Source organism: Roseomonas sp. KE2513 (genome assembly GCF_016107305.1).
Lineage (GTDB): Bacteria > Pseudomonadota > Alphaproteobacteria > Acetobacterales > Acetobacteraceae > Roseomonas.
The window spans coordinates 227,288-282,900 of sequence record NZ_RCVR01000003.1 but is presented as its reverse complement, the minus strand read 5'-3'; the positions used below and the strand labels follow the sequence as shown (position 1 = coordinate 282,900).

Here is a 55,613-nt window from a genome sequence, read left to right as displayed (position 1 = left end):
GATCCATTGGTTCATCGGCATCACGGCCGGGATGGTGCTGATGGTGGTCGGCGTCACCGGCGCCCTCCTCTCCTACCAGGATGAGATCCTGCGCGCGCTGAACCCGGGCGTGCTCTCCGTGGCGGCCCGCCCTGAGCCCGCCCTGCCCCCGGCCGAGCTGATCCGCCGGATCGAGGCGGCGAGCGGCGGCCGCGTCGCCTCCCTCACCCTCGCCGCCGCGCCCGACCGGCCGGCGCGCGCCTTCCTTACCCCTCGTGAGGCGCCCCCGCCCGGCACCCGCCCGCGGCGCGAGTTGCGCCTCGCCGACCCGCGCGACGGCAGCCTCCTCGGCACGCCCGTCGGCGAGGGCTTCTTCCGCACCACGCGCGAGCTGCACCGCTGGCTCCTCGCCGGGGCAGAGGGCCGGATCGTCGTGGGCGTCTCCACCATCGCCCTCGTCGTCCTCTCCCTCACCGGCCTCTATCTCCGCTGGCCGCGACGGGTGCTGAGCTGGCGGGCCTGGTTCCGCATCGACCCGAAGCTCCGCGGCCGTGCCCTGCTCTGGCGACTCCACGCGGTGATCGGCACCTGGGTGCTGCCACTTTACGTGCTGGCGGGGCTGACGGGGCTCTTCTGGTCCTTCGACTGGTACCGCAACGCCCTCTTCGACCTCACCGGCGCTCCCCGCCCCAATGCGGAAGCCGGTCCGCCGCGCGGCGAGGGCGCGCAAGGCCAGGGCGAGGCGCGCGCGCGGGGCGAGGGCCGCGCCGTCCGCCCGGCGGTCGACCTCGACGCCGCCTGGACCGTCTTCCTGCGCGAGCGGCCGGACTACGCCACGGCCCAGCTCCGCCTTCCCAACCCCGGCCAGCCCCTCCGCATCACCTATGTCGAGGCGGAGGCGGCACATGAGGACGCGCGCAGCAGCGTCGCCATCAACGCCGCCGGCGAGGTGGTGGAGCACCGCCGCTACGCCGAGCAGCCCCTCGGCCACCGGCTGATGGGCAGCATCCTGGCGCTGCACAGCGGCTCCTATTTCGGGCCGCTGGGCACCGCGCTGATGATGGTCGCGAGCCTCGTCATGCCGCTCTTCGGCATCACCGGCTGGATCCTCTATCTCGGGCGCCGGCGGATGAAGGCGGCCCGCGCCGCGGCAGGGGGCCGCCGGCCGCGCCCCGCCGGCGAGGCGCCCGCGCCGCCCGAGGGCAGCCGGGCCTGACCCCCGGCCCTAGAGCCAGCCCTTGCGCTTGAAGTAGACCAGCGGCAGCAGCGCGCTCGCGACCATCAGCAGCAGGGCCCAGGGATAGCCCAGCGCCCATTTCAGCTCCGGCATGTTGTCGAAGTTCATGCCGTAGATGCTCGCCACCAGCGTCGGCGGCATGAGGGCGACGGACGCGACCGTGAAGGTCTTGATGATGCCGTTCTGGTCCATGCTGATGATGCCGAGCACGGCGTCCAGCAGGAACTGCGCCTTGGCCGCCATGGTGTTCGCGTATTCCACGAGGGAGCGCACGTCGCGCACCAGGGTCTTGATCATCACCTGGTTCTCCTTGCGGACCGCGTTCGACTTCTCCGCCCCCACGAAGGTGAGGATGCGCGTCAGGCCGAGCAGGGTGTCGCTCGCCCGGCTCGTCACCTCCCCCACCTGGCCGAGGGTGAGCAGCGCCTGGCGCAGGTCGAGGTCGCGCTTGTTCGCCTTCACCCCCAGGTTGCGGGCGTTGCGGAAGGTCGTCTGGCTCGCGCGGTCCATCTCGCTCGCGGTGCGCTCGAGGATGTCGGCCAGCCGGTCCACGATCTGCTCGAAGAGGTGGAGCATCACGCCGTCGGGCGTCCGCAGCAGCGGCATCCCCTGCCGCTGGGCACGCACCGCGAAGACCGAGAAGGCCTTCGGCGTCGCGTAGCGCACCGTGATCAGCGCGCTGGGGGCGAGGACGAAGGTGATGGGGGTGGAGCCGAACTCCCCCTCCTCCGCGCCGTAGAGGAAGGCTGCGGTGAGGAAGAGCACCTCGCCCTCCTTATAGAGGCGCGAGGAGCTCTCGATCTCCTGCATCTCCTCGCGCGTCGGCACCTCGATGTGAAGCGCGTCCTGCACCGCCCGCTCCTCCTCCGGAGTCGGGTTGAGGAGGTCGATCCAGGTGGAGGCGGCGATCGACTCGGCCGTGTCGAGGCCCCCGTGGACGGCGCAGGCGCCGCCGCGGAGGGAATAGGTGGTCATCATGCGCGGTGTCTCCCGGCGTCCGGGCGCAGGAATCGGGCAAAGAAGGAAGAGGCGGTCAGTGCCTTGGGCCAACCCCTCTGGACCCGCGCGCGGTGGCCCGCAAGCGCGGCAATATGACAGCGTCGACCTAGCCTGAGGGCGGCTCGTCCGGGGCGGGCAGCCCGAAACGGGCGGCGACCTCGGGGAAGGTGGCACAGGCGGGATGCCGGCCGCTGGCCAGCGTGCCGTCGGCAGGGCGCACGAGCTGGCAGACGGCCAACCCGGCCGAAGCCGCCGCGTCCAGCTCCTCCGCCACGTCGGAGAGAAAGAGCATTTCCGCAGGCGTGAACCCGGCCGAGGCCGCGATGGACGCGTAGGAGGCGGCCTCCCGCTTGGGGCCGGTGCGCGTGTCGTCGAAGCCAGAGAGAAGGGGGGTGAGGTCGCCCGCTTCGGTATGCGCGAAGAGCAGCCGCTGCGCCTCCACCGAGCCGGAGGAGTAGATCCGCAGCGCGATCCCCGCCCCCGCCCAGGCGCGCAGGCAGGGCGCGACATCCGGCCATAGATGGCCTCGGAGCTGGCCCGACTCGAAGCCCTCGCGCCAGATCATCCCCTGCAGGGCCTTCAGCGGCGTCACCTTCTCGTCCCGCGCCATCCAGCCGCGCAGCGCCGCCTCCGGCTCAACGCCGGGAGCGAGGTTGCGGACCTCGTTCAGCAGCGCGGCGACGGCTGCATCGCCCGCATGCGCGCGCAGATAGCCGTCCAGAGCCCGCTCCGCGAAGGGGAAGAGCGTGCTCTTTACGAAGGCGATGGCGCTGGTGGTGCCCTCGATATCGAGGACGACCGCGCGGGGCGCCATGCTCAAGGCAGCGCGCTCAAGCGGTCGTGGCCGGAAAGCGCTCCGACATGTCGGTGCCGGTGTAGTGCGGCGTCCACCCCGTGGTGTCCGTGAAGATCCGCAGCGCCGTGACGTTGGGCGTGGGGCCGGCGTCGAACCAGTGCTGCGTCTCGGCGGGCACGGAGATGAGGTCGCCGCGCGTGCAGTGGGCGTCGTAGACCTTGCCCCCGACATTCAGGATGAAGTTGCCCGCCCCCTCGTGGAAGAAGCGCACCTCGTCCTCGGTGTGGATGTGCTCGGCAAGGAACTTCGCGCGGATGGCGTCGGCCTGCGGGTGGTCCGCGGTCAGGCGGATCACGTCCGCCGTGCCCGCCTTCGTCTCGCCCATGAGGGCGTCGAGCCGCGGCTTGTAGGCGGCCAGCACCGCCTCGGCCTCGGCGCCGGGCGGAAGGTCGGCGACCTCCCAGCGCTCGAAGCGCACGCCGAGGGGGGAGAGGAGGGACGCGATCTCAGCCGGGTCCTGCGTATCGGCCAGGATGGCCTTGGTCTCGGCGTCGTGGATGACGAGGCGGCTCATGGGTCGGAACCTCCCAGGCTGATGGCGGCCATCTTGCAGGCCAGCATGAATTCGAGCCCCTCCAGGCGCGCCAGGGCGGCGTCCATGTCGGGGCCCCATACATAAACGCCGTGGCCGCGTATCAAATACCCGGGCACGACGGCGGCGGCCATGCGGGACCAACGGGCCTCCACCGCCGCCTGCAGGCGCGGGATGTCCTGGTCGTTGTCCAGCACGGGCACGCTGACGACGGCCGCATGGGTATCAAGGCCCGGGAAGGCCTTCAGCAACTCGTAGCCCTCCAGCCTGATCGTCTCGCCCGCGCGGCGGGAGAGGACGGTATTGGCGACGGAGTGGCCGTGCACCACGGCGCGCGCCTCCGGGAAGGCGCGGTAGATGCCGCAATGCAGCCCGGTCTCGGCGGAGGGCCGCAGCCCCGCCTGCTCCGGCATGCCCTGGAGGTCCACGGCCATGACAGCCTCGGCCGTCAGATGCGCCTTGTGGAAGCCGGAACGGGTGATCGCCACCCGCCCGCCGGCCAGGCGAACCGAGATGTTGCCGGCGGTGGCCGGCACCCAGTTCCGCTCGGCCATGCGCCGGCCTGCCTCGACCACGGCCTGGACCGCCGCATCAGGGATAGGATCGGGCATCGCCCCTCCTTGCGCAGGCGGCCAAAACGAGAGGCGCCGGCCCCCTGCGGGACCGGCGCGCCGTTCCGGGCCGAGCGGCCGGTGTCAGGCCCCCGGGGGGGTGCGCACCGTGCGGCCGGCATCCGTGCTGGCCGCGTGCACGCCCGCGCCATGAACGGTCGGCGGCGGCAGGTTACCGCTCGGCGGCACCACGGTGCTGTCGGCCATGGAGGCGTCGGGCTCGTCCTCCTTGATGTTCTTCTTGAAGGACTTGATGCCCGTGGCGAGATCACCCATCAGCCCGCTGATCTTGCCGCTGCCGAAGAGCAGCAGCACGACCAGCAGCACGACGAGCCAGTGCCAGATGCTGAACGAACCCATTTGAAGCCCCGATATCCTTGCCTGGTTTGGCGGGCCCACGGCCCGGTCCCCCACTCCCGGGTGAGACTAGGTCGGCGCCCCCCCGGGGTAAACCTGCCGGCCGCGCCGTCCAGGACCGCCCCTGAGAATGCGAAAGGGACATGGGCCATGCGTCGCGCGGACGCAATGGGGAGATGACGGCCGCGTCATCAAGGAAGGCGCGATAAACCCTTCGCAAAACGCCCCTAGCCGCCGCGCCGCCGCCCCTTGGCCGGCACCTCAGGCACCGGTTCGGGCCCCACCATTCGCCGCACGACCGTCAGCAGCGCCGCCTTGGTCGGGAAGTCGAGGGAGCGATAGGCCCGCAGCAGGGCCTCCTCGTCGCCCGCCAGAAGGCCGAGGCTGCCCTGCTCCTCCTCAAGCACCTCCGGCGGCGGCGCCACGTCCGGGTCCAGCCCGACAAGCCAGGAAACGGAGGTGCCGAGAACCTCGGCGAGCCGGACGAGGCGTGATCCGCGCGGCACGGCGGCCGTGCCGTCCCGCAGGCGCGGCAGCAGGTCGGGCGGCAGTCCCGCCTGACGGAAGGCCTCCTCGGGCGAGAGGTCCAGGCGTTCCAGCCGGGCCTCGATCAGCTCGACCATGGGTGGGGGCTCGTGCTCCATGCGGGATGAACGCGCGGGCGCCCCCTGGGCTGACGGCGCGGCGCGCGAGCCGCCCCCTCCTTGACCCAAGCCCCGCACATCCCGACCTTCAGGGGTGATCCCCCAGCGGGCCCTTTTCGGAAACGCAGCGCAATGAGCGAGAACACCAAGGCCGTCAGCGACGACAGCTTCAAAACCGACGTCCTCCAGGCCGATGGCCCCGTGCTCGTCGACTTCTGGGCGGAGTGGTGCGGCCCCTGCCGCATGGTCGGCCCGATCCTGGACGAGATCGGCCGCGACTACGCGGGCAAGCTGACCGTCGCCAAGGTCAACATCGACGAGAACCCGATGACGCCGAACGAGTACGCGGTGCGCGGCATCCCGACGATGATCCTCTTCAAGGACGGCAAGCCCGTGGACATGAAGGTCGGCGCCATGCCGCGCGGCCAGCTTCGCGACTGGGTGGACCAGGCGATCGGCGCCAAGGCCTGACCACGCGATCCCGGTCGTGAGGCGCGCCGCGCGGCTCCTCGCCCTGCTGGCAGGATTGGGTCTGGCGGCCTGCGCCGCCGACCCTGTCCGCGCCCAGGAGGTCGTGCGGAGCGAGCGCGGCGCCTTCCGCGTCACGGGTTTCGCGACCGGCCTCGACCACCCCTGGGGCGCCGCCTTCCTGCCGGACGGCCGGATGCTGGTGACGGAGCGTCCCGGACGCCTGCGTCTCGTCGGGACGGACGGGACGCTTTCCGCCCCTCTTCCCGGCGTGCCCGAGGTGGTGGCGGCCGGCCAGGGAGGGCTGCTCGACGTCGCCCTCGCCCCTGATTTCCCGGCCATCCGGCAGGTCTACTTCTGCCTCGCCGGCGCGGCCGGGGGCGGCGTGCTGACCCGCCTCGCCACGGCCACCCTCTCGCCCGATTTCTCTCGCCTGGAAGGCACGCGCACGCTGCTCGACGCGACGCCCGCCCAGGCCTCCGGACGCAACCACTATGGCTGCCGTATCGTCTTCGGACGCGACGGAAAGCTCTTCCTCTCCACCGGGGAGCGCTATGCCAACAAGTCACGCGCCCAGGACCTCTCCGACCTCGGCGGCAAGGTCCTGCGCCTCGAGCGCGACGGCAGCCCGGCCGCGGGCAACCCCTTCATCGGCCGCGCGGGCGCCCGCCCCGAAATCTTCAGCCTCGGCCACCGCAACCCACAGGGCCTGGCGGTGAACCCCGCCACCGGTTCGATCATCGAGATCGAGTTCGGCGCCAAGGGCGGCGACGAGGTGAACCTCCTCCGTCCTGGCGCCAATTACGGCTGGCCGATCGTCTCCTACGGCACGGACTACGACGGCAGCCCCATTGGCACCGGCCGCGCCAGCGCCCCCGGGATCGAGGAACCCCTCTGGCACTGGACCCCCGCCGTCAGCCCCTCCGGCGGGAACTTCCTCAGCGGCGACGCCTTCCCTGCCTGGCGCGGCAACCTTTTCCTCGCCGCCCTCAACCCGCCCGGCCTCGTGCGACTCACCATGCAGGGTGACCGCGTGGTGGCGGAGGAGCGCATGCTCTGGGGCCGCACCCGCTTCCGCCAAGTGCTGCCCGGCCCGGACGGCCTCCTCTACATCCTGACCGACGAGGATCGCGGCCGCATCCTCCGCCTGGAGCCCGCGAATTGAGCGAATCCCTTCTCGACCTCTCTGCCCGTCGCCCGGACGGCAGCGCCCTGCCCCTCGCCGAGTTCCGCGGAAAGGTGCTGCTGGTCGTGAACACCGCCAGCCGGTGCGGCTTCACGCCGCAATACGCGGGGCTGGAAGCCCTCCAGCGCCGCTACGCCGACCGGGGCTTCACCGTCCTTGCCTTCCCCTGCAACGGGTTCGCTGGCCAGGAGCCGGGTGACGACGCGGCCATCGCGAACTTCTGCAGCACGACCTATGACGTGACCTTCCCCATCCTGGCCAAGATCGAGGTGAACGGCACGGGCGCCGACCCGATCTTCCGCCACCTCAAGCACGCCGCACCCGGCGCGCTCGGGACCGAGGCGATCAAGTGGAACTTCACGAAGTTCCTCATCGGCCGCGACGGCCGCGTGGCCGGCCGTTACGCCCCGGCCACCGCGCCGGAAAAGCTCTCGGCCGACATCGAGCGGTTGCTGGCGGAGCCGGGATAGCGCCCCTGACGGGGGCCTCCCGATGCGGCCACCAGAGAGGGCTCCGCCCTCTCCGGCACCTCCCGGGTGAACGCGCAGCGTTCATCCTGCCCCACCAGAGCCTGAGGCCCTTGGATCCCCGTCTCGCTTCGCGAATGCGGTGATGGGGGCCGGTTCTTCTTCGTGCCTTTCCTGGGCGTGCAGCCGCCTCGGGTCATCGACCCGAGGCGCACCGGCCGCAGAGTGATCTCAGTTTAAAGAAAAAGATGATGGTGAGGGGTCTGGGAAGAGAAAGAATTCCTTCTTCCTCTTCCCAGGGGCCGCCAGCACCGGCAGCCTCAGAGCGTCCACCCTCCGTCGATCACCATCGCCTGCCCCGTGACGAAGGCGCTCTCGTCCGAGGCGAGGTAGACCGCCAGCGCCGCGATCTCCTCCGCGCTTCCCAGCCGCCCCACCGCCTGCCGCGCCACGAAGGCGGCGCGCGCCGCCTCCACGCCACCGGCCGCCGCCGCGTTGGCCGCGATGCGCTCGCCGAGGGAGGGAGTGTCGATCGTGCCCGGGCAGATGCAGTTCAGCCGCACGCCCTGGGCCACCACGTCCACCGCCGCCATCTTGGTCATGCCCACGATGGCCGCCTTGGTGGCGCCGTAGACAAAGCGGTTCGGCGCCGCCTTGGCCCAGCCCGCCGCGCTGGCGATGTTGACCACCGCGCCCCGGCGCCGCTCCACCATACCCGGCAGCGCCGCCGCCATTCCCTTCCAGGTGGCGCGGCAATTGAGGGCGAAGGCCGCCTCCCACTCCGCATCGGTGCAGGTCAGGGCGGTGTTCTGGTGCACGACGCCGGCACAGTTCACCATCGCGTCCAGCGGGCCGGCGCCCTGCACCGCCCCGGTGAAGGCATCGTCGTCCAGCACGTCCAGCACCGCCGTCTCGCAGCCCTCGAGCCCGGCGAGCTTGTCCGCGTGACGATCCGTCGCAAGAACCCGCGCCCCTTCCCGCGCGAAGGCGAGCGCGATGGCGCGGCCGATCCCCTGCCCCGCCGCGGTGATGAAGGCACGCTTGCCCGCGAGGCGACCTGCCATGAACCCGTTCCTTCCCGTTTGCGGGAAGCTTGCCACGAGGTTTCCAGGCGCAACAGGCGCGCGCAAGGAGTTCAGGCGATGGAGTAGGAGAGGGGAGTGGTGGAGCTGAGGGGAATCGAACCCCTGGCCTCGTCATTGCGAACGACGCGCTCTCCCAACTGAGCTACAGCCCCACACGTCCCACCGCACCAGGGTTGGGATCCGGTGCGTGAGGCGGGCTTATTCCCCGCCATCCCCGCGGCGTCAAGCGTCCTCGTGCCATTCCTGTCACCGCCCGGCTGGACGGGCCCCACGCCGGGCCATACACAGCGCCGGATTAGATTCGAGGGCGGCGGGATGACAGCGATCTTCTGGCTGATCGATCAGGTGATCGGCCTCTATGTCTGGGTGCTGATCATTGCGGCAGTGTTCAGCATGCTGACCGCCTTCAACGTGCTCGACACCCGCAACCGCTTCGTCTGGTCGGTGGGCGACTTCCTCTGGCGGGTGACGGAGCCGGCGCTCCGGCCGATCCGCCGCTTCCTGCCCGACCTCGGCGGCGTGGACCTCTCGCCGCTCGTGCTCATCCTGCTTCTCCAGGCACTGCGGATCTTCCTCAACGTCACGGTCTTCCCCGCCCTCTGGCGGCTGGGGGCCTGAGGTGACGGCCCGGCTGCTCGACGGCAAGGCGATCGGGGCAGGGCTCCGCGCGGCGCTCGGCAAGCGCGTGGCCGGGCTCGGCTTCCGCCCCGGGCTCCGCGTGGTCCGCGTCGGCGACGACCCCGCCAGCGTCGTCTATGTCCGCAACAAGGACCGCGCCGCCAAGGAAGCCGGCTTTGACAGCGAGACCATCCTCCTGCCCGAAACGGTGGCAGAGGCCGAGCTGTTGGCCACCATTCGCCGCCTGAACGCGGACCCGGCGGTGGACGGCATCCTCGTCCAGCTCCCTCTTCCCAAGCACATCGACCCCCAGCGCGTGCTGGAGGCGGTGGACCCCGCCAAGGACGTGGACGGCTTCCACCCCGTCAATGCCGGCCGCCTGGCCGCGGGCCTGCCGGGCCTGGTGCCCTGCACCCCCAAAGGCGTCATGCACCTCCTCGCCGAAACGGGCATCGACCTCTCCGGCGCCCGCGCGGTGGTGCTCGGCCGCAGCGCCATCGTCGGCCGCCCCATGGCCGCCCTGCTCCTCGCCGCCGACGCGACCGTCACCGTCCTCCATTCCCGCTCCCGCGACATCGCGGAGGAGTGCCGCCGGGCCGAGATCCTCGTTGCCGCCGTCGGCCGCGAGGCCGTGGTGCGCGGCGACTGGATCGCCCCCGGCGCCGTGGTCATCGACGTCGGCATCAACCGCCGCGCCGACGGCAAGCTGGCCGGCGACGTGGAGTTCGAGGCCGCTCGGGAACGCGCAGGCTGGATCACCCCCGTCCCCGGCGGCGTGGGGCCCATGACCATCGCCTGCCTGCTGGAAAACACCCTCGAAGCCGCCCTCGCCCGCCGCGGCGCGGCCGAGCTGCAACCCAACGGCGGCGTCGCTGAGGAACATGCGACGCCCGAGGAATCCTACGGGCACGGACCGGGGTTGGCCTGAGCTTGCGACTCCGGGGAGAGGAAGAAGGAATTCTTCCTCTCCCCGGGCCCCTCACCATCATCTTCTTTCTCAAGTCTGGAATCTCTGAGCGGCCGGTGCGCCTCGGGTCATTGACCCGAGGCAACGGCACGCGCAGGAGGGGCACCGGCAAAGAGCCGGCTTTTAATCTCCGCATTTACGAAAGCCAGATGCAGGTCCAGCAGCCTCAGGCTCCTGGCGGATCCGAGGCATTGCCTTGGATGTCCGGAGAGGGCAGCGCCCTCTCCGGCGCCGCAAGCGCTCACCCCCGTGCCACCAGCCCTTCGAGGTAGGTCCCGTATCCGCTCTTGCTCTGTTTCACAGCGAGGGCACGGAGGGCGTCGTCGTCGATGAAGCCGCGGCGCCAGGCGACTTCCTCGGGTGCCGCCACCTTCGTGCCGGTGCGCTTCTCGATGGCGCGCACGTATTCGCCGGCCTCCAGCAGGCTGTCATGGGTACCCGTGTCGAGCCAGGCGTAGCCGCGGCCGAGGCGGATCACGCGGAGCGATCCCTCCTCCAGGTAGAGGCGGTTGAGGTCGGTGATCTCGAGTTCGCCGCGCGGGGAGGGCTTGAGCGTGCGCGAGAGGGCCGGCGCGCGGCCGTCGTAGAAGTAGAGGCCCGTGACCGCCCAGTTGGAGCGTGGCTTGACCGGCTTCTCCTCCAGCGAGAGGGCGCGGAAGGCCTGGTCGAACTCCACCACGCCGTAGCGCTCGGGGTCTGCCACACGATAGGCGAAGACGGAGGCACCGTGGTCGTCCACCCGCGCCTCCGCGAGGCGGTCGTCCAACTCGTAGCCGTGATAGATGTTGTCGCCGAGCACGAGAGCGGATGGAGCGCCGGCGAGGAACTCCTCGCCGAGAATGAAGGCCTGGGCGAGGCCGTCCGGCTGGGGCTGCTCGGCATAGGTGATGCGGATTCCCCACTGCTCCCCGGTGCCGAGCAGGCGGCGGAAGAGCGGCAGGTCGTGCGGGGTGGAGATCACCAGGATGTCCCGGATATCCGCCAGCATGAGCACCGAGAGCGGGTAGTAGATCATCGGCTTGTCGTAGACGGGCAGCAGCTGCTTCGAAACGGCCAGCGTCGCCGGGTAGAGCCGCGTGCCGCTGCCACCCGCGAGGAGGATGCCTTTCGTCGCCTTGAACGGGCCGGTCGGGGTGGCCTTCATGCCTGATCCTTCGTGATCGGCCCGATCAACCCGTCGAGGCAGCGCGCGAGGGATTGGCGCCAATCGGCGGGCCGGATGCCGTACACCTGAAGGATGCGTCCACAATTCAGGCGGCCATCGGGCGGCCGTCGGGCAGGCGTGGGGTATTCGGCCGTCGTGATGGCGAGGAGCCGCGGCACCTTCCGCCCGCGCGCGGCGGCGCCCTCGAAGATCGCCTCGGCAAAGCCGTGCCAGGTGGTGTGCGGCGCGCCGGTCAGGTGGAAGATGCCGAAAGCGGCATCATCAGCGGGCGCCGCCACCAGCCGGGGCAGCATGAGCGCGACGGCGTCCGCGAGGTCGGCAACGAAGGTCGGCGCGCCCCGCTGGTCCGCCACCACCGAGACCGCCTCCCGCTCCTCGCCGAGGCGAAGCATGGTCTTCACGAAGTTCGACCCCTGCGGCCCGCAAAGCCAGGCGGTGCGGATGACGGCGGTGCGGGGATTGGCCGCCATCGCCGCGCGCTCCCCCGCGAGCTTGGAGGCGCCATAGGTGCCGAGCGGCGCGGGCTCGGCCTCCTCGTCATAGGGCGCCCCGCCCTCGCCCGAGAAGACGTAGTCGGTGGAGAGATGGAGGAAGGGCAGGTCCCGCCCGGCGCAGGCGGCGGCGAGCATCGCGGGGCCGATCGTGTTCACCGCGAAGGCAAGGTCGCGATCCTCCTCGGCGCGGTCCACCGCCGTATAGGCGGCAGCGTTGACCACGGCATCCGGCCTGTGGGCCTTGATCGCCCGCAGGATCGAGTCGCGCTCCGTCAGGTCGAGATCGGGCCGTCCGAGCGCGACCACCTCGTGGCCGTCTTGCGGCAGGCGCTCGATCAGCGCGGCCGCGAGCTGCCCACGGCGCCCGGCGACGAGGACGCGCATCAGGCCCCGGCACCCGGTGAGGCCGGCAACAGGCCGAGCCGCTCGCCGCGATAGACAGCCTCCCGCAGCGGCCGCCACCAGGCCTCGTTCTCGAGATACCAGGCGACGGTGCGCGCGATCCCCTCCTCGAAGGTGACGGAGGCCCGCCAGCCGAGCTCTCGCTCCGCCTTGGCGGGATCGATGGCGTAGCGCCGGTCGTGTCCGGGCCGGTCGGGCACGAAGGTGATGAGGTCGCGTCGCGGAGCGGACCCGGGCCGCAGCCGGTCCAGCGTGTCGCAGATGGCGCGCACCACCTGCAGGTTCGTGCGCTCGGCCCGCCCGCCGATGTTGTAGGTCTCGCCCGGCACGCCACGGGTCACGGCGGCGACGAGTGCGCGCACATGGTCCTCGACGAAAAGCCAGTCCCGGATGTTGCCGCCGTCGCCATAGACCGGGAGCGGCAGCCCCTCCAGCGCGTTGAGGGTAACGAGCGGGATAAGCTTCTCCGGGAAGTGGTAGGGCCCGTAGTTGTTCGAGCAGTTCGTGACGATGGTCGGCAGGCCGTAGGTCTCGTGCCAAGCCCGCGCCAGGTGGTCCGACCCCGCCTTGCTCGCGGAATAGGGCGAGCGCGGGTCATAGGGCGTCGTCTCCGTGAAGGCACCGGTCGAGCCGAGGGAGCCGAAGACCTCGTCGGTCGAGACATGGAGGAAGCGGAAGGCCGCGCGCCGCTCGGCGCCGTAGCCCGCCAGCAGCTCCCGCGCCGCCTCCAGCAGCACGAAAGTGCCCATCACGTTCGTCTGCACGAAGGGCGCGGCGGAGGCGATGGAGCGGTCCACGTGGCTCTCGGCCGCCAAATGCATGACGGCATCGGGCGCGTAGTCCGCGAAGGCCGCGCGCATGGCCGCGGCGTCGAGGATGTCAGCGCGGAGCAGCGCGAATCCGGGCCGCCCCTCGCAGGCAGCGACCGTGCGCGGGTCGCCGGCATAGGTGAGCTTGTCCACCACCAGCACCTCGTGCCCGAGGTCGAGCACGAGGTGGCGGACAAGGGCCGAGCCGATGAAGCCGGCGCCGCCGGTGACGATCACGCGCATGATGGGAATCTCGGACCTTGTCGGAAGGCAGTTGGAGGCCTTCTGTCAGGGAACCTTGTGTCAGAAGAGCGGCGGCAGGTCACGCAGCCGGGGGTGGGTCCTGTCCTTCTCGGAGAGGATGGGGCCGCCCGGCAGCTCGGGCCAGGGCAGGCCGAGGTCCGGATCGTCCCAGGCGATGCCACGGTCGCATTCCGGCGCGTAATGGTCGCTCACCTTGTAGGCGACCTCCGTATCGGACGCGAGGGTGACGAAGCCGTGGGCGAAGCCGGCGGGAATGTAGAGCTGCTCCGCCCCGTCAGCCGTCAGGTGGCAGGCGACATGCCGCCCGAAGCCCGGCGAGTCGCGGCGGATATCCACGGCAATGTCGAGTACCGCGCCGCGCACCACCCGCACGAGCTTCGCCTGGGCGTGCGGCGGCGTCTGGAAATGCAGGCCGCGCAGCGTGCCGACCCGGGCCGAGAGGGATTGGTTGTCCTGCACGAAGCGCGCGTCCACCCCCACCGCGCGGAAGTCCCGCTCGCTATAGGTCTCCATGAAGTAGCCGCGCAGGTCCCCGATGCGCCGGAGGCCGAGCAGCAGCGGCCCCTCGATCCCAAGCGGCAGGGCGGTCACGTTGCCGCTCGTGCGCGGCGCCCCCACGGCGAGGCGCTGCAGGTCGACGGGCGGAAAGATGACGGACATCGGAGGGCCCCGGGGGAACAGCGAACTGGTTAACACATGTTGGCAGCGCGCAGAGAGAGCAGCGAGGGCACAGCGCGCCGCCTTTCGTGCCCCGCGCCTGCGCGGGGGGCGCGGCCCAGGCCATGACGCCGCCGGATGTTGCGTAAGGAACACGCCGGGCTGAAGCAGATCGTTAACCTTTGGCCTCCTAATGTTCCGGTGGAGCAGCGAAGGCGCGCGAGCGCCCGCCAGCCCAGGCCCGACCAGGCAAAGGACAAAACGACCATGACTGGAACAACCGCGCTCATCCCCTGCCCGACGACCGAGCCGATCCCAGGCGGCCCGCTCGCCTCCTGGTGTCAGGAGGGCGTCAGCCTCGGCATGAGCTTCGCGGATGCCTTCCCATCCGCCACGGCCGACGCCCGCCTGGCCGGCGAGGGACTCGATGAGGCCGGATCCGCCCTCAGCATCAGCTTCGACCTCTTCCCCGCCGAGGAGCCGCTGGCCAGCCCTGCGGCCCGGCACGCCCATGTGGAGCGTGCGAAGGACATCCGGCGGCGCCCCCTTCCCCCGGCGGCCGGCGCGCCGGCGACGCGGTGCTGGACCGCCCCGCGCTTCTCGCGGCGGCGGACCGCGGCGGCCCTCCGCCGGGCCTGACGGCGGAGGGACAGGAAGCAAGGCGGCGCGGGGCGGCAAGACCACCTCCGCCACGCCCAAACCTATGGATCAGCGGGAAACCCGCGGTCGCGCCCCCAGCGCGGCCGCGGCAAATGTGCTTGGGGATCGCGGCCCTCCCAGGCAGCGCCCGCCGATGATCGAGGCCGCCGGGTACGCACGGCGGGAGACGATTTGTTCACCTTTCGGCCCTAGACCATCCCCTGGCGGACCGGTGACGCGAAAGGCGCCCGTTCCAGCCGGGCAGGCGACGAGAGGACAAAACGACCCATGGCGGGAACCTTCCGATACACCCTAGGCGCCGATTACGACGCGCTGAACGGCGGCGATCTGGTCAATAACAACGTCCCCATCGCCAACACGATCAATCTCTCGGACAACCTGTCGATCGGCGACTTGGCCGATGTGGTCAGCAACGAATCCTTCCGGAGCGTGGACAGGTTCGTCTACATCTATCCCTCGGACTCCAGCACGCGGCCCCTGTCGCTCGATGCCGGCAGCTTCGCGCAGCCCTCCCAAATCAGCGTCAGCTTCGATCTTTCCGCGGGAACGGGCAACCTGCTGATGACCGGCGGCGCCTTCGGCGACGAGCTGCGGGCCGGATCCGGCAACGACGTCCTGCGCGGCTACGCGGGCAACGACACGCTCTCCGGCGGCGACGGCAACGACACGCTGGCGGGTGGCACGGGCGCCGATGCGCTGGACGGCGGCAACGGCACCGACACCGCCGACTACAGCGCCTCCACGGCCGGCGTCACCGTGAGCCTCGCGACAGGGACGGGCAGCGGCGGCGACGCGCAGGGCGACGCGCTGACAGCGTTCGAGAACCTCATCGGCTCCGCCTTCGCGGACCAGCTGGTGGGCGATGCCGGGAACAATGCGCTGCTCGGCGGCGACGGCGACGATACCCTCCTCGGCGGGAACGGCGACGACGTCCTGACGGGCGGCACGGGCGCCGATGTACTGGACGGCGGCATCGGCATCGACGCCGCTGCCTACGCCGGTTCCTCGGCCGGCGTGACGGTGGACCTCTCGCTCGGGACCGCCGCCGGCGGCGACGCGCAGGGCGACACGCTGACGAGCATCGAGAATCTCACCGGCTCCGCCTTCGCGGACCGGCTGGTGGGCGATGCCGGAGCGAATAGCCTGTCGGGCGGGGACGGCAACGACACCCTGGCCGGCGGCGCGGGCGCCGACGTGCTGGACGGCGGCACCGGCACCGACACGGCCGACTACAGCGCCTCCTCGGCCAGCGTGACGGTGGACCTCTCGCTCGGGACCGCCACCGGCGGTGACGCGCAGGGCGACACGCTGACGAACATCGAGAACCTCACCGGCTCCGCATTCGCCGACGTGCTGACGGGCGACGCGGGCGCCAACCTGCTCTCCGGCGGCGCGGGCGGCGATGCGCTGGACGGCGGCCTCGGCAGCGACATCGCAGACTACAGCACCTCCTCGGCCGGGGTGACGGTGGACCTCTCGCTCGGGACCACCGCCGGTGGCGACGCGCAGGGCGACACGCTGACGAGCATTGAGAATCTCACCGGCTCCGCCTTCGCGGACGTGCTGATTGGCGACACAGGCGCGAACCTGCTCTCCAGCGGCGATGGCAACGACGCACTGTTTGCCGGCGCCGGGAACGACGTCCTCAGCGGCGGCAACGGCGACGACGTTCTCGTCGGCGAGGGCGGCGACGACGGCATCATCGGCGGCGACGGCAACGACCTCGCCTTCGGTGGCGACGACAGCGACGTCCTCTGGGGAATGGCGGGCAACGACCACCTTCGCGGCGATGCTGGCAACGACATCCTCGTGGGTGACAGCGGCGCCGACATCCTGGTGGGCGGCGACGGCGACGACCTCGCCTTCGCCGGCAACGACGATGACATCCTCTGGGGCGAGGCGGGCAACGACCACCTCCGCGGCGATGCCGGGAACGACACCCTTATCGGCGCCGCCGGCACCGATACCCTGGTGGGCGGCGACGGCCACGACCTCGCCTTGGGTGGCGAAGACAGCGACATCCTCTGGGGCGAAGCGGGCAACGACACCCTGGCGGGCGGCGACGGCGACGACCTCGCTTTCGGCGGCGACGACGACGACCTCCTCGTGGGCGAGGCGGGGAACGACCAACTCCGCGGCGACGGCGGCAACGACATTCTCCTGGGCGATACCGGCAACGACACCCTGGCGGGCGGCGACGGCGACGACCTCGCCTTCGGCGGTGACGACGACGACCTCCTCGTGGGCGAGGCGGGGAACGACCACCTTCGCGGCGACGGCGGCAACGACATTCTCCTGGGCGATACCGGCAACGACACCCTGGTGGGCGGCGACGGCGACGACCTCGCCTTCGGCGGTGACGACAACGACTTCATGTGGGGCGAGGCGGGCAACGACCACCTCCGCGGGGATGCCGGCAACGACACCCTCATGGGCGGTGACGGCGGCGACATCCTCGTTGGTGGAAGCGGGGATGACGTGCTCGCCGGCGGCGCCGGCAACGACGACCTCTACGGGGAGGCCGGGAGCGACCACTTTGTCTTCGCTCCGGGCTCCGGCGCGGACGTGGTCCATGATTTCGGCCAGGCGGCCGGGAACAGGGACGTCATTGCTTTCCAGGCTGGCAGCTTCTCCAGCTTCGCGCAGGTCATGGCGGCGAGCACCCAGGTCGGCGAAAACGTGCTGATCAGCCTCTCCGGGACCGATACGGTGACCATCATGAACCTGTCGCTCCAGTCGCTCGGCGCCGAGGACTTCCTCTTCGGCTGAGCCCCAGGGGCTTCCGGCCCGCGGCCCCGTGAAGGGGGCCGCGGGCCATCCCGGCTCCCCACCCGGGCATGGCCGCACCGAGAAAATGCCGGTTCCCGCCGCCGGCGTTTCGACGCAAATCCCGTCCTGGCTTCTCCTGCCGCGGCACGGGGGGCTGCCGGTCCTGGCGTGCCGCCCCTTGCGCCGCCTGCTCCGGGCCACCGATGCGGGAGCGATGACCAGGATGTCGAGATGACTGGCCGTGGTGAGGCGTGGCGTTCCGCCGCGCTGGCCGTCGCCTTCGTGCTGATCTGGGGGTCGGCCTTCAACGCGGCACGGGTGGTGGTGCTGGAATGGCCGCCCTTCTGGGGCCTGGCCTTCCGCTTCGTCGCCACTGCTCCCCTCCTCCTCGGGCTTGCCTGGGCCACGCGCTCGCGCTGGCCGGGCCGGGCGGACCTCGGGCGCGTGGTGGTCATGGGGCTGCTGGGAACGGGCGGCTATCTCGCCTTCTCCTGGTGGGCGATGTCACTCATCCCCTCCGGCCTCGTCGCGCTGATCACGGCTGCCACCCCGCTCGTGGTTGCCCTGGGGGAGGTGTTGTTCTTCGGCCGTCGCCCCTCCCCGATGGCCTGGATCGGGCTGGCGCTCGGTTGGGGCGGGGTCGCGCTGCTCGGCGGGGCGCGGGTCGGCGGGCACCTCGGTAACCCTGGCGAGGGGCTGGGCGTCGGCCTCGCGCTGCTCGGCGCCGCCAGCCAGGCCGCGGGGCTGCTGGCCTTCGCGCCCGCGCGGGGCCGGGTGGACCTCTGGTCCGCCACCGCTGGGCAGAGCCTCGTCAGCGCGGCGCTGCTGCTCGTGCTCGCCGTGGTGATGGAGGGCGCGCCGCCGACCACGGCCAGCCTGCCGGTCTGGCTGTCCCTCGCCTACAGCGTCACGGTGGTGGGGGTGGGCGGCTATGCCCTGCTCTTCGTGCTCCTTCGGCGCTTCCCACCCTCCACCGCGGCGGCGCTGCAGCTGCTGGCACCCCCGGTCGCCACGCTGATCGGCTGGGCGGCCCTGGGCGAGGTGCTCGGCTGGGCCGACCTCGCGGGCGGGGCGCTGACCCTGACCGGCCTCACGCTTCTCTTCCGGGCCCGCGCGCGGGAGGGCTGAGGGCACCGCCGCCCATGGCAGGGCGGCGCGAAAGGGGGCTGCACAGCGGGCGCGAAATGCGCCAATCGCCTCCGCGATGCCTGCCAATCCCACCCGTTCCGCCGCCTTCTCCCTTCTCTCCGCCGTGTTGGAACGCCGGCGAGGGCTGGAGGAGGCGCTGGATGCCCTGCCCGGCCACATCCAGCCGCGCGACCGGGCGGCGGCCCACCGGATCGCGGCCGCGGTGCTGCGGCGCCTCGGCAGCATCGACGCGGTGCTGGAACCCTATCTCCGGCGCGCGCCCTCGCCGCCCGCGCTCCAGGCGCTCCGGATCGGCGCGGCGGAGCTGCTGCTGCTCGGCACGCCCCCGCACGCGGCTGTCGCCACCGCCGTCTCGCTTGCGCCGAAGCCCTTTGCCGGGCTGGTAAACGCCGTACTCCGCAAGGTCGCGGCCGAGGGCCCGGCCGCGCTGGAGGCGCTGGACGCGCCGCGCCTCGACACCCCCGCCTGGCTCTGGTCCGCTTGGCACGCCGCCTATGGCCCGAAGGTGCGCGCGATCGCGGAGGCCCATACCCGCCCGGCCCCGCTCGACCTCTCCCTCGTCCCCGGCAGCGCGCCGCCGGAGGGGGCGGAACTTCTGCCCAACGGCACCGCGCGCCTTGCGCCCGGCACGCGCATCACCGAGATCCCCGGCTTCGCCGAAGGCGGCTTCTGGGCGCAGGACGCCGCCGCCAGTCTGCCCGCGCGCCTGCTGGCCGCAACGCCGGGGGAGCGGGTGGCCGATCTCTGCGCCGCGCCCGGCGGGAAGACCGCGCAGTTGGTTGCTGCCGGCGCCGCGGTCACGGCGGTGGAGAAGGACGAGCGCCGCGCCACCCGCCTGCGCGAGAACCTCGCGCGCCTGAAGATGACGGCCGAGGTGGCGGTCGCCGACGTCATCCCCTGGGCCGCCGAGCGGCGCGGAGGCTTCGGGGCCGTGCTACTGGATGCCCCCTGCACCGCGACCGGCACCATCCGCCGCCACCCGGAGGTGCCGCATCTCCGCCGCCCGCGCGACGTGCCGAAGCTCGCCGCCACCCAGGCCGCGCTGATCGAGGCGGCGGCGGGGCTGGTGGCGCCGGGCGGGCGGCTGGTTGTCGCCACCTGCTCCCTCCAGCCGGAGGAGGGGGAGGAGCATCTCGCCCGCCTCGCCGCCCTCGGCCTCACCCCCGACCCCGTGCGGGCAGAGGAGGTGCCGGGTCTGGAGGACGCCATCACCCCCGCCGGCGCCCTCCGCACCCGCCCGGATCTCTGGGGCGAGCGCGGCGGCATGGACGGCTTCTTCGTCGCCCGCTTCAGGCGGGGCTAGGCGGCGCCGTGCGCGTCCTCTTCATCGCCAACGTCGATTTCTCGCTTCGCCACTTCATCCTGCCGCTGATGCGCGGCGCCCGCGCCCGCGGGCACGAGGTGCTGGCCGCCTGCGCCGAGGGGCCGCTGCTGGAGATCGTGCGGGCGGAGGGCTTCACCGTCATCCCCGTGCCCTTCTCGCGCAGCCTCTCGCCGCGCGCGAACCTCGCGGCGCTGCGCTGTCTCCGGCAGGTCATCCGCGAGCGCCGACCGAACCTCGTGCACGCCCATTTCCCCATCGCGGGCCTCCTCGCCCGCGTGGCCGCGCGGCTGGAGGGCGTGCCCCGCACCGCCTACACGGTGCACGGCTTCCTCTTCAACCAGCCCGGCCCGCTCTGGCGCCGCGGCCTCTCGCTCGCGATGGAGTGGATCGGCGGGCGGCTGACCGACACCTTCCTGACCGTCAGCGAGGAGGAGGCGGGCGACGCCCGGCGCCTCCGCATCCACCGCCACGCCACCGCCGCGCTGAACGGCCGCGACCCCGCCCGCTTCCGCCCCGACCCCGTTGCCCGCGCCGAAGTGCGGGCCGAACTCGGCGCGTCACCGGAAGAGGTGGTCGTGACCGCCGTCTCCCGCCTCGTGCGCCACAAGGGACATCCCGAGTTGCTGCGCGCCATGGAGGCCGTGCCCGGCGCCACGCTCTGGGTCGTCGGCGAGCGCCTCTCGACCGACCACGGCGGCAATGTCGAGCCGGACTTCGCCCGCGCCGCCGGAACCCTCGGGCCGCGCGTCCGCCGCCTCGGCTACCGGCACGACACAGAGCGCGTGCTGGCTGCCTCCGACATCTTCTGCCTGCCGAGCCACTTCGAGGGCCTGCCGATGTCGGTCATCGAGGCGATGCTGACGGGATTGCCGGTCGTCGCCACCGACATCAGTGGCCCGCGCGAACAGGTGGTCCCCGGGGAAACCGGCCTGCTGGTGCCGCCGGCCGCCGTCGCCCCGCTGGCGGCGGCGCTGAACCAGCTCACCGACGACGCGGCCCTGCGCCGTCGCATGGGGGAGGCGGCGCGGGCCCGCGCGCTCGCCCGCTATGACGAGGCGCGGGTGGTGGGGCGCACGCTGGACCTGCTGGGGCTCTAGCCCTCAGGCCGCCGACATCTTGGTGCCGGTGTCGAGGAAGGCGTTGGTGTAGGCCTTGTCCAGGTCGAAGGGCTGCGCGCCCTCGAACTGGCTCTGGATAAGGTCGTAGTCGGCGCGCATCCGCGCGGCCTCGAAGGCGCCGAGCGCGACGGAGGTCGTCGTCGGGTCGCGCATCAGCTCCTTCACGCGCTCCCACTGCCGCTGCTGCGTCCAGTCGTCGAGGCCCGAGACGGCGGCGAAGAGCGCGCGCAGCGCCGGCTGCGGATCGGCCACCGTGGCAGCGAAGGCGCGCTGGGAGACCTGCACGAAGGTCCGCACCAGGTCGGGCTGCTTCGCCAGCACGTCGCCGTTCGCGATGATGGAGTTGCCGTAGGGATTGAGCCCGAGGTCGCTCCAGCGCTGGAAGCCGAGATCGGCGCCGAACTCGCGCACCTTCAGATCGTGCTCGTTCCAGAAGTCGGTGGTGATGTCGATCACCTTGCTCTTGAGCGAAGGGATCTTCGCGGGCGGCGCGATGTTGACGAAGCGCACGGAGCCCGGATCGATGCCCACGCGCCGCGCGAAGACCGGCCACATGATGCGCGCGGCATCCCCCGGCGGATTGCCGACGGAGCGGCCGGGAAAATCACGCGGGCCCGAGATGCCGCTGCTGCGGAGCCAGTAGAAGGTCTGCGGCGAGTTCGCGTAGACGGTCATGACCGCCGCGAGGTTGCCGCCGCGGCTGCGCGCGAGCAGCGCCGTCGGCATGTCGGCGATGCCGAGCTGCGCCGTGCCCGCCGCCACGCGCTGAGCGGAGGCACCGGAGCCGCGCCCCGCCTCGATCGTCACGTCCAGACCCGCCTTCTCGTACCAGCCCTGCGCCTTCGCGAGGTAGTAGGGGCAGTGGTCGGCGGCCGCGGTCCAGTTGAGCACGAAGGTCACCCGCTCGGCCGCCCGCGCGACGCGCGGAACGAAGGGCGCGGCCAGCCCCGCGAGGAGCATCCCGCGGCGAGGGAGGACGGAAGGGTCCCTGGTCATGCGAGGCGTCTCCGCTTATCGAAGGGTGGCCCGGACTATGGCCGGGCGGCCCGGACTATGGCCGGGCGGCGTCGCGAAAAGCCTATCGGCGCCCATCACGTGCCGCAACAACAATCAACCAGATGGTTGGTATGGAGACCCCTCGCCATGCCCCGCCCGCCCGCCCCGACCGAACGCCCGCGCGGGCGGCGCGACCCGGAGAGCACCCGGCGCGCGCTGCTCGGCGCCGCCATCGGCGAGTTCGCGGAGAAGGGCCTCGCCGGCGCGCGGGTGGACGAGATCGCGGCGCGCGCGGGCGTGAACAAGCAGCTTGTCTACCACCACTTCGGCACGAAGGAGGACCTCTACGCCGCGGCGCTGGAGGCGGTCTACGCTGAGATCCGCGCGCAGGAGAGAGCACTGCAACTGGCCGACCTCGCGCCGCTCGATGCGATGGAGCGGCTGGTGGGCTTCTCCTTCGACTACCTCGCGGCCCATCCGGAATTCGTGGCCCTGCTGAACGACGAAAACCAGCACGCGGCGCGCCACCTGCGGGCCTCGCCAGGGCTGCGCCGGATGCACTCGCCGCTCATCGACCTGCTCGGGGAGACGCTGGCGCGCGGCGCGGCCGAGGGCGTGTTCCGCGACGACCTCGATCCCATCGATGTCTATATCTCCATCGCCGGGCTCTCCTACTTCTACTTCTCGAACAACCGCACCCTCTCCGCGATCTTCGGCGCGCGCCTCGGCACGAAGGCGGCAATCGGCCGACGGCGGCGGCACGTGATCGACTTCACCCTCTCCGCCCTGCGGCCCTGATTCCTTTATCAACCGGTTGGTTGACACGCGCGAGGCCGTTCCGTTAGCGTCCGCACCGCAGGGCAAGGTCGCCCCACGGAAGGGTCCGGAATGGTCGCGGAGGCGAGCACCGACATCTCCGCCATACCAGGGGCACAACCGGGCGCCGATCCACGCGCCGCCGAGGCCGCCCGCCGCACGCGCCGCCGCTGGGCGATCATCGCCCTCGTCCATGTCGCGGCCGTCCTGCTCTGGGAAGTCCTCGTCCGCGCCACGGGGCTTCCCGCCTTCATCCTGCCGGCCCCCAGCGCGGTCCTCGCCACGCTGGCGGTGCCGACCAACGCCTGGGTCTCCAACACGCTCGTCACGGCGGCGGAGATCGGCGGCGGCTACGCGCTGGCCGTGGTGCTGGGCGTCGCGCTCGCCCTCGTCTTCAGCTGGTCGCGTGCGCTCGCGCTGCTCGTCTTCCCGCTGCTCGTCACGCTCAACATGATCCCGAAGGTGGCGCTCGGCCCCATCATGATCGTCTGGATGAGCTACGGCATCGTCACCAACATGCTCATCACCTTCAGCCTCTGCTTCTTCCCGATCCTGCTGACCACCGTGCGCGGCCTGCAGGAGGTGGAGCCGGACCTGCTGGACCTCGTCCACTCGCTGAAGGGATCGCGCTGGCAGGTGTTCCGCTACATCCAGCTGCCGGGCTCGCTGCCCTACATCTTCTCCGGCATGAAGGTCGCCGCCATCCTCGCCGTCGCCGGCGCGGTGGTGGGCGAGTTCGTCGCCTCCGAGCGCGGCCTCGCCTACCTCATGATCCAGGTGCAGACCTCGCTCGACACGGCGGCCATGTTCATGGCCGTCATCCTCCTCACCCTGCTCGGCCTCGCGCTCTACCTCGTCGTGCTGGGGCTGGAGCACCGCTTCGTCCCGCGGGACGCGAGAAAGGGATAGACGCCATGTCCGCAGCCCCCATGGACGCGGCGGCCGCCACCGACTGGCTGGACCCCGCCGACCTCCCCGACCGCTTCGAGGACGCCGAGGTGCTGGACGCCTTCCTCTCCCGCCCGAGCCGGGCGCTGGCCGCGGACCTCGCGGCGCTCGACGGCGACATCATGGTGCTCGGCGTCGGCGGCAAGATGGGCCCGACCCTCGCGCGGCTCGCGCGCAACGCGGCGCCGGGCAAGCGCGTCATCGGCGTCGCGCGCTTCAGCGAGGCGGGGCTGCGCGAGGGGCTGGAGCGACACGGCGTCGAGACGGTCGCCTGCGACCTGCTGGACCGCGCCGCGCTGGAAGGCCTGCCGCGCGCGCGCAACGTCATCCTGATGGCCGGGCGGAAGTTCGGCGCCTCGGGCGACCAGTCGCTGACCTGGGCGATGAACACCCTCGTGCCGGCCCTCGTGGGCGAGACCTTCCGCGGCTCGCGGATCGTCGCCTTCTCCACGGGCTGCGTCTATCCCTTCGTGCCCGTCACGCAGGGCGGCTCCACCGAGAGCAGCCCGCTCAACCCGCCCGGCGAGTACGCCTTCTCCTGCATCGGACGGGAGCGGCTGCTGCAGCACCTCTCCGCCGTCCACAGCACGCCGGGGCGGCTGTTCCGCCTCAACTACGCGATCGACCTTCGCTACGGCGTGCTTTTTGATGTCGCCTGCAAGGTGCGCGACGGCGAGGCGGTGGACGTCACCATGGGCCACGTGAACGTCATCTGGCAGGGCGATGCCAACTCCCAGGCGCTGCGCTGCCTGCGCCAGGCGACCGTCCCCTCCGCGCCGCTCAACGTCACGGGGCCGGAGACGATCCCGGTGCGCTGGCTGGCCAAGGCCTTCGGCGAGCGGCTGGGCAAGGCCCCCGTGATCACCGGGGAGGAGGCGCCGACCGCTTGGCTGAACAACGCCGCCGAGGCGGCACGGCTCTTCGGCTATCCCGTCGTCCCGCTGTCGCGGATGATCGACTGGGTGGCAGACTGGGTCGCGCGCGGCGGCAAGAGCCTGGGCAAGCCCACCCATTTCGAGGTGCGGGACGGTGCCTACTGAGGCGCTCACCACCGCGGGGCTGACGCCGGCCGACATGGCCGGCTGCCTCGCGCTCTCCGAAGGGGCCGGCTGGAACCAGTCCGCCGAGGACTGGAGCATCTTCTTCCGCCACGGCACCGTCGTCGGCATCGAGGAGGGCGGGCGGCTGGTCGCGAGCGGCGCGGTGCTGCCCTACCCCTCCGGCGGCTTCGGCTGGGTCAGCATGGTGCTCGTCGCCGCGGCGATGCGGGGGCGCGGCCTCGGCACACGCATCCTGCACCGCTGCATCGAGGCGCTGCGGCAGGACGGGCTCTGCCCGGTGCTGGACGCGACCCCCGCGGGCGAGCGCATCTACCGCCCGCTCGGCTTCCGCACGCAGTTCGGCCTCACGCGCTGGCGCGGGTTGGGCGGCGGCGACGTTCCGCCCGGTATACACGCGCTCCGCGCGGACGTGCCCGCGGCCCTCGACGTCGCGGCCTTCGGCGCGGATCGCCACTTCCTCATGGCCGAGTTGCTGGGCCGCGCCCCGGCCAACGCCTTCGCGCTCGATAACGGCTTCGTCCTCGCCCGCCCCGGCCGCGCGGCCCTGCAAATCGGCCCGCTGGTAGCGGAGAGCGAGGCGGGCGCCGCGCGGTTGCTCGACGCCGCGCTCGCCGCCGCGCAAGGCCCCGTCCTGCTCGACCTCGCCGACCGCTGGACCGGCCTCGCCGCCCATCTGCGCGCGCGCGGCCTCGCGCCCGAGCGTCCCTACAACCGCATGGCCCTGGACCGGGCCGAGCCCTTCGGCGATCCCGCCCGCCTCTTCATCGTGGCCGGGCCGGAACTGGGCTGAGACGAGGAACCCGATGCCCCTGCACCGCGCCGACCTGCCCCCCGAGACGCTGCGGCTGCTTCGCCAGGGCGCCGCCATCCCCGCCCATCCCCTCGCGCTGGACGCAGGGCGCCGCTTCGACGCGCGCCGCCAGCGGGCCCTCACGCGCTACTACCTCGACGCCGGCGCGGGCGGCCTCGCGGTCGGCGTGCACACCACGCAGTTCGAGATCCGCGAGGCTGGCCTCTACCGCCCCGTGCTAGAGGCCGCGATGGGAAGCGCCCGCGCCTGGACGGACCGCCCCCTGGTCATGGTGGCGGGCCTCGCCGGCCCCACGGCCCAGGCGGTGGAGGAGGCGCGCACCGCGGTCGCCACCGGCTACCACGCGGGCCTGCTGAGCCTCGCCGCCATGAAGGGGGCCGCGCCCGAGGCGGTGCTCGATCACTGCCGCCGCATCGCGGAGGAAATCCCGCTCGTCGGCTTCTACCTCCAGCCCGCCGTCGGCGGCGTGTCGCTGGACGCCGATTTCTGGCGCGCCTTCTGCACAATCGACAACGTCGTCGCGGTGAAGGTCGCGCCCTTCAACCGCTACCGCACGCTCGACGTGGTGCGCGGCCTGGTGGAGGCCGGCGCGGAGGACCGCGTGACCCTCTACACCGGCAACGACGACCACATCGTGCTCGACCTCGTCACGCCCTTCACCGTGAAGCGCGACGGCGTGCCGGTGACGGTGCGCTTCAGGGGCGGGCTGCTCGGCCACTGGTCGGTCTGGACGCGCGGCGCCGTGCAACTGCTGGAGCGGCTGAAGGCGGCCGTCGCGGCCGGTCCCCTCCCGCCCGAGATCCTGACGCTCGATTCCGCCGTCACGGACTGCAACGCGGCCTTCTTCGACGTCACCAACAACTTCCACGGCTGCATCGCCGGCTGCCACGAGATCCTCCGCCGCCAGGGACTGCTGGAGGGCACCTGGTGCCTCAACCCCGCAGAGGGGCTGAGCCCCGGCCAGGCGGAGGCGATCGACCGCGTCTGCCGCCTCTATCCCGAGTTCTCCGACGACGCCTTCGTCGCGGAGAACCTGGAGCGCTGGCTGTCGTGACCGAGCCGCTGATCCGCCTCGAGAACGTCCGCAAGACCTACCGCACGGGCGGCCAGGATTTCGTCGCCGTCTCCGACGTGACCATGGCGGTGGAGGAGGGCGACCTCGTCTCGCTCGTCGGCCCTTCGGGCTGCGGCAAGACGACGGTGCTGAAGATCCTCGCCGGCCTGCACGAGGCCGATGGCGGCCTCGTGCGGATCGGCAACGCCGCCTCGGGCTTCGTGCCGGGGCGGGACGTGGGCATGGTCTTCCAGCAGGCGCTGCTGCTGAAGTGGCGCACCATCCTCGAGAACGTCACCCTGCCCGCCGAGATCCTCGGCCTTCCCAGGCGCGAGGCGCGGGACCGCGCGCACCACCTCCTCGCCATGGTCGGACTGCGCGGCTTCGAGGGAAAGTATCCCTACCAACTCTCGGGCGGCATGCAGCAGCGGGCGGCCATCGCGCGCGCCCTGGTCCACGACCCCAAGCTCATCCTGATGGACGAGCCCTTCGGCGCGCTCGACGCCCTGACGCGCGAGCGCATGAACCTCGAGATGCTGCGCATCTGGCGGGAGAGCGGGAAGACGATCCTCTTCGTCACCCATTCCATCCAGGAGGCCGTCTTCCTCGGCGCGCGCTGCGCCGTGCTGACCGCGGGCCCGGCGCGCATGGCCGACTACTTCAGCATCGACCTCCCGGCCGAGCGCGGCCTGGAGATCAAGACCACCGAGGGCTTCGGCGCCTATGTGAAGCGCATCTACGGCCTTCTCGGGATGGGCTGAGCGCGGCGGCCCCGCGCCCTCGTCATTTGGCGGGATCGCCCCGCCCGACTAGAACCGCGCCTCCCACACAAGGAACAGCGCGCATGATCGAGGAACGAGAGCAGGGCACGGGCGCCGAGGCCGTGGCCGGCAAGAAGGTCACGGTCCACTACACCGGCTGGCTCTTCGATGCGTCGGCCGCCGACAAGAAGGGCCGCAAGTTCGACAGCTCGCGCGACCGCGGCGACCCCTTCTCCTTCCTCCTCGGCGCGGGCCAAGTGATCCGCGGCTGGGACGAGGGCGTGGCCGGCATGAAGGTCGGCGGCAAGCGCACCCTGACCATCCCGCCGGAGATGGGCTACGGCGCCCGCGGCGCCGGCGGCGTGATCCCGCCCAACGCCACCCTCGTCTTCGACGTGGAGCTGCTCGGCGTCGGCTGAGCCAGCCATCGCTGGGCGCGGCCCGCTTAGGCCGTGCCCAGCATCCAGCCGCCGAGGGTCGCGAAGGTGGCCCTGGCGCCGCGCAGCACGGCGGGCGCGTCCGCCTCGGCCTCCAGCCGTTGCAGGAAGGACATCCACATGGCCCCCGTGCCGTCGCCATAGCCCGCGAAGTAGCGGCAGCTCCCGGGCGGCAGGCCAAGCCCGTCCAGCCGCTTGAGGATCACGCGCCCGCCGAGCGTCGATCCCTCCATCACGTAGAGCGAGCCCATCGCCTCCGCCCGGCCATGGATCGGCGGCGGCGGGCAGGCGGGCAGCCCCTCCGGCTCGGTCCCCAGCGCCCGCAGGTCGTCCCGCAGCAGGTGCAGCCGGCGGCGGGGCGCCAGCAGCGCCTCGTCCCCCAGCTCCGCCGCCACGCGCGGCTCCCAGCCGGCCCAGAAGCCGTGGAAGCGCTCCAGCACGCGGCGGTAGCCCTCCACGGTCATGCCCGGCGCGGTCAGGTCCAGCCCGGTGTCCAGCCGCTCGTGCTCCGCCCGCGTTCCGTCGCGCAGCAGCTCGCGCAGCGACCCTCCCGTAGCCCCAGCCCTCACAGCATCGTCCTGATCTTGGCGGCGAGGACGTCCATGGCGAAGGGCTTCGTCATCACCTGCATCCCCGGCGCCAGCAGCCCGTTCCCGACCGCCGCGTTCTCGGCATAGCCGGTGATGAACAGCACCTTCATGCCCGGCCGCCGCTCGCGCATCGCGTCGGCCAGCTGCCGCCCGTTCATGCCGCCGGGCAGGCCCACATCGGTCACCATCAGGTCGATCTGCGGCATGGTGTCCAGCGCGCGCATCGCCTGCGCGCCGTCCTTCGCCTCCACCACGCCGTAGCCGAGGTCCCGCAGCACCTCGCAGACGAGCATCCGCACCACCGCCTCGTCGTCCACCACGAGCACCGTGCCGCCCTGCACCGGCGTCGCGGCGGGAGGGGCCTCCCGCGCCTCGGGGTCGGCCGCCGCCTCCTGCGTGCAGCGCGGCAGGTAGAGGCGCACCGTCGTGCCCTCCCCAGCCTCGCTATAGATGCGGACATAGCCGTTCGACTGCTGGGCGAAGCCATAGACCATGGAAAGCCCGAGCCCCGTCCCCTGGCCGAGCGGCTTGGTCGTGAAGAACGGCTCGAAGGCGCGCGCCACCACCGCCGGCGGCATGCCCGCGCCTGTATCGGTCACGGAGATGGCGACGTACTGGCCCGGCGCCACGTCGTGGTGACGCCGCGCATAGGCGTCGTCGAGCCGCGCGTTCACCGCCTCGATCGTCAGCCGGCCGCCATGGGGCATGGCGTCGCGCGCGTTGATCGCGAGGTTGAGCAGCGCGTTCTCGAGCTGGTTCGCGTCGCAGAGCGTGGTCCAGAGCCCGCCCGCCATCACCGTCTCGACATGGATCTCGGGGCCCACGGTGCGGCGGATCAGCTCCTCCATCGAGGCGACCAGCCGGTTCACGTCGGTGGGCCGCGGGTCGAGCGTCTGCCGGCGGGAGAAGGCGAGCAGCCGGTGCGTCAGCGCCGCCGCGCGGTTGGCCGAGCCCAGCGCCGCGCCGAGATAGCGGTCCAGCTCCCCCACCCGCCCCTGCGCCACGCGCGCGCGCAGCATCTCGAGGCTGCCGACGATCCCGGCGAGAAGGTTGTTGAAGTCGTGCGCGATCCCGCCCGTAAGCTGGCCCACCGCCTCCATCTTCTGGCTCTGCCGCAGCCGATCGTTCAGCTCGGCGATGCGCGTCAGGCTGCGGATGACCACCTCGGTGATCGCGTGGCGCAGCGTCGCCGCGATCTCCAGTTCCCAGCGCGCCCAGGGCCGGGCATAGCCGTGCCGCTCCTCCACCCAGCGCTCGAAGGACTGGCGTGGCATGACGGAATCGCCGTCGCTGACCATCGCCTTGTGCGGGTTGCCGCCCCAGCTGACGAGGGAGGGTTCCTCGGCCCGGAACCAGAGGATCAGGTCCTCCCGGTCCGCGCCGAGGAAAACGGCGAGAACCCCGCTCGCCACCGCCTCATGCGGCGCCCATTCAGGATAGGCGGCGGCCAGGTGGTCAGTGTGGAAGATCTCCTCGGCGTCCTGCCTCCGCAGCCAGGCGGCCAGGCGCCGCACGTCGTCGGCCGGCGGCGCGGCGCCGAGCAGCTCCACCCCCGCCCCGCGCACCACGGCCGCGCCCGTGCAGCCGAAAAGGGAAGCGATCGTGACCGAGCCGGCGGTGAGGGCGGAGCTGACGTCCTCGGCCTCCGCCATATGCGCGATCAGCTCGGACAGGCGGGCGGCGTCGGCGCGCCGCGCGTCCTCCGCGCCCACCCCTTCGGCGCTGCCGACCCGCAGGGCGAAGGCGTCCGTCAGCGCCGCGGCCGCCGCCCGCCGGCCCGGCGAGGGCCGGTGCGGGCGCCGGTGGTGGCAGACCATGAGCCCCCAGAGCTGCCCCTCATGCAGGATCGAGAGGGACATGGAGCCGTCCACGCCCATGTTGCGATGGTACTGCAGGTGCACCGGCGAGAGGCTGCGCAGCCGGGAGAAGGAGAGGTCGATCGGCCGCGCCGGCATCTCCTCCGCCTCCCAGGAGGCGTCGCGGTGCAGCGGCACCGGGGAGGCATCGCGCGAGGGAACCCAGCGGATGAGGCTGCGGCGATAGAGCTCCCGCGCCTGGGCCGGGATGTCGGAGGCGGGGAAATGCAGCCCGTCCAGCGACTGCTCCCAATCCGCCACCTTGTCCTCGACGAGGGCCTGGCCGTGCCAGTCATGGTCGAAGCGGTAGATGAGAACGCGCTCGTAGCCGGTGAGCTGGCGGATGCCCTCCGCCGCCACGCGGGCGAGGTCCCGCATGCTGTCCCCGGCGGCGCGGAGGCGGGCGATGGCCCGCTGCAGGGCGCGGGCGGCGGCCAGCGCCTCCTCCTCGTCCTGCGGCGCCACCGGCTCCAGCTCGATCAGCACCATGCCGTCCTGGGTGTGGCAGGCCGCCTCGAAGGCGCCGCCCGGCAGGTCCAGGCCGGTTTCCCAGGGCGTCTCCCCCGGCAGTTCACCGTCGCCGGCGAGCCCGGCGAGCGTCTCCGCGAAACCCGCCCCGAGAACCCGCTCCACCGAGAGGCCGAGAAGCGTGTTCGAGGCCGTATCCCCCGAGAGGCTCCCCGCGTTCTCGCTCGCCGCCACGATCCGCAGGCCCTGCGACGGGTCGGCTACCAGCAGAACGCCGTGGGGCTGGATCGCGCCGGGGATGTGGATGGGTTCCTGGGCGCAGTAGGAGTCGGCGCGGTCAGTGGACGAGACGGGCCGCGCAGCGACTTCGCGCGACCGGGAATGGCGGGAGAGAACACTCATTCTGGTGGAACGCGCCAACCTCACCCCTGGACGGCAGGCCGCGGCGCACGATGCCCGGCGCGGCCTGCAGAAAGGAACGGCTGTCCCGCCCGATCAGCCCCCAGCATCGCCCGTTCCCGACAGCAAGCCCTCATTCCCCTATGTTGGTGATGCGTCCGGACCTGCCCAACCCGGCGCGGCCGCCTGCCCTGACACAACCCCGTGCCCCGGGCACCGATCGGACCCAACAACCTCGATAGCCGGTGCGTGGTCGGGATGCAGGGCGCCGGACGCATGCCTCGGCCCCATGCTACCGGCACCGCCACGCTTCCGCCATGCCATGGGTGCAGATTGAGAATGTGAACTCGTTTCATCCGTCGGACGAGCGGCCCGCCCTTCGGCGCGCCCTCTTCCTCCTCCTCTGCCTCGTCGTCGCCCTGCCCCTGGCCGGGCTGCTCTGGCGCGTGCTGTCGCCGGGCGGCTGGACAGGGTGGGAGGTGGCAGTCGCCGCTCTCTATCTTGGCACCCTGCCCTGGACGGCGATCTGCGTAGCCAATGCGCTGATTGGCCTGCTCATCCTGCTGGCGAAACCCGACCCGCCCGCCTTCGTGGTGCCGCAGGTCGCCCTGCCCCCCGGGCCGCCGCTCCGCACGGCCATCGCCGTCTGCATTCGCAACGAGGCGATGGAGGCCGTGCTCCCCCCACTCGCCCGCCTGCTGGGCGGGCTGGAAGCGGCGGGGGAGGCGGGCCGCTTCACCCTCTGGTTCCTCTCCGACACGCGCGACCCCCTCCACGCCGCGGCGGAGGACGCTGCCATTGCCGGTTTCGCCGCCGCCCGCCCGCCGGGCGGCATCCCCGTCCGCCACCGCCGCCGGGCGGACAACACCGGCTTCAAGGCCGGCAACGTCATGGACTTCCTCGACCACCACGCGGAGGACCACGAGCTCGCGCTCATGCTGGATGCGGATTCGGAGATGTCGGCCCCCGCGGTGCTGCGCCTCGTCCACGCCATGCGGGCGGACCCGCGCCTCGCCCTCCTCCAGCAGCTCATCGTCGGCCGCCCGGCGCCCCGTGCCTTCCCGCGGCTCTTCCAGTTTGGGATGCGCGCGGGGATGCGCGCCTGGGCCACCGGGCAGGGCTGGTGGCAGCTCGACGACGGGCCCTACTGGGGCCACAACGCGATCCTTCGCATCGCTCCCTTCCGCGAGCACGCGAGGCTCGGCCTGCTGCCCGACGGCAGCGCCATCCTCTCGCATGACCAGGTGGAAGCGGTGCGGCTGCACGCCACCGGCTGGCGCGTGCGCTGCCTTCCCTCGGAGGACGGCAGCCTGGAGGGCAATCCGCCCGCCCTCCCCGAATTCCTCGCCCGCGACGTGCGCTGGGGCGCGGGGAACATGCAGTACCGCCACCTCATCCTCCGCCCGGGGCTGCGGGCCATGGGGCGCTGGCAGCTTGCCCAAGCGATGCTCCTTTTCCTCTGCGCACCGCTCTGGTGGGGGATGCTGCTGGCCGGGATCGGCAACGCGCTGATCGGGGGTGGCGCAACGACGCCGATGGGGCCTCTCGCCGCCCTGGTCCTCGCGACCTGGCTGGGCAACGCCGCCCCGAAGCTCCTCGGCTTCGCGGAACTGCTTGCCCGGCCGGACCGCGCCGCCCCCTATGGCGGCCGCGCCGCCGTGCTGCGCGGCGCGGCGGCGGAGATCCTCTTCTCCCTCCTCACCGAGCCGGTGAGCCTCATCAACAAAAGCCTCGCCCTCGGCCGCCTCGCCCTCGGCGCGCGCGACGGATGGGCGCCGCAGAACCGGGCGGAGCGCGGCGTCGCCTGGGCCGACGCGGCCCGGCTGCTGCTGCCCCATACCCTGCTCGGCCTCGCCGCCGCGGCGGCACTGGCGACGGTCTCCGCCACCGCGCTGCTGCTCGCCGCGCCCTTCCTGGCGGGGCCGATCCTCGCTATCCCGCTCTGCGTCGCCACCGCCTCGCCCGGTCTCTCCGCCTGGCTGGTGCGCCACCGGATCGCGGCCACGCCCGAGGAACTGGCGGCCGCGCCCGCCGCGGGACGGACGGAAGCCATGGCGCCGGCGGCGCGGCCCGTCCAGGATGCGGCCAGCCATGGCTGACCTCTCCGCCCGCCCGATGGATCCCCGCCGCGTCCCCGAGGGGCCCGCCCCGTGAAGGACCTCTCCGCCTTCGACCTGAACCTTCTCCGCGTCTTCGACGCCGTCGCGCGGGAACGCCACGTCACCCGCGCGGCGGCGCGGCTGAACCTCTCCCAGCCCGCCGTCTCCAACGCGCTGAACCGGCTGCGCGCGGCGCTGGGCGACGAGCTCTTCCTGCGCGCGCCGCAGGGCGTGGTGCCTACCAGCCTCGCCCTCTCCCTCATGCACCCGGTGGAGGAGATGCTCGACCGGCTGCAGGAAACCCTCGCGGCCACCGCGCCCTTCGACCCCGCGACGAGCGACCGGGTCTTCACCATCGCCCTCTCGGAATATGCCGAGGCCGTGCTCGCCCCGCCCCTCTTCGCGCGCCTCGCGGTTGAAGCGCCGGGCATCCTCGTCGCCATCCGCCACGCCGACCGCACCAACGCCCACGACCTGCTGGAAGGGGGCGAGGCGCAGCTCGCCATCGCCATGCTGGGGGAGCCGACCGCGCTCTACACGCGCCTCCGCCTGCTGCCCGAGGCCTTCATGGTCCTCACCCGCCCCGGCCACCCGCTGCTGGACGGTCCGCTGACGGTCGAGCGCTACGTCGCCTTCCCCCACCTTCTCCACTCGCCCAACGGCTCCCGCGACGGGGCCATGGACCGCGTTCTGCAGGAAGCCGGCCACGCCCGCCGGCTCGGCGCCGTGGTGGCGCATCTCTCGGCCGTGCCCGAGATCCTGCTCGGCACGGACATGATCATGACCCTCTCCTCCCGGCTGGCCCGCCAACTGGCGGCGGTGCACGGGCTGGCGCTGCGCCCCGTGCCCGTCGAGACGAAGCACATGCGGCTCTCTATGATTTTCCACCGCCGCTTCGAGGCGGACCAGGGCCACGCCTGGCTCCGCCGCCTGCTGCTGGCCCTGGCGCGCGAGGTGGTGGCCTACTGCCCGGCCGAGGGGCGCAAGGAGGAACCGGCGACGGCCTGATTGGGTTGGCGGCCGCGACTCCGGGGAGAGAAGAAGGAATTCTTCTCCCCGGTCTCCCTCTCCATCATCTTCCTTTTAGGTTTGACGATGTTCTGCCGCTGGTGCGCCTCAAGGCACGGACCCGAGGCGACGGCACGTTCAGGAAGGCTCCGCGATAGCCGGACACAGGTCCAGGGTTGGATCTATAGGTCCAACCAAGCTCCTGGCGGCCACAAGCGTTACTCCCAAATGGGCCGCGGCCGCTCGATGGCCAGGTCCAGGTCACGGCTTCCCGGACCCAGTGCCGGTTCAAGCCGGTCCAGCACGGCCTCGAACTCGGCGCGGAGAGCGGATTTGCGCTCGGGCGACAGCCAACTGGCCTCGACGCCCGCGAGGCTGAGGCGGCGGGCCTCGGCAGGCCCCCAATCGCTCGCGGCGAAGATGGTGCGCCAGGAATGGCCAATGGTGGTGGCGAACATCGTGGGGTCGTCGGTGCCGAGGACGATGTTCAGCCCGGCCTCGAACATGCGGCGGATGCGGTGCTGGCGAGGGACGCGGTTCGGCAGGATCGAGGACCAGCAGGCCATGGTGAAGGGCACCCCCTCGCGGGCCATGCGGGCGGTGATCTCGGGGTCGGCCAGCATGTTGTAGCCGTGGTCGAGGCGGTCGCAGCCGAGGGCGTCGCGGCAGTGGGTGATGTGGGCGGGTGGCCCCTCGAAAAGGGTCTGGTTGTCCTCGCAGACATGGGCGGTGCGGCGCAGCCCCATGCGGGCGGCGCGGCGCCAGGCCTCCACCCAGACCAGCGGCGGGCCGGCGCGCTCGGCGCCGTCGAGGCCGATGCCGACGACGCGGGGGTGGGGGTGGGCCGCGACCCAGTCGAGCATCTGCAGGGATTCGCTGGGCAGGCAGGTGCTGCGGTCGATGCAGGCGATCATGAGGGAGGAGACGCCGAAGTCGCGCTCCGCCCGCTCGAGCCCGGCGGCGAGGCCGTTCGCGATGAGCGGGTAGGTGGCGCCGTTGGGCGTGTAGTAGTGCGGGTTGAAGAAGATCTCGACGTGGCGGGCGTTGCCGTGGCGGTGCATGTCCTCGATGCACTCGTAGGCGACGCGCTCGAAGTCCTCGCGGTGGCGCACGGCCAGGGCGCCGAGGCGGAGGACTTCGAGGAAGCCGTAGAAGTCCTCCCACTGGTAGAGGGTCTCGGCGGGGCGCGGCAGGCGGACGCCGTTGGCGGCCGCGATCTCGGCCAGCGTCGTCGCGCGCATGGCGCCGGCGATGTGGCAATGCAGCTCGACCTTGGGGACGAGGTCGAGCCAGTCCGAGAAGTTCAGCATCAGCGGCCGCGCCGGATGTTCCAGAGGAACATGGCGGGGCCGGTGGGCACCTCCGTCAGCTCCGCGCGCCAGGCGGAGGCGGCGGTGAACTGGCCGAGCGGCATGTAGAAGCCCCTCTCGGCGGCGCGGCGATGGATGCTCTCGGCCAGGCTCTTGCGCTCAGCCTCGGTCGAGGCGGCGGCGAAGGCGGCGCGGCCAGCCTGCACTTCCTCGTCTTTCGGCCAGCCGGCGAAGCCGTTCGGCGCGCCCGCGGCCTCCATGTAGGAGTTCTGCAGGGGCGTCTGCATGTCCGGCACGGTGGCGGTGGTGTGGAAGACGTTCCAGCCCTCCGGCCGGGCGCGGCGGCCGAAGAAGGTGTTCAGGTCCATGCTCTGAAGGTCCACCGTGAAGCCGAGCTTCGTGAGGAGGTCCTGGGTGACGAGCCCGAGGGCTGCGATACCCGGCGCGTCCGCGGGGTGGATGATGACCACGGGGCGGGAGAGGTCGGTGCCGGCCTCGCGCAGCATCCGGCGGGCGCCCTCGAGGTCCGCCTTCAGGGGCATGCCCGCGGTGGTCTCGTAGGGAGTGCCGCAGCCGAGCATGGAGCGGCATTCGCTCATGTATTCGGGGCGTCCGGCGACGCCCGGCAGATAGTCCATCTGGTCCACCGCCGTCATCACGGCCCGGCGCACCCGCACGTCGTCGAAGGGCGCGAGGAGGTGGTTGAAGCGCATCACCCCCTGGTAGCCGAAGGAGGAGACGACCTGGACGCGGACGGCGCGGTTGCGCTCCAAGATCGGCAGGACATCGGCGGGCAGGCGCTCGAGATAGTCCACCTCTCCGGTGGAGAGGGCGCTGACCTGGGAGGAGACGTCGGGCATGGCGATCAGCTCCACCCGCTCGAAGGTGGCGCGCTTGCCGCCGGAGGCCCAGACGGAGGGCTCGGGGCGGGGGCGATAGGCCTCGTTCCGCACCAGCACGATGCGGTCGCCGGGGCGGTACTCGGCGGCAACGAACTTGTAGGGGCCGGAGCCGATGGGTTCCGTCACCGGGCGGTTGGCGGGGGTCTCGGCCAGGCGCTTCGGCATGATCATCGGCACCATGGCACCGGGCTTGGCCAGGGCCTGGAGGACGAGGCCGAAGGGCTGCTTCAGGCGCAGGCGGAGCGTGCGCTCATCCGGGGCATCCAGCGTTTCCGTCGCGCGCAGCATGACGCTGCCGAGGGCATCGCGCTGGCCCCAGCGGCGGAGGCTGGCGGCGCAGTCCTCGGCCGTCACGGGGGTGCCGTCGTGGAAGGCGAGGCCGTCCCGCAGGAAGAAGCGCCACTCCATCCCGTCCGCGCTCGTCTCCCAGCGCTCGGCCATTTGGGGGGTGGGTTCCCAGCGGTCGTTCACCGAGAGGAGCGTGTCGTAGACGAGGTAGCCGAAGTCTCGCGTCGTGAAGCTGGTGGTGAAATGCGGGTCGAAGATCGTGGTCAGCGTCTCCGGCACGACGCGCAGGGTGGCGGCGCGCGAGGCCCCGGCCTGGGATTGTGCGCGGGCAAGGCCGGGAAGAAGGGCGGGGGCGGCCAGGAGGGGGGCGGCGAGCAGGGAGCGGCGGTGCATGAGGGTCTCGAAAGGTCCGTTTCGATGGGGTGCAGGCAAGTCCCGCACCAGGGCGGGCCATTACGCGGCGGCGCGGGGCGCACTAGATTGGGGGGATGGTTGCCCTCACCTCTCCCGACTTCAAGCGCCGCGCAGCCCGTGCCCTGGGGGATGCGCGCCTCCAGACCGCCCTCAAGCGCGGAGGTTCCGGCTTCCACTCGAAACGGTCCCAGGCGATCGCGGCCCTGCCGGAATTCGAGCGGCTGCGCGACATCGGGCGCGACATCAAGAACCACACCCTGGCCAACCTCGACCACTATCTCGAGGTCTTCGAGCGCAACGTGATCGCCAATGGCGGCCAGGTGCACTGGTGCGCCGACGCGGCCGAGGCGCGGGAGACGGTGCTGCGGATCTGCCAGGCCGAGGGTGCGCGCACGGTCACCAAGGGCAAGTCCATGATCTCCGAGGAGATCGGGGTGAACGAGCACCTCTCGGCGCACGGGATCACGCCGGTGGAGACGGATCTCGGGGAATACATCCTGCAGCTCGTGGACGAGCCGCCGTCCCACATCATCGCGCCCGCCTTCCACCTCAACCGCGACGACTGGGAGACGCGCTTCCGCGCGGCGCACACGGACCTGCCGAAGGACCGCGTGTTCCACGACCGGCGCGACATCATGGCGGAGGCGCGGGGCAAGCTGCGCGAGCGCTTCCTGGCCGCCGATGTCGGCATCACCGGCGCGAACTTCCTCATCGCCGAGACGGGTTCCTCCGTCATCGTCACGAACGAGGGCAACGGCGACCTGACGCAGACGCTGCCGCGCGTGCACATCGCGCTGGCCAGCATCGAGAAGGTGGTGCCGACGCTGGAGGACTGCACCTCGCTGCTGCGGCTGCTCGCCCGCTCGGCCACGGGGCAGGATTTCTCCGTCTACACGACCTTCTCCACGGGGGTGCGGCGCCCGAGAGACCTGGACGGGCCCGAGGCCTACCATGTCGTGCTGATCGACAACGGCCGCTCCAACATGGTCGGCACCGACTTCCACGAGATGCTCCGCTGCATCCGCTGCGCGGCCTGCATGAATCACTGCCCGGTCTATGGCGTCACCGGCGGGCACGCCTATGGCTGGGTCTATCCGGGGCCGATGGGGAGCGTGCTGACGCCGTCCCTCGTGGGGGTTGAGAAGTCGGGCCACCTGCCGAACGCCTCCACCTTCTGTGGGCGCTGCGAGAGCGTCTGCCCCGTGAAGATCCCCCTGCCGAAGATGATGCGCCACTGGCGGGAGCGCGAGTTCGAGCGGCACCTGACGCCCTCCACCATCCGCACCGGTCTCGGCCTCTGGGGCTGGTTCGCGCGCCGGCCTGCCTGGTACCGGGCGGCCTCGCGAATCGGCATGGGCGCATTGGCGCTATTGGGCCGCGGCCGCGGGCGCTTCCGCAGCCTGCCGCTGGCGGGCGGCTGGACGGAAGGCCGCGACCTGCCGGCGCCGGAGCCGGGCGGGACCTTCATGGCGCGCTACGCCGCCTCGCAGCGGGGCAGGGGACGGGGCTGATGGCCTATGTCGTGGGAACCTGGCGCGGGACGGCCTCCCGCTGGGCCGCCAACCCGGACAAGGTGGCCGCCACCCTCGACACCGGGGAGGGGCTGCACCGGAGCGCGGCGGTCCTGATGGCCGATGGCACGCGCTACGAGGCGAACGAGCCGAAGGAGGCGATCCTGGAGCAGATCCATATCAGCGACTACCGGCCGATCCGCTTCCTCAGCCCCGGCGGGGAGGCGATGACGATCTTCCGGGGCCATATCGTGGGCGTCGGGGCCGGGGGGGACGAGGACGTCTGCCTCATCCGGCTGACGGGCGGCGAGGTCCAGGTGCGCTGCCCTTTCGACGACCTGACCAGCACTATCCTGCGCTAGGGGAAGATCTTGTCGAAGGACGCCATCCTGAACGCCATCCGTCGCGGTCTGCGGCGCGGACCGCTGCCGGCGGACCAGCGGGCCATGCTCGACGGGCGGCTGGCGACGCATCCGCGGCACCTCATCCCCCAACGTTCCCGCGTGTCGCGGCCCGAGCAGATCGCGCTCTTCGTGCGGAACGTGGAGAAGGAGTTCGGCACGGTGGAGCGGGTGCCGGACGCAGAATCGGTGCCGGCGGCCGTGGCCGACTACCTCGCCGCGCAGAACCTGGCGCCGCGCTTCGCCATGGCGCCGCACCCCGAGCTGACCGCCCTGCCCTGGAGCAGCCGGCCGATGCTGGAATTCGAGGCGCGGCCGGCGCGGGCGGACGACGCCGCTTCCGTGCAGCACGCCTGGGCCGGCGTGGCGGAGACGGGAACGCTGCTCTTCCCCTCCGATCCCTCCCGCCCCACCACGCTGAACCTGCTGCCGGAGACCGAGATAGCGGTGATCCGCGCCTCCGCCATCGTCGGCGCCTATGAGGAGGCCTGGGACCGGCTGCGGGCGGAGCGTGGGGGAGCGGAACCCTCGGGTGGGTTCATGCCGCGCAATATCATGTTCGTCACCGGCCCTTCGCGCTCGGCCGATATCGAGCAGACGCTGGAACTCGGCGCCCATGGTCCGCGCCGGCTGCACGTGGTGCTGGTGGAGGATGAGCCCGCCGCCCACAACCCCCTTTCCGAGGGCGACCCGCGGCCGGAGGCGGCGCGCGAGCCCGTGGCGCGCCCGGGGCAGATCGCCAACCCGGCGGACTGATGGCCCGCAGGCCCCGCACCGTCTCGGCATCGGAGCGGGCGCTCTGGCACGCCTACCTCTCCCTGAACGCGGTGGAGGCGCTGCCGGGCCGCGACGCCCCGCCCGCCCCGCCCCCGGCCGCACCGGAACCGGTGCCCGCGGCCAGCCCCCCGCCCGCCCCGGCACCGGCGCGGCCGGCCAGGCCCGCGACGGTGCCGCTCATCGCCGTCGGGCATCCCGGGGCAGGGCTGGACGAGAAGCGCTGGCGGGACCTGCGGCGCGGGAAGACGCGGCCCGAACGCACGCTCGACCTGCACGGTCGGCGCGCGGAGGAGGCCCATAGCGCCACCCTTTCCTTCCTGCGGGCGGCCCACGCGGACGGGCTGCGCTGCGTGGCGATCGTCACAGGCAAGGGCGCCGGAGAGGGCGGCGTGCTCCGGCGGGAACTGCCCCACTGGCTGAACCTGCCCTCGCTCCGGCCGCTCATTCTGGGGGCGGCGCACCCGCACCGGGCGAATACGGGGGCGGTGCACCTGCTGCTGCGGCGGCGGCGGTAACCACGGCGGGGGGCGGCGTCGGCGGCTGACGCGGGTGGCCCCAGGGAGAGGAAGAAGGAATTCTTCCTCTCCCCGGACCCCTCACCATCATCTTTTTCTATCTGCTTGAACGGCTTCGCGGCATGCAGGGCACGATGAAGAAGAACCGGCTCTCGATTCCCGCTTCCTCGACAGCCAGATAGGGATCAGTCCTTGGCGAGGTCCGAGGCGCTGCCTTGGACGCTCGGAACGGGCAGCGCCCTACTTCCCCAGGTGCTGCGCCAGAAGCCGCGCCAGACTGGTCTTGTTCACCGGCTTCTCGCAGCGGGGCGCGCCGGCATAGGCGCGGGGGAGCGCCGAGGTGTCGTAGCCGGTGGCGAAGACGAAGGGCACCCCGCGGGCGGCCAGGGCCTCGGCCACGGGAAAGACGCGCTCGTTCCGCAGGTTGACGTCGAGCACGGCGGCGTCGAGGTGGCTGTCCTCGTTCCGCACAAGCAGGAGGGCGTCCGCCACGGAGCCCGCCGGGCCCACCACCTCCGCGCCGAGTTCCTCCAGGGCGCGGGCCATGTCCATGGCGATCACGTACTCGTCCTCCACCACCAGGAGGCGGCGGCCGTGCAGTCGGTCCGCGTGCGGCGCGAGGGCTGGCTCAGCCATGATCCGTCCCCGCTCCTGCTGGCCTGACCGGCACCGCGATGGTGCAGCGGACGCCGTCATGCCCGAAGTCGAGGCTTGTCTTCGCCCTCAATTGATAGGGTAGCGCGTAGCGGATGAGTTCTGTGCCATATCCCTGCCGGCGCGGCGCGCCATCCTCCGGCATGGGTACGCCCCTCTCCCGCCACTCGAGAACGACCTGCCCGGTGCCGTTCCCGCCTCCCGTTTCCCATGTGACGGAGAGGCGGGCGTCGGGCCGGGAGAGGGCGCCGTGCTTCACGGCGTTGGTGGCCAGTTCGTGCACGGCCAGGCCCATGGCCTGGGCGGAAAGGGCGGGCAGGGAGACCGGCGGCCCCCCGACGGTGATCCGGCCGCTGTTAACGGTGCCGTCGCCATGAGCGGTCAGCTCCATCTCCAGAAGGCTGTGGAGGTCGATATCCTGGTGGTCGCTGCGGGCGAGGAGGCTCTGCACGCGGCTGAGGGCGTGCAGCCTTCCCTCGAACTCGCCCCCGAAGTCCTCCAGGGATCTGCTCTTGCGCATGGTCTGGCTGGCGATGGCCTGGACGACGGCGAGCAGGTTGCGGGTGCGGTGCTGAAGCTCGGCCAGCAGCACGGCCTGGCGGTCCTTCAGCCCGCGCAGGTCGTGGATGTCGGTCATGGTGCCGACCCAGTCGCCGCTGCCGGCGGCGCCGTCGCTAGGGGAGATGCCGCCGGAGCCGCCGGGCGTCGCAACGGGGCGGGCGCGGGTCCGGTGCCAGCGGTACTCGCCATCGGCCGCGCGGCGGACGCGGTGCTCGACGTCGTACTCGCCCCGCGCCTCCGCGCCCTCCCAGGCCTCGCGGGTGGCGGGCAGGTCCTCGGGGTGGATCGCCTGCATCCAGCCGAAGCCGACGCTCTCCTCGGGGGTCATGCCGGCAAAGTCCGTCCATTGCGGGCTGCCCCAGCTGCGGCTGCCGCTGGGCAGGGTGCGGAAGACGAGCTGGGGGATGCTGGCGGCGAGGAGGTGGAAGCGCCCCTCTCTCTTGCGCAGATCCTCGCTGGCGCGATGCGCCTCGCTGCGGTCGCGCACGATCCTGACAAAGCCGTCCCTTGGGTTGCGGCGCGGGACGAGGGAGCCCGAGGCCCAGAAGCGGGAGCCGTCCTTGCGGCGGTGCCAGCGCTCGTCCGCGGCGCGGCCCTCGCGCAGCGCCACCTCCCGCTCGCGGCTTGGGTAGCCCGCCGCCTGGTCCTCCTCGGTGAAGATCATGTCGGCGCTTTGGCCGAGGATTTCTTCGGCCCCGTATCCGAAGACGCGCTCCGCGCCGATGTTCCAGCTTCTCGCGATACCGCCGGGGTCGATGCCGTAGACGGCGAGGTCGGTCGAGTTCTCGATCAGGCACTCGAACAACTCGCTCTGCGAGGCGCTCCCGGGCCCGGCCGGGAGGGAAAGTTCTCTGCTCACCGGACCTCCTTGCAGGACCGCACCGCGCGTGAATTGCGTAGCGAGGTCGTTCCACCCGGGCAAGTTGCATCGGGTCGAGGACTCAGCGCGTCAAGGTGCCGAGAGTTCGGACCGGCTTCGTGACGAGCACGTGAAATGGCGCGGCAGTAGCGGGGGATCGCGATGGTACCGGGGGCCGGGCATGAGGCGCGGTGCTGGCCGGATCGGGAAGCCGCCCCTATCTTGGGGGCGATCCTTCCGGCATTCCCTGGGCCGCCTCTCCGGCGCTCCCACCCGGGCCGCCCCTCTTCGAGACATCAGGTTCCCCGATGCGCGATCCGAACTTCACCGGCTACACCCCCAACCGCGTCGCGGGCGTCACCGCGGAGGAGGTGATCGAGGTTCATTCCCGCCACGTTCCCTGCGATGGCGGCGGCGTCTCCGGCCATCCGCGGATCTGGTTGCGGATCGAAGGGGACGAGATCACCTGCCCCTACTGCTCCCGCACCTACCACCTGGCGCCGGGCGCGGGGGATGACGGTCATCACTGACGCACCGGAGATGGAGCGCGGCAGCGCGGACGAGACGGCCGACAAGGCGCCCGTGGCCGACCCGATCGTGGCGGAGGTCGATCCCAACCGCCACCTGATCCTGGTGGACGGCTCGGGCTACATCTTCCGCGCCTTCCACGCGCTGCCGCCGATGACCAACCCGGCGGGGGTGCCGGTGAACGCTGTCTTCGGCTTCACGCAGATGCTGGCGAACTTCCTCTCCAAGCACGCGGGCAGCCACATCGCGGTGGTCTTCGACGCCTCGCGCTCGACCTTCCGCAACGAGCTCTACCCCGAGTACAAGGCGCAGCGCCCGGAGGCGCCGCCGGAACTCGCCCCGCAGTTCGGCCTCATCCGCGAGGCGACGGATGCGTTTTGCGTTGCCCGCGTGGAGCTGGACGGCTTCGAGGCGGACGACCTCATCGCGACCTATGCGACCGCCTTCGCCAAGGAGGGCGGGCAGGTCACCATCGTCTCCTCCGACAAGGACATGATGCAGCTGGTGGGCGGCGGCATCCGCATGCTGGACCCCATCAAGCAGAAGCCGATCCACGCCGCCGAGGTCGTGGAGAAGTTCGGCGTGATGCCGGAGAAGGTGGTGGAGGTGCAGGCGCTGGCGGGCGACTCCACCGACAACATCCCGGGCGTGCCGGGCATCGGCATCAAGACCGCGGCGCAGCTCATCGAGCAGTACGGGGACGTGGAGACGCTTCTCTCCCGCCTTTCTGAGATCAAGCAGCCCAAGCGGCGCCAGGCGCTGGAGGAGAACGCGGAGAAGGCGCGCATCTCCCGCAAGCTGGTGGAGCTGGACCGCAACGCCCCGCTGCCGCTGCCAATGGAAGGGCTGGCGACCCAGGCGCCGGAGCCGGGGAAGCTCATCGCCTTCCTCAAGCAGCACGGCTTCCGCAGCGTGCAGCACCGCCTCGGCCTGGACGCGAACGGGGAGGTGCCGGTCTCGCGCCCCGCCGGGCCCGCGCCGGCGCCGGTCGCGCTCACCCTGCCGGCCGAGGGCGCGCCCTTCGGCCCCTACGAGACGATCACCACCATCGACGCGCTGCACGCCTTCGCGGCGGCCGCGCGCGAGGCGGGGGTGATGGCGCTCGACACCGAGACGACGAGCCTCGACGCGCTGAACGCCTCCCTCGTCGGCGTCTGCATGGCGGTGGCACCGGGGCGCGCGGCCTACCTGCCGCTGCGGCACGAGGGGACGGACATGCTCTCCCCCGCGCCGGAGCAGCTGCCCTTCGACGCCGCGATGGAGGTGCTGCGGCCGCTCTTCGCCGACCCCTCCGTGCTGAAGGTGCTGCACAACGCGAAATACGACCTCGAGGTGCTGAACCGGGAGCCGAACGGGGGCCTGGAGGTGTCGCCGGTCGACGACACGATGATGATCTCCTACAGCCTCGACGCCGGGCGGCACGGGCACGGGATGGACGAGCTCTCGCGCCGCCACCTCTCGCACCAGCCCATCACCTATGACGAGGTGACGGGCACCGGGCGCGGGCGGAAGCCCTTCTCTCAGGTGCCGCTGGACGAGGCCACGCGCTACGCCGCCGAGGACGCGGACGTGACGCTCAGGCTGTGGCACGCGCTGAAGCCCAAGCTGCGCGAGGAGAAGGCCCTCGTCCTCTACGAGGATGTCGAGCGGCGGATGATCACCGTGCTGCGCGACATGGAGATGGCCGGCGTGAAGGTGGACGGCCCCGCCCTGAAGCAGGCTGGCGCCGAGTTCACCGAGCGTATGGCGGCGCTGGAGGCGGAGATCCACGAGATCGCGGGCCGCCCCTTCGCGGTGGGCTCGCCCAAGCAGCTCGGCGACATCCTTTTCGGCGAGATGGGCCTCTCGGGCGGCAAGAAGGGCAAGTCCGGCGCCTATTCCACCGATGCCGCAACGCTGGAGGAACTGGCGGCCACCACCGGCCATCCGCTGCCGCGCAAGGTGCTCGACTGGCGGCAGCTCTCAAAGCTGAACTCCACCTATGTCGAGGGCCTGCAGGCGCAGATCGCGGCCGACGGGCGCGTGCACACTGATTTCTCGATGGCGATCACCAGCACGGGGCGGCTCTCCTCCACCGAGCCGAACCTGCAGAACATTCCCATCCGCTCGCAGGAGGGCGCGCGCATCCGCCGCGCCTTTGTGGCCGAGCCCGGGCACCTGCTGCTGGCCGCGGACTACTCGCAGATCGAGCTGCGGCTGCTCGCCCATGTGGCGGAGGTGCCGTCCCTGCGGGAGGCCTTCGCGACAGGGCAGGACATCCATTCCCGCACGGCCTCCGACATCTACCGCATCCCGCCGGACAAGGTGGACCGCGAGGCCCGGCGGCGCGCGAAGACGATCAACTTCGGCATCATCTACGGCATGTCCGCCTTTGGCTTGGCCGGACGCCTGGGCATCGGCGCCGGCGAGGCGCGCGGGATCATCGACGCCTATTTCGCGCAGTACCCGGGCATCCGCGATGCCATGGAGCGCTTCAAGGAGGACGCCCGCACCAACGGCTACGTGCTGACGCCCTTCGGCCGGAAGCTCTGGATTCCCGAGATCGGCGCGCGCGACCAGGGCCGCCGCGGCAATGCCGAGCGCGCCGCCATCAACGCGCCCTTCCAGGGCGGAGCCGCCGAAATCATCAAGCGTGCCATGGTCCGCCTGCCCTCCGCCCTGCGCGAGGCGAAGCTCCGCGCGCGCATGCTGCTGCAGGTGCATGACGAACTGCTCTTCGAGGTGCCCGAGGACGAAGTCGAGGCCACCAAGCCCGTGGTGCAGGCGGTGATGGAGGGGGTCGCGACCCTCCGCGTGCCGCTGGCGGTGGAGATCGGGACGGGGCACTCATGGGCGGAGGCCCATTAGGGGGGCGCGTTCCTGACCGGTTGCCGATGGCGACTCCGGGGAGAGGAAGAAGGAATTCTTCCTCTCCCCGGCCCCCTCATCATCCTCTTTTTCTTCGAGTTTGAGTCCCCTCGCGGCCGGTGCGCCTCGGGTCCACGACCCGAGGCGACGACACGTTCACGAAGCCTCCGCGACAGCCAGATGGGGATCCAAGGGCCTCAGGCGCCACGCTCAGCCAGGCCGGCGCTGACGCCCGGCGGTGGGAGCTGCCGGCTGCACCGCCACGGGTTCGAGGACGACGGTCGGGCTGGTGCAGACGTCGTGACCGGTGGCGACGGCCTCCTTACCGTCGGCCAGGCGCACCCGCAGGTCCAGCTGGCAGGGGGCGCCGGCCCTCCGGCGGAAGGTTTTCTCCGCACCGCTGGAGACGGGCTGGCGCAGCCGGTTGCGCCCACGGGGGTGGGCGGCGCCGGTCGCGGTGGAGACGAGGCTGACAGCGTCCTGGCCGGTGCGGTTCACCAGACGCCAGCTGCTGGCGGGGGATTGGGCCAGAGCTGGCGCGGCGATGGAAGCGAGGAGGAGGGCGAGGGGCAGGCGACGCATCACAGGAGTGTGAGCGCGTTCCCAAGGGTTTGGGAAGAGGATTCCGGACGATTCCAGAGGCGCCCTTCGATCTTTCCTACTGCTCGCAGCGGATGAAGACGGTGGAGCGGCCCGCGATCTCCCCCACATCGGCCGTGTTGCGGTCGGGGCCGTTGCTGGTTGCCGCCGCGGGCGTCACGCCGGCCGCGCGCAGGAAGGCGGCCGCGCGCTCTCCCTTCACCGCGAAGTTGATGTTCTGGGCGATATCACCGGTGCGGCCCGCGACGGCCTGGGCATTCAGCTTGGACACCACAACGCCGACGATGTTGCCCTGCATGTCAAGCAGCGGCCCGCCGGAATTACCGGGCTGCACGGGGGCGCTGATCTGGATCTGGTCGGGATTGTCACGCAGGCCGGCGAGGCCGTTGATCTCGCCCCGCGTCAACTTGGCATCCGAAGAGAGGAGGCCGCTGAGCGGGTAGCCATAGGCGACGACACCCTCGCCCCGCCGCAAGGGCGGGCCCTGGCGGAAGGAGAGCACGGGGCCGGTGAGGCCGGGCACGGCGAGCAGCGCGAGGTCGAGCGTGGCGTCGGTGCGGGCGGGGGGCACGGCCGCGTGGTTGCGCCCGTCCGGCCCGCGGACGAGCACGCGGGAGCAGTTGTCCACGACGTGGCGGTTGGTCATCACCCGCTCCCCCGCAACGAGGAAGCCGGTGCCGGTGGAGCCGCGCACGCCGGGACGCGGCAGGGCCTCGGGCGGGGTGGGCACGGGACCGGGGCGCGCGGCGGTAGCCGCGGCGGTCACGGCGCTGGCGTCGAGCGCGATCTCCCGCTGGGCGCAGATGTCCTGGTTACGCGAGACCGCCTCCCGCCCGTCCGCGAGGACTAGGCGCAGGTCAAAGCGGCAGCCAGCCTGTGCGTTGGGGCGCAGGCGATAGGCACCGTCCGAGGCGAGCGGGCGTTGCAGCAGGTTGCCCCCCCAGTCCGGCCGGCCGCTGCGCACGGCGTTCAGCGTCGTAGCCTCCTGCCCCGTTCGGTTGAGTACCCGAAAGCCCTCCTCGACCGCCGAGGCGGTAGGGGGTGCGGCGGGCGCCTGGGCCAGCGCGGGCGCCGCGAGGGCGAGGAGGATCAGGGCAGCGGGAAGGGGCTTCATCGTCACGCCGATGTGTGGAAGGCGCGGCCCCGCGTCAATCCGGGTCCTGGCCGCGTGAAGCGGGTCCTGCGGTGTCACCAAGCCGTCGCTTGCCAGCCCAGCCAGCAATCTGTACCACGCTAAATAACTGATTTCTCTCAGCAATTACTGAATAGGTCATTACATGAAGACCTCTTCATGTATCGATCTGCGACGGAGAGGCCCATGCGACCGACCAACGACACGCCCGGATGATTCAGAAGCTCACAGTGCCCCGGGGGCCCCTCGTCCTCGCCCTTCTCGCCCTCCTCGCGCTGGTCCGGCCGGCTGCGGCGCAGCAAGGCGGCAATCCCGGGGGCGGTGACCCCGGCTCGCCCGCGCTTTTTCCCGAAACGGCCGCCCGCCTCGCGCGGCTGGAGGAGTTGGGCTGGTTCATCCACGGCCAGGCCACCTTCGTGCTGCAGGGCCATCCCGGTTTCCGCTCCCCTTACCGGGCGGAGGGAAGCATGAGGCCGGCGGCGCAGGCGGCGAACACGCTCTCCACCGACCTCGTCGTCGGGCGGCGGCTCTGGGCGGGGGCGGAGGCGGTGGTGGACCTCTCCGTCACCCGCGGCTACGGGTTGTCGAACTCGACGGGGCTCGCGGCCTATCCGAACAACGAGGCCTTCCGCCTCGGCTCCACCGAGCCGACCTTCTTCGTGCCGCGCGCCTTCTTCCGCCAGACGATCGGGCTTTCCGGCGATACGGTGGAGCCCGAGGAGGACCCGCTGCGCTTCACCGCGCCGCTGCCGCGCGAGCGGGTGACGATCACCATCGGCAAGTTCTCGACCTGGGACATCTTCGACCGCAACGCCTACGCCCATGACGCGCGCACGCAGTTCCTCAACTGGGCGCTGGTGGGCGCGGGGGCGGTGGACTACGCGGCCGACGCGCGCGGCTGGACGATCGGTGCCGCGGCGGAGTGGGAGAACGGCACCTGGGCGCTCCGCGCCGGCGCCTTCCAGGTGGCGCGGCGGGTGAACGGCCTGTTCCTCGACCCCGCGCCGACGCGCGCCTTCCAGCTGCTGGGCGAGGTGGACCGCTTCACGCGCTTCGGCGGGCGGCCCGGGGCGGTGCGGCTGATCCTCGGCCTCTCCCGCACGCGGCAATCCACCTGGGGGGAGATCGACCCGCAGGATCCGGCCTCCTTCGAGCGGAACCCGAGCGGCTACCGCGCCAAGCGCATGGCCGCGCTCACCTTCGAGCAGGAGATCGCCGACGAACTCGGCGCCTTCGCGCGCCTGTCCTGGAACGACGGGCGCACGCAGAACTGGATGTTCACCGAGATGGACCGCGCCATCTCCGCCGGCCTCTCGATGAAGGGCGGTCGCTGGGGACGCGGGGAGGACACGATCGGGCTGGGCGGGAATGTCGGCTGGGCCTCCGAGGGCCGCCGCCGCTTCCTGGCGGCCGGCGGCATCGGCTTCATCACCGGCGACGGGGCGCTGCGCGGCGGCCCGGAATACGTGGCGGAGGCCTTCTACGACGCGGCGGTGGCGCCGGGGATCAACCTGGCGCTGGATGTCCAGCACGCGGTGAACCCCGCCTATAACCGCGACCGCGGGCCGATCACCTTCGTGGCGCTTCGGGCGCGCGCGGCTTTCTGAAGGCCGACGCGGGCGACTCCGGGAAGGAGAAGGACTTCTCCCTCCCGGGCCCTCCCTCATCTTATTTCTGTTTTATGTGCGGGGTGAGCGGCCGGTGCGCCGAGGGCACGGCCCCTCGGCGGAGGCCTTTGGCGGCTCTTGCAGGGGGCGGGGCAGGATCGCGCCGTTGCTCGGGAAGCACCCTCACGCGGGATCGTGATATCGCACCGCAAGTCACGGATATCCCCGGTGACGCGCGCCGCACCGCGCCCTAGAAGGGCGCGCCCCACCCTGCCGGGGCCTTCTGCATAGGACGAACCGGTGATCAACAAGATCCTCAAGGCCTCGCTGCTGCCCACCCTGGCCCTGCTCGCCGCCTGCGCCACCCAGCCCGCGCCCACCCCCGCCGTGGCCCCGCCGCCGGAAGAGGCCTTCCGCGGCGTTTGCACGCAGCGCTTCCCGAACGCCACGCCCTTCGCGGTGACGAAGTGCATGTACGAGGAGCTGGACAAGTCCCGCGGCGTGACGCCGGCCAGCAGCACCCCGGCGCCGGCGGCCGAGCCTGCGCGCAGCACCGCGCCGGCCCGTAGCACGGCACCCGCGCGCAGCAGCACCCCGGCGGCCCGCCGCGCGCGCTGATCCCGGGTAAGCCTTGGTCCTGGGCTGGTAACGCCAGGAGAGGAGGAAGGGATTCTTCCTCTCCCCGGATCTGCTGAAGGCCGTGCCTTCGACCGACCGTCCTTCTCCTCGCGTTCAAGGAACTTCTCCGGCCAGTGTGCCTCGAGTCCAGGACCAGGGGCGCTGCACGCTGGAAGGTTCCGAGCGAGCCACATGGAGGTCCCAGGGTCTCGGCCGGAAAAGTGGTTCACGCCCTGGCGACAGGCCGCGAAGGCTGCTCCGATAGCCTTCTACGTCCCGTCACGCGGCAGCCAGCGCCCGGAAAGGCCGATCCACAGCGGGCGGAACCGCACACCCGTCACTGCCGACGGCGTGGGACCGCGAAAAGCGGATCTCGCCAGACCCGCCGTCGCTCCACTGCCTTCCGGGTCCGGTTCTCAGATCCCTATCACCCGCCGCGTCGCCTCGAAGACCGCATTTCCCGGCTCACCGAAATCGAAGACAAGATCGAAGTGGTTCGAGCGCGGCCGGGGCGGCACCACCGTCGCCTCGCAGCCGGCCTCGCGCAGGGCGCGGGCGAAATCCTCCGTCTGCCGCTTGAACTCGCCGGTTTCCGTGTCGCCATAGGCCAGCACCACGGGCAGGCCGGAGGGCAGGGGCAGCAGGGCCGGACTGTTCCGCCGGGCCGAGGCCTCGTCGAGATGCATCCAGGCGTTGATATGCGTCGCCGGCAGCGGCCGCAGGTCGAAAAGGCCCGAGAGCAGCGTTGCGCCCGCCACGGCCCGCTCCGGCAGCCCCAGCGCGGCCCCCCAACCGGGCGCGATCATCATCCCCGCGAGGTGCCCGCCCGCGCTGCTTCCGGCGACATGGATGCGGGAGGGATCGCCGCCGAAGCGCGCGATATTCGCGTGGACCCAGGCCAGCGCGCGGCGGCACTCGTCCACGATCCGGTCGAGGCTGGCCGCGGGCGCGAGCGTGTAGTTCACCGAGACCACGCAGGCGCCCGCCGCGACGAAAGCCGGGGCCATGGAGCCGGCATCGGCCGAATCGAGCGCCCGCCAGTAGCCGCCATGGATGAAGACGAGCACCGGCGCCCCCTCGCCCGCGGGATAGACATCCACCCGCTCCGGCTCGGTCGGCCCGTAGCGCTCGGTGGACCAGCGCAGCACGGCCTTCGCGGCGTCGGTGCGCGCGCGATAGGCGCCGATGATCGTCTCCACCTCCGGCGTGGTGGCGCGCGCGTTGTACTCGCGGTCGAGGTCCATGCTCATGCTCTGCCCTTAAGAGGAGGCGGCTAGACGCCGATCAAGGCGCGCACGCGCTCCCCGTCGCGGTCCAGCTCCGCCCCCGTGCCGGTCCAGACCGTGCGGCCCTTTTCCAGCACCGTGTGCCGGTCCGCCAGGCGCCGCAGCGCGGCCAACGTCTTGTCGATCAGCAGGATCGCCTGCCCCTCCGCCTTCAGCGCGGCCAGCGTGGACCAGATCTCCGCCCGGATCACCGGCGCCAGCCCCTCCGTCGCCTCGTCGAGGATGAGGAGGTGCGGGTTTGTCATCAGCGCCCGCCCGATCGCCAGCATCTGCTGCTCCCCGCCCGAGAGCGTGCGCGCGGACTGCCCGGCCCGTTCGCGCAGGCGCGGGAATAGGGCGAAGACGCGCTCCAGCGTCCAGGGATTCGCCGCGCGCTCCCGGTCGGCCGCGGTGGCCACGAGGTTCTCGCGCACGCTCAGCGTCGGGAAGACCTGCCGCCCCTCTGGCACGAGCCCGATGCCCCGCCGCGCCACGCCCTCCGGCGGCAAGCCGGACACCACCTTGCCGCGGAAATCGACGCGCCCGCCGCGCGGCGGGTTCAGCCCCATGATGGCGCGCACCGTCGTCGTCTTGCCCATGCCGTTGCGGCCGAGCAGCGTCACCACCTCCCCGGGGCCCACCGAGAGGTTCACGTCGAACAGCACCTGCGCCGCGCCGTAGCCGGCCTGCAGCCCCTCCACCCGAAGCATCAGACCCCCTCCTCCTCGGAGAGATAGGCGGCGCGCACCTGCGGATCCTGCCGGATCTCCGCGGGCGTGCCGGAGGCGATGCAGTGGCCGTAGACGAGCACCGAGATCCGGTCGGCGAGGCTGAACACCGCGTCCATGTCGTGCTCCACCAGCAGCATCGGGATGCGGCCCTTCAGCCCGCGCAGCACCTCCGTCATCTTCAGACTCTCGGCCGCGCCCAGGCCCGCCATAGGCTCGTCCAGCAGCAGCAGCCGCGGGCCGGTCGCCAGCGCTACGGCAAGTTCCAGCTGCTTGCGCTCCCCGTGCGAGAGATCGGCGACGGGCAGCCGCCAGCGCGCCTCCGCCAAGCCCACCTGCCCGAGCGCCGCCCGCGCCGGTTCCAGCAGCCGCCGGTCGCGCGAGGCGTCGCGCCAGAAGCGGAAGCCGTGCCCCGCCCGCGCCTGCACCGCGAGCGCGACATTGCCCTCCGCCGTGTCGTCCTCCAGCAGCTGCGTGATCTGGAAGGTGCGGGACAGGCCACGCCGCACGCGCGCGGGCGTGGAGAGGGTGGTGATGTCCTCCCCCATGAAGCGGACAACGCCCGCATCCGGCGTGATCTCCCCCATGATCTGGCCGATGGCGGTCGTCTTGCCCGCCCCGTTCGGCCCGATCAGCGCGTGCAGCTCCCCCGGCATCACCTGGAGCGAGAGGTCGTCGGTCGCGACCAGCCCGCCGAAGCGCTTCACCAGCCGCTGGACGGAGAGAACCGGTTCATCAGCCACGGGGCGCCGCCTCCGGCCGAAGCGGCAGGTCCGGCGCCCCCAGATCCCCTGGCTGCACGCGGCCGGGCGGCAGTTCCCCGGCCGGCAGCGCCTCCGCCCCCCGCCCGCGCATTCCCGAGATCCGCCGCACCGCCCCCATCAGCCCGCCCCGCGCAAACAGCACGACCAGCACGAGGATCGGGCCGAGGATGAACTGCCAGTGCTCCGTCAGGCCCGACAACGTGTACTCCAGCGCCACCAGCACCGCCGCCCCGAGCGCCGGCCCCAGCAGCGTGCCGAGCCCGCCGAGGATCACCATCACCATCAGCTCGCCCGACTTCGTCCAGTGCATCATGTCCGGCGAGACGAAGCGCGCCTGGTTCACCATCAGCGCCCCCGCCATGGCCGCCCCCATCCCCGCGATGACGAAGGCCGCGAGCTTGTAGGGATAGGTCCGCACCCCGATCGCGGCCATCCGCCGCTCCCCCTGCCGGATGCCGGACAGCACCCGCCCGAAGCGCGAGCGCGCGATGCGATCCATGATGAACAGCCACGCCGCGAGCAGCCCGAGGCAGATCCAGTAGAGCGTCGCGGGATCGCGGAGATTCATGCCGAAGACCGGCGCCACCCGCCGGATCGCGAGGCCATCGTCCCCGCCATAGGCCTTCAGCGAGACAAACAGGAAGAACAGCATCTGCGCGAAGGCGAGCGTGATCATGATGAACTGCACGCCCGCGGTGCGCAGCGACAACGCCCCGATCACCAGCGCGCCGAGCCCGCCCACGAGGATCGCCAGCGGCAGCGTCACCAGCAGGTCGTTCGTGCCGGGAATGACGCCGAGGAACGGCTCCCCCGAGACGTAATGCGCGTAGAGGATGCCCACGACATAGCCGCCGAGCCCGTAATAGGCGGCGTGCCCAAAGGAGACGAGCCCGCCGCCGCCCAGCAGCAGGTTCAGCGAGGAGGCCGCGATGGCGTAGATCGCGATACGCGTAGCGAGCGCCACCGTCGCCGGGCTGCCGAGCATCGGCGCCACCACCGGCACCAGGGCCGCGAGCGCGAGCAGCAGCACCGCCCAGGCCCGTTCATCCCGCATGAGGTTACGCATGGGCAGGAAACAGCCCGCGCGGCTTGGCCAGCAGCACCAGCGCCATCAGCAGATAGACCCCCATCGAGGCGAGCCCCGCCCCCAGCGCATCCGCCTCCGACCCCGCCATGACCTGCCGAAGCAGACCCGGCACATAGGCGCGCAGCAAGGTGTCCACGACGCCCACCAGCACCGCCCCGAAGAGCGCGCCGCGAACCGAGCCGATGCCGCCGATCACCACCACCACGAAGGTGAGGATGAGGATGCTCTCCCCCATTCCCACCTGCACCGAGAGGATCGGCCCCGCCATCAGCCCCGCCAGCCCTGCCAGCAACGCCCCCAGGCCAAACACCAGCGTGTAGAGCAGCCGCACATCCACGCCGAGCGCCCGCACCATCTCCCGGTGCGTGGCCCCCGCGCGCACGAGCATGCCGATGCGCGACTTCTGGATCAGCAGGTAGAGGCCAAGCGCGACCGCCAGCCCCACCGCGATGATCAGCAGCCGGTAGACAGGGTAATCCACCCCCGGCAGCACCCGCACCGCGCCCCGCAGCCCCTCCGGCACGTTCACGAAGAGCGGCTGGCGCCCGAAGAGCAGCACCATCCCCTCGTTGAAGAAGAGGATCAGCCCGAAGGTCGCCAGCACTTGGTCCAGGTGGTCGCGCGCGTACAATCGTCGCAGCACGACGAACTCGACCACCATCCCCGTCGCCGCCGCGGCCGCGAGGCCGGCCAGCAGCGCGAGCCACGGCGAGCCCGTCGTCGTCGCGGTGATCGCCGCCGCATAGGCGCCGACCATGTAGAGCGAGCCGTGGGCGAGGTTGATCACGCCCATGATCCCGAAGACGAGCGTCAGCCCCGCCGCCAGCAGGAAGAGCGTGACGCCGAGCTGGACGCCGTTCAGCAACTGCTCCAGCAGAAGCGCCACGCCGGGTGTCATCCTAGAACTGGCCCATCAAAAATGACATTGGGAGGAGTAGGCGTCCCCGTGGTTCGTCAGGACGCGGTCCTTCGTCACCAGCGCGGGCTTGCCGGCCACGTTCTCCACCTTCAGCGCCCACCAGTCCTGCACGGGATGGTTGTTCGACCCGAAGGCGAACTTGCCGCGCGTACTCTCGAAATTCGCGGGCTTCATCGCGCGATAGAAGGCCTCCGTATCGTCAACCTTGCCGCCCGTTCCCTTCAGCGCCGCGCCGATTGCCAGCGCTGCGTCGAAGCTCTGCTGCGCGTAGAAGGTCGGCAGCCGGTTGAATTTTTGCTGGAACGCCGCGACGAAGCGCTTGCTCGCCTCGTTCGGGAAGTCGGTGTTCCAGTGGCTGGTCAGGTTCACGCCGACAGCGGCATCGCCCACCGCCGCCAGCGTCGTCGCGTCCATGGACGGCGCGGCGAGCGTCATCGGCAGGTTCGCCATCAGCCCGGCCTGGATGTACTGGCGCAGGAAGGCGATGCCGAGGCCGCCCGGATGGAACTGGTATACGCCGTCCGGCGCCGCCGCGCGGATCTGCGCCATTTCCGCCGCGAAGTCCGTCTGGTCGAGGCGGGTATAGACCTCGCCCGCGAGCTGCCCCTTGTAGAGACGCTTGAACCCCGTCAGCGCATCCCGCCCCGCCTGGTAGTTCGGCGCGAGGATGAACATTCGCTTCTGCCCGAGATTCGTCGCGAGCTGCCCTGCGCTCTCGTGCAGGCTGTCGTTCTGCCAGGCGATGGACCAGAAGTTCTTGTTGCACTCCTTCCCCGCGAGGTTCGAGGGCGAGGCATTCGGCGAGACATAGATCCCGCCCGCATCCAGCACGTCCGGCGCCACGGCGCCGAGCACGTTGGAGAAGACGATCCCCGTCAGCAGCCTGATGCGCTCATTCTTCATGAAGCGCTCGGCCACCTGCTTGCCCTGGCCGGGGCGCAGCCCGTCATCCTCCACCAGCAGCTGCACGGGCGCGCCGCCAAGCTTCCCGCCCTCCATGTCGATCGCCAGCTGGAAGGCATCGCGGATGTCCTGCCCAAGATAACTGCCCGCGCCCGAGAGCGTGGTGATCATCCCGATCTTCAGCGGCGCCCCTTGGGCGATCGCCGGGCGGGAGAGCGGGGAGGCGGCGAGCGGCGCCAGCCCGAGGGCGGCGCCGGAAGCGAGAAGCCCGCGGCGATTGATCGTCATGGAAAGCCTCCGTT

53 protein-coding genes, 1 tRNA gene and 1 pseudogene (1 of these 55 cut by a window edge) are annotated in these 55,613 nt (G+C 71.6%); 28 read left to right on the top strand and 27 right to left on the bottom strand.

From position 1 onward, the window contains the following. Window positions 1–1,195 carry the 3' portion of a PepSY domain-containing protein gene (locus tag D9599_RS05040; protein WP_198380114.1) on the top strand. 53 nt of this gene lie to the left of the window's left edge, so the window shows 1,195 of its 1,248 coding nt (coding positions 54–1,248); the start codon falls outside the window, past its left edge; the stop codon is at window positions 1,193–1,195. Window positions 1,196–1,204: 9 nt separating this feature from the next. On the opposite strand, the gene D9599_RS05035 is transcribed toward D9599_RS05040, so the two are convergent. From D9599_RS05035 to D9599_RS05010, 6 genes are all read right to left on the bottom strand, one after another. After that, window positions 1,205–2,194 carry a magnesium transporter CorA family protein gene (locus D9599_RS05035; RefSeq protein WP_198380113.1) on the bottom strand — a complete coding sequence of 330 codons (990 nt, stop codon included), beginning with the start codon at window positions 2,192–2,194 and terminating at the stop codon, window positions 1,205–1,207. A gap of 127 nt (window positions 2,195–2,321) precedes the next feature. Beyond that, on the bottom strand, window positions 2,322–3,029 hold the full coding sequence (gene mtnC, locus D9599_RS05030) for an acireductone synthase (RefSeq protein ID WP_198380165.1): 708 nt from the start codon (window positions 3,027–3,029) through the stop codon (window positions 2,322–2,324). 16 nt (window positions 3,030–3,045) lie between these two features. Further along, a complete protein-coding gene (locus D9599_RS05025) occupies window positions 3,046–3,585 on the bottom strand; it encodes an acireductone dioxygenase (RefSeq protein WP_198380112.1) in 540 nt (179 codons plus the stop codon). Next, window positions 3,582–4,214, bottom strand: coding sequence for a methylthioribulose 1-phosphate dehydratase (locus tag D9599_RS05020; protein ID WP_198380111.1), 633 nt, complete (start codon window positions 4,212–4,214; stop codon window positions 3,582–3,584). Before D9599_RS05020 ends, D9599_RS05025 begins: the two co-directional genes overlap by 4 nt. Before the next feature lie 84 nt (window positions 4,215–4,298). Further along, window positions 4,299–4,574: a twin-arginine translocase TatA/TatE family subunit gene (locus tag D9599_RS05015; protein ID WP_198380110.1), complete on the bottom strand. Its 276-nt coding sequence runs from the start codon at window positions 4,572–4,574 to the stop codon at window positions 4,299–4,301. A 224-nt stretch (window positions 4,575–4,798) separates the two neighbouring features. Next, window positions 4,799–5,194, bottom strand: coding sequence for a hypothetical protein (locus D9599_RS05010; protein ID WP_232480137.1), 396 nt, complete (start codon window positions 5,192–5,194; stop codon window positions 4,799–4,801). A gap of 153 nt (window positions 5,195–5,347) precedes the next feature. Here D9599_RS05010 and trxA point away from each other — a divergent pair, with 153 nt between their 5' ends. From trxA to D9599_RS04995, 3 genes are read left to right on the top strand one after another with little or no spacing between them, the layout of a single operon-like run. Beyond that, window positions 5,348–5,686: a thioredoxin TrxA gene (gene trxA, locus D9599_RS05005; RefSeq protein ID WP_198380109.1), complete on the top strand. Its 339-nt coding sequence runs from the start codon at window positions 5,348–5,350 to the stop codon at window positions 5,684–5,686. 16 nt (window positions 5,687–5,702) lie between these two features. Further along, a complete protein-coding gene (locus D9599_RS05000; RefSeq protein WP_309228540.1) occupies window positions 5,703–6,848 on the top strand; it encodes a PQQ-dependent sugar dehydrogenase in 1,146 nt (381 codons plus the stop codon). Beyond that, complete coding sequence (locus D9599_RS04995) at window positions 6,845–7,339, top strand: glutathione peroxidase (protein ID WP_198380108.1); 495 nt, start codon at window positions 6,845–6,847, stop codon at window positions 7,337–7,339. Before D9599_RS05000 ends, D9599_RS04995 begins: the two co-directional genes overlap by 4 nt. Before the next feature lie 317 nt (window positions 7,340–7,656). On the opposite strand, the gene D9599_RS04990 is transcribed toward D9599_RS04995, so the two are convergent. Beyond that, window positions 7,657–8,400, bottom strand: a complete 744-nt coding sequence (locus tag D9599_RS04990; protein ID WP_198380107.1) for an SDR family oxidoreductase — start codon at window positions 8,398–8,400, stop codon at window positions 7,657–7,659. A 97-nt stretch (window positions 8,401–8,497) separates the two neighbouring features. Beyond that, window positions 8,498–8,573 (bottom strand) — tRNA-Ala (locus tag D9599_RS04985). Window positions 8,574–8,736: 163 nt separating this feature from the next. On the opposite strand from D9599_RS04985, the gene D9599_RS04980 reads away from it, so the two are divergent. After that, window positions 8,737–9,039, top strand: a complete 303-nt coding sequence (locus D9599_RS04980; RefSeq protein WP_043832746.1) for a YggT family protein — start codon at window positions 8,737–8,739, stop codon at window positions 9,037–9,039. Between the two features lies 1 nt (window position 9,040). Continuing rightward, window positions 9,041–9,877: pseudogene (gene folD / locus D9599_RS04975) on the top strand (bifunctional methylenetetrahydrofolate dehydrogenase/methenyltetrahydrofolate cyclohydrolase FolD); the annotation flags it as partial. A 370-nt stretch (window positions 9,878–10,247) separates the two neighbouring features. Here folD and rfbA read toward each other — a convergent pair. Genes rfbA through rfbC form a run of 4 tightly spaced genes read right to left on the bottom strand, consistent with a single transcriptional unit; the run spans window position 10,248 to window position 13,800 of the window. Next, entirely contained in the window at window positions 10,248–11,150 is a 903-nt protein-coding gene (gene rfbA / locus D9599_RS04970; RefSeq protein ID WP_198380105.1) for a glucose-1-phosphate thymidylyltransferase RfbA, read from the bottom strand. Further along, entirely contained in the window at window positions 11,147–12,049 is a 903-nt protein-coding gene (gene rfbD, locus D9599_RS04965) for a dTDP-4-dehydrorhamnose reductase (protein ID WP_198380104.1), read from the bottom strand. Before rfbD ends, rfbA begins: the two co-directional genes overlap by 4 nt. After that, the gene (gene rfbB / locus D9599_RS04960; protein WP_198380103.1) at window positions 12,049–13,119 is read right to left on the bottom strand and encodes a dTDP-glucose 4,6-dehydratase; all 1,071 of its coding nucleotides are present in this window, start codon (window positions 13,117–13,119) and stop codon (window positions 12,049–12,051) included. Before rfbB ends, rfbD begins: the two co-directional genes overlap by 1 nt. Before the next feature lie 60 nt (window positions 13,120–13,179). Continuing rightward, on the bottom strand, window positions 13,180–13,800 hold the full coding sequence (gene rfbC / locus D9599_RS04955) for a dTDP-4-dehydrorhamnose 3,5-epimerase (RefSeq protein WP_198380102.1): 621 nt from the start codon (window positions 13,798–13,800) through the stop codon (window positions 13,180–13,182). 264 nt (window positions 13,801–14,064) lie between these two features. Here rfbC and D9599_RS04950 point away from each other — a divergent pair, with 264 nt between their 5' ends. The 5 genes from D9599_RS04950 (at window position 14,065) to D9599_RS04930 (ending at window position 20,796) form a co-directional block, all read left to right on the top strand. Next, window positions 14,065–14,436 (top strand): hypothetical protein, encoded by a 372-nt coding sequence (locus D9599_RS04950; protein ID WP_198380101.1) that lies wholly within the window; start codon window positions 14,065–14,067, stop codon window positions 14,434–14,436. A gap of 288 nt (window positions 14,437–14,724) precedes the next feature. Next, complete coding sequence (locus tag D9599_RS04945; protein ID WP_198380100.1) at window positions 14,725–17,226, top strand: hypothetical protein; 2,502 nt, start codon at window positions 14,725–14,727, stop codon at window positions 17,224–17,226. 231 nt (window positions 17,227–17,457) lie between these two features. Next, window positions 17,458–18,354 (top strand): DMT family transporter, encoded by an 897-nt coding sequence (locus tag D9599_RS04940; RefSeq protein ID WP_198380099.1) that lies wholly within the window; start codon window positions 17,458–17,460, stop codon window positions 18,352–18,354. 76 nt (window positions 18,355–18,430) lie between these two features. Further along, the gene (locus D9599_RS04935; protein WP_198380098.1) at window positions 18,431–19,678 is read left to right on the top strand and encodes an RsmB/NOP family class I SAM-dependent RNA methyltransferase; all 1,248 of its coding nucleotides are present in this window, start codon (window positions 18,431–18,433) and stop codon (window positions 19,676–19,678) included. An 8-nt stretch (window positions 19,679–19,686) separates the two neighbouring features. After that, entirely contained in the window at window positions 19,687–20,796 is a 1,110-nt protein-coding gene (locus D9599_RS04930) for a glycosyltransferase family 4 protein (RefSeq protein WP_198380097.1), read from the top strand. 3 nt (window positions 20,797–20,799) lie between these two features. On the opposite strand, the gene D9599_RS04925 is transcribed toward D9599_RS04930, so the two are convergent. Further along, entirely contained in the window at window positions 20,800–21,813 is a 1,014-nt protein-coding gene (locus D9599_RS04925; RefSeq protein ID WP_198380096.1) for an ABC transporter substrate-binding protein, read from the bottom strand. Between the two features lie 147 nt (window positions 21,814–21,960). Here D9599_RS04925 and D9599_RS04920 point away from each other — a divergent pair, with 147 nt between their 5' ends. The 7 genes from D9599_RS04920 (at window position 21,961) to D9599_RS04890 (ending at window position 27,683) form a co-directional block, all read left to right on the top strand. Then, on the top strand, window positions 21,961–22,611 hold the full coding sequence (locus tag D9599_RS04920) for a TetR/AcrR family transcriptional regulator (RefSeq protein ID WP_198380095.1): 651 nt from the start codon (window positions 21,961–21,963) through the stop codon (window positions 22,609–22,611). 90 nt (window positions 22,612–22,701) lie between these two features. Next, on the top strand, window positions 22,702–23,538 hold the full coding sequence (locus tag D9599_RS04915; RefSeq protein WP_198380094.1) for an ABC transporter permease: 837 nt from the start codon (window positions 22,702–22,704) through the stop codon (window positions 23,536–23,538). A 5-nt stretch (window positions 23,539–23,543) separates the two neighbouring features. Continuing rightward, window positions 23,544–24,617 carry an NAD(P)-dependent oxidoreductase gene (locus D9599_RS04910; RefSeq protein WP_232480136.1) on the top strand — a complete coding sequence of 358 codons (1,074 nt, stop codon included), beginning with the start codon at window positions 23,544–23,546 and terminating at the stop codon, window positions 24,615–24,617. Continuing rightward, complete coding sequence (locus D9599_RS04905; protein ID WP_309228539.1) at window positions 24,607–25,428, top strand: GNAT family N-acetyltransferase; 822 nt, start codon at window positions 24,607–24,609, stop codon at window positions 25,426–25,428. The genes D9599_RS04910 and D9599_RS04905 overlap by 11 nt, the downstream gene beginning before the upstream one ends. Window positions 25,429–25,441: 13 nt before the next feature. Then, entirely contained in the window at window positions 25,442–26,503 is a 1,062-nt protein-coding gene (locus D9599_RS04900; RefSeq protein ID WP_198380093.1) for a dihydrodipicolinate synthase family protein, read from the top strand. Next, window positions 26,500–27,264, top strand: coding sequence for an ABC transporter ATP-binding protein (locus tag D9599_RS04895; protein ID WP_309228538.1), 765 nt, complete (start codon window positions 26,500–26,502; stop codon window positions 27,262–27,264). Before D9599_RS04900 ends, D9599_RS04895 begins: the two co-directional genes overlap by 4 nt. A gap of 83 nt (window positions 27,265–27,347) precedes the next feature. Continuing rightward, entirely contained in the window at window positions 27,348–27,683 is a 336-nt protein-coding gene (locus tag D9599_RS04890) for an FKBP-type peptidyl-prolyl cis-trans isomerase (protein ID WP_198380092.1), read from the top strand. A gap of 26 nt (window positions 27,684–27,709) precedes the next feature. Here the strand turns inward: D9599_RS04890 and D9599_RS04885 are convergent, their stop codons facing one another. Together D9599_RS04885 and D9599_RS04880 are read right to left on the bottom strand one after the other, a co-directional pair. Continuing rightward, entirely contained in the window at window positions 27,710–28,270 is a 561-nt protein-coding gene (locus D9599_RS04885; RefSeq protein ID WP_198380091.1) for a biliverdin-producing heme oxygenase, read from the bottom strand. After that, window positions 28,267–31,017 (bottom strand): response regulator, encoded by a 2,751-nt coding sequence (locus tag D9599_RS04880; RefSeq protein WP_198380090.1) that lies wholly within the window; start codon window positions 31,015–31,017, stop codon window positions 28,267–28,269. The genes D9599_RS04885 and D9599_RS04880 overlap by 4 nt, the downstream gene beginning before the upstream one ends. 314 nt (window positions 31,018–31,331) lie before the next feature. Here D9599_RS04880 and mdoH point away from each other — a divergent pair, with 314 nt between their 5' ends. Next, window positions 31,332–33,113: a glucans biosynthesis glucosyltransferase MdoH gene (mdoH, locus tag D9599_RS04875; protein WP_198380089.1), complete on the top strand. Its 1,782-nt coding sequence runs from the start codon at window positions 31,332–31,334 to the stop codon at window positions 33,111–33,113. 51 nt (window positions 33,114–33,164) lie between these two features. After that, entirely contained in the window at window positions 33,165–34,121 is a 957-nt protein-coding gene (locus tag D9599_RS04870) for a LysR family transcriptional regulator (RefSeq protein WP_198380088.1), read from the top strand. A gap of 218 nt (window positions 34,122–34,339) precedes the next feature. Here D9599_RS04870 and add read toward each other — a convergent pair whose 3' ends face one another. Together add and D9599_RS04860 are read right to left on the bottom strand one after the other, a co-directional pair. After that, window positions 34,340–35,431 carry an adenosine deaminase gene (add, locus tag D9599_RS04865; RefSeq protein WP_198380087.1) on the bottom strand — a complete coding sequence of 364 codons (1,092 nt, stop codon included), beginning with the start codon at window positions 35,429–35,431 and terminating at the stop codon, window positions 34,340–34,342. Beyond that, window positions 35,431–37,014, bottom strand: a complete 1,584-nt coding sequence (locus D9599_RS04860) for an ABC transporter substrate-binding protein (RefSeq protein WP_198380086.1) — start codon at window positions 37,012–37,014, stop codon at window positions 35,431–35,433. The genes add and D9599_RS04860 overlap by 1 nt, the downstream gene beginning before the upstream one ends. Window positions 37,015–37,109: 95 nt before the next feature. Here D9599_RS04860 and D9599_RS04855 point away from each other — a divergent pair, with 95 nt between their 5' ends. From D9599_RS04855 to D9599_RS04840, 4 genes are read left to right on the top strand one after another with little or no spacing between them, the layout of a single operon-like run. Further along, the gene (locus D9599_RS04855; RefSeq protein ID WP_198380085.1) at window positions 37,110–38,546 is read left to right on the top strand and encodes a lactate utilization protein B; all 1,437 of its coding nucleotides are present in this window, start codon (window positions 37,110–37,112) and stop codon (window positions 38,544–38,546) included. Next, on the top strand, window positions 38,546–38,908 hold the full coding sequence (locus D9599_RS04850; protein WP_198380084.1) for a hypothetical protein: 363 nt from the start codon (window positions 38,546–38,548) through the stop codon (window positions 38,906–38,908). The genes D9599_RS04855 and D9599_RS04850 overlap by 1 nt, the downstream gene beginning before the upstream one ends. A 9-nt stretch (window positions 38,909–38,917) precedes the next feature. Beyond that, complete coding sequence (locus D9599_RS04845; RefSeq protein ID WP_232480135.1) at window positions 38,918–39,703, top strand: lactate utilization protein; 786 nt, start codon at window positions 38,918–38,920, stop codon at window positions 39,701–39,703. Beyond that, window positions 39,703–40,239, top strand: coding sequence for a Smr/MutS family protein (locus tag D9599_RS04840; RefSeq protein WP_198380083.1), 537 nt, complete (start codon window positions 39,703–39,705; stop codon window positions 40,237–40,239). The genes D9599_RS04845 and D9599_RS04840 overlap by 1 nt, the downstream gene beginning before the upstream one ends. Window positions 40,240–40,479: 240 nt before the next feature. On the opposite strand, the gene D9599_RS04835 is transcribed toward D9599_RS04840, so the two are convergent. Then, window positions 40,480–40,875, bottom strand: a complete 396-nt coding sequence (locus D9599_RS04835) for a response regulator (RefSeq protein WP_198380082.1) — start codon at window positions 40,873–40,875, stop codon at window positions 40,480–40,482. Continuing rightward, window positions 40,868–42,313: a sensor histidine kinase gene (locus D9599_RS04830; RefSeq protein WP_198380081.1), complete on the bottom strand. Its 1,446-nt coding sequence runs from the start codon at window positions 42,311–42,313 to the stop codon at window positions 40,868–40,870. The genes D9599_RS04835 and D9599_RS04830 overlap by 8 nt, the downstream gene beginning before the upstream one ends. A gap of 308 nt (window positions 42,314–42,621) precedes the next feature. Between D9599_RS04830 and D9599_RS04825 the strand changes: the two genes are divergently transcribed. Together D9599_RS04825 and polA are read left to right on the top strand one after the other, a co-directional pair. Further along, on the top strand, window positions 42,622–42,843 hold the full coding sequence (locus D9599_RS04825; protein ID WP_198380080.1) for a zinc-finger domain-containing protein: 222 nt from the start codon (window positions 42,622–42,624) through the stop codon (window positions 42,841–42,843). Continuing rightward, a complete protein-coding gene (polA, locus tag D9599_RS04820) occupies window positions 42,827–45,688 on the top strand; it encodes a DNA polymerase I (protein WP_232480134.1) in 2,862 nt (953 codons plus the stop codon). Before D9599_RS04825 ends, polA begins: the two co-directional genes overlap by 17 nt. A gap of 210 nt (window positions 45,689–45,898) precedes the next feature. Here the strand turns inward: polA and D9599_RS04815 are convergent, their stop codons facing one another. Together D9599_RS04815 and D9599_RS04810 are read right to left on the bottom strand one after the other, a co-directional pair. Continuing rightward, window positions 45,899–46,270 carry a hypothetical protein gene (locus tag D9599_RS04815; protein ID WP_198380079.1) on the bottom strand — a complete coding sequence of 124 codons (372 nt, stop codon included), beginning with the start codon at window positions 46,268–46,270 and terminating at the stop codon, window positions 45,899–45,901. 76 nt (window positions 46,271–46,346) lie between these two features. Next, complete coding sequence (locus D9599_RS04810; RefSeq protein WP_198380078.1) at window positions 46,347–47,402, bottom strand: trypsin-like peptidase domain-containing protein; 1,056 nt, start codon at window positions 47,400–47,402, stop codon at window positions 46,347–46,349. 248 nt (window positions 47,403–47,650) lie between these two features. Between D9599_RS04810 and D9599_RS04805 the strand changes: the two genes are divergently transcribed. Both D9599_RS04805 and D9599_RS04800 read left to right on the top strand, forming a co-directional pair. Then, window positions 47,651–49,027: a carbohydrate porin gene (locus D9599_RS04805; RefSeq protein WP_198380077.1), complete on the top strand. Its 1,377-nt coding sequence runs from the start codon at window positions 47,651–47,653 to the stop codon at window positions 49,025–49,027. Window positions 49,028–49,327: 300 nt separating this feature from the next. Beyond that, window positions 49,328–49,645 (top strand): hypothetical protein, encoded by a 318-nt coding sequence (locus D9599_RS04800; RefSeq protein ID WP_198380076.1) that lies wholly within the window; start codon window positions 49,328–49,330, stop codon window positions 49,643–49,645. Window positions 49,646–50,061: 416 nt separating this feature from the next. Here the strand turns inward: D9599_RS04800 and D9599_RS04795 are convergent, their stop codons facing one another. Genes D9599_RS04795 through D9599_RS04770 form a run of 6 tightly spaced genes read right to left on the bottom strand, consistent with a single transcriptional unit; the run spans window position 50,062 to window position 55,599 of the window. Next, on the bottom strand, window positions 50,062–50,889 hold the full coding sequence (locus D9599_RS04795) for an alpha/beta hydrolase (RefSeq protein ID WP_198380075.1): 828 nt from the start codon (window positions 50,887–50,889) through the stop codon (window positions 50,062–50,064). Window positions 50,890–50,918: 29 nt separating this feature from the next. Continuing rightward, on the bottom strand, window positions 50,919–51,620 hold the full coding sequence (locus tag D9599_RS04790) for an ABC transporter ATP-binding protein (protein WP_198380074.1): 702 nt from the start codon (window positions 51,618–51,620) through the stop codon (window positions 50,919–50,921). Continuing rightward, entirely contained in the window at window positions 51,620–52,381 is a 762-nt protein-coding gene (locus tag D9599_RS04785) for an ABC transporter ATP-binding protein (protein WP_309228537.1), read from the bottom strand. The genes D9599_RS04790 and D9599_RS04785 overlap by 1 nt, the downstream gene beginning before the upstream one ends. Next, window positions 52,374–53,468 (bottom strand): branched-chain amino acid ABC transporter permease, encoded by a 1,095-nt coding sequence (locus tag D9599_RS04780; protein ID WP_198380073.1) that lies wholly within the window; start codon window positions 53,466–53,468, stop codon window positions 52,374–52,376. The genes D9599_RS04785 and D9599_RS04780 overlap by 8 nt, the downstream gene beginning before the upstream one ends. After that, complete coding sequence (locus D9599_RS04775; RefSeq protein ID WP_198380072.1) at window positions 53,461–54,387, bottom strand: branched-chain amino acid ABC transporter permease; 927 nt, start codon at window positions 54,385–54,387, stop codon at window positions 53,461–53,463. Before D9599_RS04775 ends, D9599_RS04780 begins: the two co-directional genes overlap by 8 nt. Window positions 54,388–54,402: 15 nt before the next feature. Beyond that, a complete protein-coding gene (locus D9599_RS04770) occupies window positions 54,403–55,599 on the bottom strand; it encodes an ABC transporter substrate-binding protein (protein WP_198380071.1) in 1,197 nt (398 codons plus the stop codon). Window positions 55,600–55,613 lie beyond the last annotated feature (14 nt).

Bases quoted from the DNA above. Each gene is read 5' to 3' on its own strand.
- D9599_RS05020 (WP_198380111.1), bottom strand. From the start codon at position 4,214: ATGCCCGATCCTATCCCTGATGCGGCGGTCCAGGCCGTGGTCGAGGCA.
- D9599_RS04815 (WP_198380079.1), bottom strand. From the start codon at position 46,270: ATGCGTCGCCTGCCCCTCGCCCTCCTCCTCGCTTCCATCGCCGCGCCA.
- D9599_RS04920 (WP_198380095.1), top strand. From the start codon at position 21,961: ATGCCCCGCCCGCCCGCCCCGACCGAACGCCCGCGCGGGCGGCGCGAC.
- D9599_RS04950 (WP_198380101.1), top strand. From the start codon at position 14,065: ATGACTGGAACAACCGCGCTCATCCCCTGCCCGACGACCGAGCCGATC.
- D9599_RS04775 (WP_198380072.1), bottom strand. From the start codon at position 54,387: ATGACACCCGGCGTGGCGCTTCTGCTGGAGCAGTTGCTGAACGGCGTC.
- D9599_RS04790 (WP_198380074.1), bottom strand. From the start codon at position 51,620: ATGCTTCGGGTGGAGGGGCTGCAGGCCGGCTACGGCGCGGCGCAGGTG.
- D9599_RS04810 (WP_198380078.1), bottom strand. From the start codon at position 47,402: ATGAAGCCCCTTCCCGCTGCCCTGATCCTCCTCGCCCTCGCGGCGCCC.
- D9599_RS04915 (WP_198380094.1), top strand. From the start codon at position 22,702: ATGGTCGCGGAGGCGAGCACCGACATCTCCGCCATACCAGGGGCACAA.
- D9599_RS04880 (WP_198380090.1), bottom strand. From the start codon at position 31,017: ATGAGTGTTCTCTCCCGCCATTCCCGGTCGCGCGAAGTCGCTGCGCGG.
- D9599_RS05025 (WP_198380112.1), bottom strand. From the start codon at position 3,585: ATGAGCCGCCTCGTCATCCACGACGCCGAGACCAAGGCCATCCTGGCC.
- D9599_RS04780 (WP_198380073.1), bottom strand. From the start codon at position 53,468: ATGCGTAACCTCATGCGGGATGAACGGGCCTGGGCGGTGCTGCTGCTC.
- D9599_RS04770 (WP_198380071.1), bottom strand. From the start codon at position 55,599: ATGACGATCAATCGCCGCGGGCTTCTCGCTTCCGGCGCCGCCCTCGGG.
- D9599_RS04890 (WP_198380092.1), top strand. From the start codon at position 27,348: ATGATCGAGGAACGAGAGCAGGGCACGGGCGCCGAGGCCGTGGCCGGC.
- D9599_RS04835 (WP_198380082.1), bottom strand. From the start codon at position 40,875: ATGGCTGAGCCAGCCCTCGCGCCGCACGCGGACCGACTGCACGGCCGC.
- rfbC (WP_198380102.1), bottom strand. From the start codon at position 13,800: ATGTCCGTCATCTTTCCGCCCGTCGACCTGCAGCGCCTCGCCGTGGGG.
- D9599_RS04945 (WP_198380100.1), top strand. From the start codon at position 14,725: ATGGCGGGAACCTTCCGATACACCCTAGGCGCCGATTACGACGCGCTG.
- D9599_RS04840 (WP_198380083.1), top strand. From the start codon at position 39,703: ATGGCCCGCAGGCCCCGCACCGTCTCGGCATCGGAGCGGGCGCTCTGG.
- D9599_RS05015 (WP_198380110.1), bottom strand. From the start codon at position 4,574: ATGGGTTCGTTCAGCATCTGGCACTGGCTCGTCGTGCTGCTGGTCGTG.
- rfbB (WP_198380103.1), bottom strand. From the start codon at position 13,119: ATGCGCGTGATCGTCACCGGCGGCGCCGGCTTCATCGGCTCGGCCCTT.
- D9599_RS04910 (WP_232480136.1), top strand. From the start codon at position 23,544: ATGTCCGCAGCCCCCATGGACGCGGCGGCCGCCACCGACTGGCTGGAC.
- D9599_RS04925 (WP_198380096.1), bottom strand. From the start codon at position 21,813: ATGACCAGGGACCCTTCCGTCCTCCCTCGCCGCGGGATGCTCCTCGCG.
- D9599_RS04900 (WP_198380093.1), top strand. From the start codon at position 25,442: ATGCCCCTGCACCGCGCCGACCTGCCCCCCGAGACGCTGCGGCTGCTT.
- rfbA (WP_198380105.1), bottom strand. From the start codon at position 11,150: ATGAAGGCCACCCCGACCGGCCCGTTCAAGGCGACGAAAGGCATCCTC.
- trxA (WP_198380109.1), top strand. From the start codon at position 5,348: ATGAGCGAGAACACCAAGGCCGTCAGCGACGACAGCTTCAAAACCGAC.
- rfbD (WP_198380104.1), bottom strand. From the start codon at position 12,049: ATGCGCGTCCTCGTCGCCGGGCGCCGTGGGCAGCTCGCGGCCGCGCTG.
- add (WP_198380087.1), bottom strand. From the start codon at position 35,431: ATGCTGAACTTCTCGGACTGGCTCGACCTCGTCCCCAAGGTCGAGCTG.
- D9599_RS05035 (WP_198380113.1), bottom strand. From the start codon at position 2,194: ATGATGACCACCTATTCCCTCCGCGGCGGCGCCTGCGCCGTCCACGGG.
- D9599_RS04795 (WP_198380075.1), bottom strand. From the start codon at position 50,889: ATGGACCTCGACCGCGAGTACAACGCGCGCGCCACCACGCCGGAGGTG.
- polA (WP_232480134.1), top strand. From the start codon at position 42,827: ATGACGGTCATCACTGACGCACCGGAGATGGAGCGCGGCAGCGCGGAC.
- D9599_RS04855 (WP_198380085.1), top strand. From the start codon at position 37,110: ATGGTTGCCCTCACCTCTCCCGACTTCAAGCGCCGCGCAGCCCGTGCC.
- D9599_RS04850 (WP_198380084.1), top strand. From the start codon at position 38,546: ATGGCCTATGTCGTGGGAACCTGGCGCGGGACGGCCTCCCGCTGGGCC.
- D9599_RS04860 (WP_198380086.1), bottom strand. From the start codon at position 37,014: ATGCACCGCCGCTCCCTGCTCGCCGCCCCCCTCCTGGCCGCCCCCGCC.
- D9599_RS04990 (WP_198380107.1), bottom strand. From the start codon at position 8,400: ATGGCAGGTCGCCTCGCGGGCAAGCGTGCCTTCATCACCGCGGCGGGG.
- D9599_RS04825 (WP_198380080.1), top strand. From the start codon at position 42,622: ATGCGCGATCCGAACTTCACCGGCTACACCCCCAACCGCGTCGCGGGC.
- D9599_RS04980 (WP_043832746.1), top strand. From the start codon at position 8,737: ATGACAGCGATCTTCTGGCTGATCGATCAGGTGATCGGCCTCTATGTC.
- D9599_RS04940 (WP_198380099.1), top strand. From the start codon at position 17,458: ATGACTGGCCGTGGTGAGGCGTGGCGTTCCGCCGCGCTGGCCGTCGCC.
- D9599_RS04935 (WP_198380098.1), top strand. From the start codon at position 18,431: ATGCCTGCCAATCCCACCCGTTCCGCCGCCTTCTCCCTTCTCTCCGCC.
- D9599_RS05010 (WP_232480137.1), bottom strand. From the start codon at position 5,194: ATGGTCGAGCTGATCGAGGCCCGGCTGGAACGCCTGGACCTCTCGCCC.
- mtnC (WP_198380165.1), bottom strand. From the start codon at position 3,029: ATGGCGCCCCGCGCGGTCGTCCTCGATATCGAGGGCACCACCAGCGCC.
- mdoH (WP_198380089.1), top strand. From the start codon at position 31,332: ATGCCATGGGTGCAGATTGAGAATGTGAACTCGTTTCATCCGTCGGAC.